The sequence below is a fragment of the Saccharothrix sp. NRRL B-16314 genome (assembly GCF_000716595.1).
Lineage (GTDB): Bacteria > Actinomycetota > Actinomycetes > Mycobacteriales > Pseudonocardiaceae > Actinosynnema.
In genome coordinates, this window is the sequence record NZ_JNXC01000019.1 from 114,762 (window position 1) to 171,032 (window position 56,271).

General features: G+C 67.4%; 60 protein-coding genes and 1 pseudogene (2 of these 61 running past the window's edge). 23 read left to right on the forward strand and 38 right to left on the reverse strand.

The genetic code is table 11. The features are described from left to right. From OQ02_RS24395 to OQ02_RS42660, 13 genes are all read right to left on the reverse strand, one after another. Positions 1-1,817: the 5' portion of a BTAD domain-containing putative transcriptional regulator gene (locus tag OQ02_RS24395; protein WP_051772745.1), read on the reverse strand. The gene continues 1,303 nt to the left of window position 1, outside the view; 1,817 of the gene's 3,120 nt are visible here — the first part of the coding sequence; it begins with the start codon at positions 1,815-1,817; its stop codon lies off the left edge, out of view. 174 nt (positions 1,818-1,991) lie between these two features. Next, positions 1,992-2,417 (reverse strand): hypothetical protein, encoded by a 426-nt coding sequence (locus tag OQ02_RS24400; protein ID WP_033440872.1) that lies wholly within the window; start codon positions 2,415-2,417, stop codon positions 1,992-1,994. A 53-nt stretch (positions 2,418-2,470) separates the two neighbouring features. Continuing rightward, complete coding sequence (locus OQ02_RS24405) at positions 2,471-2,860, reverse strand: hypothetical protein (protein WP_033440873.1); 390 nt, start codon at positions 2,858-2,860, stop codon at positions 2,471-2,473. Between the two features lie 86 nt (positions 2,861-2,946). After that, positions 2,947-3,354 carry a pilus assembly protein TadE gene (locus OQ02_RS24410; RefSeq protein WP_231500203.1) on the reverse strand — a complete coding sequence of 136 codons (408 nt, stop codon included), beginning with the start codon at positions 3,352-3,354 and terminating at the stop codon, positions 2,947-2,949. Positions 3,355-3,489: 135 nt separating this feature from the next. Further along, positions 3,490-3,939, reverse strand: coding sequence for a TadE/TadG family type IV pilus assembly protein (locus tag OQ02_RS24415; RefSeq protein ID WP_033440957.1), 450 nt, complete (start codon positions 3,937-3,939; stop codon positions 3,490-3,492). Positions 3,940-3,944: 5 nt separating this feature from the next. Then, positions 3,945-4,133, reverse strand: a complete 189-nt coding sequence (locus tag OQ02_RS24420) for a hypothetical protein (RefSeq protein WP_033440875.1) — start codon at positions 4,131-4,133, stop codon at positions 3,945-3,947. Positions 4,134-4,193: 60 nt separating this feature from the next. Continuing rightward, complete coding sequence (locus OQ02_RS24425; RefSeq protein WP_033440876.1) at positions 4,194-5,087, reverse strand: type II secretion system F family protein; 894 nt, start codon at positions 5,085-5,087, stop codon at positions 4,194-4,196. Further along, the gene (locus tag OQ02_RS24430) at positions 5,084-6,019 is read right to left on the reverse strand and encodes a type II secretion system F family protein (protein WP_197043468.1); all 936 of its coding nucleotides are present in this window, start codon (positions 6,017-6,019) and stop codon (positions 5,084-5,086) included. Before OQ02_RS24430 ends, OQ02_RS24425 begins: the two co-directional genes overlap by 4 nt. Next, entirely contained in the window at positions 6,016-7,353 is a 1,338-nt protein-coding gene (locus tag OQ02_RS24435) for a CpaF family protein (protein WP_442973676.1), read from the reverse strand. The genes OQ02_RS24430 and OQ02_RS24435 overlap by 4 nt, the downstream gene beginning before the upstream one ends. 149 nt (positions 7,354-7,502) lie before the next feature. Then, entirely contained in the window at positions 7,503-8,408 is a 906-nt protein-coding gene (locus OQ02_RS24440; RefSeq protein WP_033440878.1) for a MinD/ParA family ATP-binding protein, read from the reverse strand. After that, on the reverse strand, positions 8,408-9,118 hold the full coding sequence (locus OQ02_RS24445; protein WP_033440879.1) for a hypothetical protein: 711 nt from the start codon (positions 9,116-9,118) through the stop codon (positions 8,408-8,410). The genes OQ02_RS24440 and OQ02_RS24445 overlap by 1 nt, the downstream gene beginning before the upstream one ends. A gap of 118 nt (positions 9,119-9,236) precedes the next feature. After that, positions 9,237-10,232 (reverse strand): hypothetical protein, encoded by a 996-nt coding sequence (locus OQ02_RS24450; protein WP_063747144.1) that lies wholly within the window; start codon positions 10,230-10,232, stop codon positions 9,237-9,239. Positions 10,233-10,234: 2 nt separating this feature from the next. After that, the gene (locus OQ02_RS42660) at positions 10,235-10,810 is read right to left on the reverse strand and encodes a hypothetical protein (protein ID WP_231500204.1); all 576 of its coding nucleotides are present in this window, start codon (positions 10,808-10,810) and stop codon (positions 10,235-10,237) included. A gap of 416 nt (positions 10,811-11,226) precedes the next feature. Here OQ02_RS42660 and OQ02_RS24455 point away from each other — a divergent pair, with 416 nt between their 5' ends. From OQ02_RS24455 to OQ02_RS24465, 3 genes are all read left to right on the forward strand, one after another. After that, on the forward strand, positions 11,227-11,712 hold the full coding sequence (locus tag OQ02_RS24455; protein WP_231500215.1) for a prepilin peptidase: 486 nt from the start codon (positions 11,227-11,229) through the stop codon (positions 11,710-11,712). 644 nt (positions 11,713-12,356) lie between these two features. Further along, positions 12,357-12,725 (forward strand): hypothetical protein, encoded by a 369-nt coding sequence (locus OQ02_RS24460; protein WP_231500205.1) that lies wholly within the window; start codon positions 12,357-12,359, stop codon positions 12,723-12,725. Between the two features lie 72 nt (positions 12,726-12,797). Beyond that, the gene (locus tag OQ02_RS24465; protein ID WP_231500206.1) at positions 12,798-13,280 is read left to right on the forward strand and encodes a hypothetical protein; all 483 of its coding nucleotides are present in this window, start codon (positions 12,798-12,800) and stop codon (positions 13,278-13,280) included. A gap of 143 nt (positions 13,281-13,423) precedes the next feature. Here the strand turns inward: OQ02_RS24465 and OQ02_RS24470 are convergent, their stop codons facing one another. From OQ02_RS24470 to OQ02_RS24485, 4 genes are all read right to left on the reverse strand, one after another. Beyond that, complete coding sequence (locus OQ02_RS24470) at positions 13,424-14,335, reverse strand: phosphotransferase enzyme family protein (protein ID WP_331281549.1); 912 nt, start codon at positions 14,333-14,335, stop codon at positions 13,424-13,426. Next, on the reverse strand, positions 14,328-15,647 hold the full coding sequence (locus OQ02_RS24475; RefSeq protein ID WP_081915913.1) for a helix-turn-helix domain-containing protein: 1,320 nt from the start codon (positions 15,645-15,647) through the stop codon (positions 14,328-14,330). The genes OQ02_RS24470 and OQ02_RS24475 overlap by 8 nt, the downstream gene beginning before the upstream one ends. An 88-nt stretch (positions 15,648-15,735) precedes the next feature. Then, positions 15,736-16,095 (reverse strand): hypothetical protein, encoded by a 360-nt coding sequence (locus OQ02_RS24480; protein WP_033440882.1) that lies wholly within the window; start codon positions 16,093-16,095, stop codon positions 15,736-15,738. A 13-nt stretch (positions 16,096-16,108) separates the two neighbouring features. Beyond that, the gene (locus OQ02_RS24485) at positions 16,109-17,464 is read right to left on the reverse strand and encodes a helix-turn-helix domain-containing protein (RefSeq protein WP_033440963.1); all 1,356 of its coding nucleotides are present in this window, start codon (positions 17,462-17,464) and stop codon (positions 16,109-16,111) included. A gap of 564 nt (positions 17,465-18,028) precedes the next feature. On the opposite strand from OQ02_RS24485, the gene OQ02_RS42670 reads away from it, so the two are divergent. The 5 genes from OQ02_RS42670 to OQ02_RS24505 all read left to right on the forward strand — a co-directional run bounded on the left by OQ02_RS42670 (position 18,029) and on the right by OQ02_RS24505 (position 20,404). After that, positions 18,029-18,478, forward strand: a complete 450-nt coding sequence (locus OQ02_RS42670; RefSeq protein ID WP_081915914.1) for an NUDIX domain-containing protein — start codon at positions 18,029-18,031, stop codon at positions 18,476-18,478. Between the two features lie 174 nt (positions 18,479-18,652). Continuing rightward, positions 18,653-19,519 (forward strand): helix-turn-helix domain-containing protein, encoded by an 867-nt coding sequence (locus tag OQ02_RS24500; protein ID WP_197043469.1) that lies wholly within the window; start codon positions 18,653-18,655, stop codon positions 19,517-19,519. Next, positions 19,519-19,866 carry a zinc finger protein gene (locus tag OQ02_RS44045; protein WP_156077276.1) on the forward strand — a complete coding sequence of 116 codons (348 nt, stop codon included), beginning with the start codon at positions 19,519-19,521 and terminating at the stop codon, positions 19,864-19,866. The genes OQ02_RS24500 and OQ02_RS44045 overlap by 1 nt, the downstream gene beginning before the upstream one ends. Then, positions 19,863-20,135, forward strand: coding sequence for a transcriptional regulator (locus OQ02_RS42680; RefSeq protein WP_331281550.1), 273 nt, complete (start codon positions 19,863-19,865; stop codon positions 20,133-20,135). Before OQ02_RS44045 ends, OQ02_RS42680 begins: the two co-directional genes overlap by 4 nt. A gap of 62 nt (positions 20,136-20,197) precedes the next feature. Further along, the gene (locus tag OQ02_RS24505; protein WP_033440886.1) at positions 20,198-20,404 is read left to right on the forward strand and encodes a hypothetical protein; all 207 of its coding nucleotides are present in this window, start codon (positions 20,198-20,200) and stop codon (positions 20,402-20,404) included. Between the two features lie 88 nt (positions 20,405-20,492). Here the strand turns inward: OQ02_RS24505 and OQ02_RS24510 are convergent, their stop codons facing one another. The 4 genes from OQ02_RS24510 to OQ02_RS41255 are packed head-to-tail and all read right to left on the reverse strand — an operon-like array spanning position 20,493 to position 24,450. Continuing rightward, the gene (locus tag OQ02_RS24510) at positions 20,493-21,887 is read right to left on the reverse strand and encodes an NAD(P)/FAD-dependent oxidoreductase (protein WP_033440887.1); all 1,395 of its coding nucleotides are present in this window, start codon (positions 21,885-21,887) and stop codon (positions 20,493-20,495) included. A 52-nt stretch (positions 21,888-21,939) separates the two neighbouring features. Next, complete coding sequence (locus tag OQ02_RS24515; RefSeq protein ID WP_033440888.1) at positions 21,940-23,169, reverse strand: MAB_1171c family putative transporter; 1,230 nt, start codon at positions 23,167-23,169, stop codon at positions 21,940-21,942. Continuing rightward, the gene (locus OQ02_RS41250; RefSeq protein WP_156077277.1) at positions 23,162-23,713 is read right to left on the reverse strand and encodes an ImmA/IrrE family metallo-endopeptidase; all 552 of its coding nucleotides are present in this window, start codon (positions 23,711-23,713) and stop codon (positions 23,162-23,164) included. The genes OQ02_RS24515 and OQ02_RS41250 overlap by 8 nt, the downstream gene beginning before the upstream one ends. Before the next feature lie 59 nt (positions 23,714-23,772). Continuing rightward, the gene (locus OQ02_RS41255; protein WP_197043470.1) at positions 23,773-24,450 is read right to left on the reverse strand and encodes a helix-turn-helix domain-containing protein; all 678 of its coding nucleotides are present in this window, start codon (positions 24,448-24,450) and stop codon (positions 23,773-23,775) included. A gap of 367 nt (positions 24,451-24,817) precedes the next feature. On the opposite strand from OQ02_RS41255, the gene OQ02_RS41260 reads away from it, so the two are divergent. Beyond that, positions 24,818-25,831, forward strand: a complete 1,014-nt coding sequence (locus tag OQ02_RS41260; RefSeq protein ID WP_051772751.1) for a diguanylate cyclase — start codon at positions 24,818-24,820, stop codon at positions 25,829-25,831. Positions 25,832-25,881: 50 nt separating this feature from the next. Here OQ02_RS41260 and OQ02_RS24535 read toward each other — a convergent pair whose 3' ends face one another. Together OQ02_RS24535 and OQ02_RS40230 are read right to left on the reverse strand one after the other, a co-directional pair. After that, a complete protein-coding gene (locus OQ02_RS24535) occupies positions 25,882-26,667 on the reverse strand; it encodes an aminoglycoside phosphotransferase (protein ID WP_051772772.1) in 786 nt (261 codons plus the stop codon). Positions 26,668-26,723: 56 nt separating this feature from the next. Further along, the gene (locus OQ02_RS40230) at positions 26,724-27,278 is read right to left on the reverse strand and encodes an AAA family ATPase (RefSeq protein WP_231500207.1); all 555 of its coding nucleotides are present in this window, start codon (positions 27,276-27,278) and stop codon (positions 26,724-26,726) included. Between the two features lie 330 nt (positions 27,279-27,608). On the opposite strand from OQ02_RS40230, the gene OQ02_RS46755 reads away from it, so the two are divergent. After that, a complete protein-coding gene (locus OQ02_RS46755) occupies positions 27,609-27,953 on the forward strand; it encodes a DUF1883 domain-containing protein (RefSeq protein ID WP_081915931.1) in 345 nt (114 codons plus the stop codon). A gap of 115 nt (positions 27,954-28,068) precedes the next feature. On the opposite strand, the gene OQ02_RS24550 is transcribed toward OQ02_RS46755, so the two are convergent. The 4 genes from OQ02_RS24550 to OQ02_RS41265 form a co-directional block, all read right to left on the reverse strand. Further along, the gene (locus OQ02_RS24550; RefSeq protein ID WP_156077278.1) at positions 28,069-29,058 is read right to left on the reverse strand and encodes a hypothetical protein; all 990 of its coding nucleotides are present in this window, start codon (positions 29,056-29,058) and stop codon (positions 28,069-28,071) included. A gap of 5 nt (positions 29,059-29,063) precedes the next feature. Continuing rightward, positions 29,064-29,249, reverse strand: coding sequence for a hypothetical protein (locus OQ02_RS24555; RefSeq protein WP_033440891.1), 186 nt, complete (start codon positions 29,247-29,249; stop codon positions 29,064-29,066). Between the two features lie 880 nt (positions 29,250-30,129). Further along, positions 30,130-31,230 (reverse strand): aldo/keto reductase, encoded by a 1,101-nt coding sequence (locus tag OQ02_RS24560; protein ID WP_081915918.1) that lies wholly within the window; start codon positions 31,228-31,230, stop codon positions 30,130-30,132. Then, entirely contained in the window at positions 31,227-32,081 is an 855-nt protein-coding gene (locus tag OQ02_RS41265; RefSeq protein WP_051772752.1) for a hypothetical protein, read from the reverse strand. The genes OQ02_RS24560 and OQ02_RS41265 overlap by 4 nt, the downstream gene beginning before the upstream one ends. 210 nt (positions 32,082-32,291) lie before the next feature. Here OQ02_RS41265 and OQ02_RS24570 point away from each other — a divergent pair, with 210 nt between their 5' ends. From OQ02_RS24570 to OQ02_RS24595, 6 genes are read left to right on the forward strand one after another with little or no spacing between them, the layout of a single operon-like run. Continuing rightward, a complete protein-coding gene (locus OQ02_RS24570) occupies positions 32,292-34,475 on the forward strand; it encodes a B12-binding domain-containing radical SAM protein (protein WP_156077279.1) in 2,184 nt (727 codons plus the stop codon). Next, positions 34,463-35,380 (forward strand): hypothetical protein, encoded by a 918-nt coding sequence (locus OQ02_RS24575; RefSeq protein WP_156077280.1) that lies wholly within the window; start codon positions 34,463-34,465, stop codon positions 35,378-35,380. Before OQ02_RS24570 ends, OQ02_RS24575 begins: the two co-directional genes overlap by 13 nt. Further along, on the forward strand, positions 35,377-36,618 hold the full coding sequence (locus OQ02_RS24580; RefSeq protein ID WP_033440893.1) for a DegT/DnrJ/EryC1/StrS family aminotransferase: 1,242 nt from the start codon (positions 35,377-35,379) through the stop codon (positions 36,616-36,618). The genes OQ02_RS24575 and OQ02_RS24580 overlap by 4 nt, the downstream gene beginning before the upstream one ends. Further along, a complete protein-coding gene (locus tag OQ02_RS24585; protein ID WP_197043472.1) occupies positions 36,615-37,961 on the forward strand; it encodes a formyltransferase family protein in 1,347 nt (448 codons plus the stop codon). Before OQ02_RS24580 ends, OQ02_RS24585 begins: the two co-directional genes overlap by 4 nt. Before the next feature lie 7 nt (positions 37,962-37,968). Then, positions 37,969-38,667: a hypothetical protein gene (locus OQ02_RS24590; protein WP_033440895.1), complete on the forward strand. Its 699-nt coding sequence runs from the start codon at positions 37,969-37,971 to the stop codon at positions 38,665-38,667. Positions 38,668-38,675: 8 nt separating this feature from the next. Beyond that, complete coding sequence (locus OQ02_RS24595) at positions 38,676-39,521, forward strand: endonuclease/exonuclease/phosphatase family protein (RefSeq protein ID WP_156077281.1); 846 nt, start codon at positions 38,676-38,678, stop codon at positions 39,519-39,521. A 27-nt stretch (positions 39,522-39,548) separates the two neighbouring features. Here the strand turns inward: OQ02_RS24595 and OQ02_RS24600 are convergent, their stop codons facing one another. Both OQ02_RS24600 and OQ02_RS42685 read right to left on the reverse strand, forming a co-directional pair. After that, a complete protein-coding gene (locus OQ02_RS24600; RefSeq protein WP_197043473.1) occupies positions 39,549-40,172 on the reverse strand; it encodes an NUDIX hydrolase in 624 nt (207 codons plus the stop codon). Positions 40,173-40,303: 131 nt separating this feature from the next. Next, on the reverse strand, positions 40,304-41,128 hold the full coding sequence (locus tag OQ02_RS42685) for an endonuclease/exonuclease/phosphatase family protein (protein ID WP_081915920.1): 825 nt from the start codon (positions 41,126-41,128) through the stop codon (positions 40,304-40,306). Between the two features lie 890 nt (positions 41,129-42,018). On the opposite strand from OQ02_RS42685, the gene OQ02_RS45005 reads away from it, so the two are divergent. Continuing rightward, on the forward strand, positions 42,019-42,225 hold the full coding sequence (locus OQ02_RS45005) for a hypothetical protein (protein WP_033440898.1): 207 nt from the start codon (positions 42,019-42,021) through the stop codon (positions 42,223-42,225). 57 nt (positions 42,226-42,282) lie between these two features. After that, positions 42,283-42,575: pseudogene (locus OQ02_RS45010) on the forward strand (transposase family protein); the annotation flags it as partial. Between the two features lie 173 nt (positions 42,576-42,748). Here the strand turns inward: OQ02_RS45010 and OQ02_RS44050 are convergent. The 3 genes from OQ02_RS44050 to OQ02_RS46025 form a co-directional block, all read right to left on the reverse strand. Next, entirely contained in the window at positions 42,749-43,339 is a 591-nt protein-coding gene (locus tag OQ02_RS44050) for a hypothetical protein (RefSeq protein WP_033440899.1), read from the reverse strand. A gap of 183 nt (positions 43,340-43,522) precedes the next feature. After that, complete coding sequence (locus tag OQ02_RS24620) at positions 43,523-44,641, reverse strand: HigA family addiction module antitoxin (RefSeq protein WP_051772753.1); 1,119 nt, start codon at positions 44,639-44,641, stop codon at positions 43,523-43,525. Positions 44,642-44,798: 157 nt separating this feature from the next. Beyond that, positions 44,799-45,158 carry a hypothetical protein gene (locus OQ02_RS46025; RefSeq protein WP_231500209.1) on the reverse strand — a complete coding sequence of 120 codons (360 nt, stop codon included), beginning with the start codon at positions 45,156-45,158 and terminating at the stop codon, positions 44,799-44,801. Positions 45,159-45,313: 155 nt separating this feature from the next. On the opposite strand from OQ02_RS46025, the gene OQ02_RS24630 reads away from it, so the two are divergent. From OQ02_RS24630 to OQ02_RS24650, 5 genes are all read left to right on the forward strand, one after another. Then, a complete protein-coding gene (locus tag OQ02_RS24630; RefSeq protein WP_051772754.1) occupies positions 45,314-45,568 on the forward strand; it encodes a DUF2604 domain-containing protein in 255 nt (84 codons plus the stop codon). Positions 45,569-45,573: 5 nt separating this feature from the next. Next, complete coding sequence (locus OQ02_RS24635; RefSeq protein WP_033440901.1) at positions 45,574-46,176, forward strand: putative metal-binding protein; 603 nt, start codon at positions 45,574-45,576, stop codon at positions 46,174-46,176. Next, positions 46,173-46,652: a Mov34/MPN/PAD-1 family protein gene (locus OQ02_RS24640; RefSeq protein WP_051772755.1), complete on the forward strand. Its 480-nt coding sequence runs from the start codon at positions 46,173-46,175 to the stop codon at positions 46,650-46,652. The genes OQ02_RS24635 and OQ02_RS24640 overlap by 4 nt, the downstream gene beginning before the upstream one ends. Beyond that, positions 46,652-48,160 carry an E2 ligase fold family C protein gene (locus OQ02_RS24645; RefSeq protein ID WP_033440902.1) on the forward strand — a complete coding sequence of 503 codons (1,509 nt, stop codon included), beginning with the start codon at positions 46,652-46,654 and terminating at the stop codon, positions 48,158-48,160. Before OQ02_RS24640 ends, OQ02_RS24645 begins: the two co-directional genes overlap by 1 nt. A gap of 141 nt (positions 48,161-48,301) precedes the next feature. Beyond that, positions 48,302-49,198, forward strand: coding sequence for an IS630 family transposase (locus tag OQ02_RS24650; RefSeq protein ID WP_231500210.1), 897 nt, complete (start codon positions 48,302-48,304; stop codon positions 49,196-49,198). A 24-nt stretch (positions 49,199-49,222) separates the two neighbouring features. On the opposite strand, the gene OQ02_RS24655 is transcribed toward OQ02_RS24650, so the two are convergent. The 6 genes from OQ02_RS24655 to OQ02_RS24675 all read right to left on the reverse strand — a co-directional run. Beyond that, positions 49,223-49,783 (reverse strand): IS630 family transposase, encoded by a 561-nt coding sequence (locus tag OQ02_RS24655; protein WP_051772756.1) that lies wholly within the window; start codon positions 49,781-49,783, stop codon positions 49,223-49,225. After that, positions 49,743-49,886, reverse strand: a complete 144-nt coding sequence (locus tag OQ02_RS45015) for a hypothetical protein (RefSeq protein WP_231500211.1) — start codon at positions 49,884-49,886, stop codon at positions 49,743-49,745. Before OQ02_RS45015 ends, OQ02_RS24655 begins: the two co-directional genes overlap by 41 nt. A 102-nt stretch (positions 49,887-49,988) precedes the next feature. Then, positions 49,989-51,326 (reverse strand): Wadjet anti-phage system protein JetD domain-containing protein, encoded by a 1,338-nt coding sequence (locus tag OQ02_RS24660; protein ID WP_197043475.1) that lies wholly within the window; start codon positions 51,324-51,326, stop codon positions 49,989-49,991. Between the two features lie 55 nt (positions 51,327-51,381). Then, positions 51,382-54,450: a hypothetical protein gene (locus OQ02_RS24665; RefSeq protein ID WP_033440906.1), complete on the reverse strand. Its 3,069-nt coding sequence runs from the start codon at positions 54,448-54,450 to the stop codon at positions 51,382-51,384. Next, entirely contained in the window at positions 54,447-55,079 is a 633-nt protein-coding gene (locus OQ02_RS24670) for a hypothetical protein (protein ID WP_033440907.1), read from the reverse strand. Before OQ02_RS24670 ends, OQ02_RS24665 begins: the two co-directional genes overlap by 4 nt. A gap of 496 nt (positions 55,080-55,575) precedes the next feature. Next, positions 55,576-56,271, reverse strand: partial view of a hypothetical protein gene (locus OQ02_RS24675; RefSeq protein WP_156077284.1) — the 3' portion only. Its footprint extends 519 nt past the window's final position; the window shows 696 of its 1,215 coding nt (coding positions 520-1,215); the start codon falls outside the window, past its right edge — the gene reads right to left on this strand; it ends in the stop codon at positions 55,576-55,578.

A 56,271-nucleotide genomic window follows, 5' to 3' on the forward strand; every position in this document is an offset into this window, starting at 1 on the left:
TCGTCGCCCAGTCGGAACACGCGCGCGCCGCGCAGCGGCTCGCCGAGGCCGGGGCTGGTGGTGGAGATGGTGCCGTCGTCGCGGACGTAGGCGGTCACCCCGGCGCTCCACTGGCCCAGCAGCAGCCCGGTCACGCCGACGGTCGAACCGTTGTCCAACACCGCCTGCAGCCTGCGGGCCTGGCGGCCGGGCGCGCGGGCCGCCAGCACAACAGGCCCCCACGGTTGGCCGGTGGGCCGGAGCTGACCGACGCGCACCAGCGTCTCGGATTCCAGCATGTCCAGCGCGGCGTCCAGGTCGGCGGCCACCCGCACACCCTCCGGAAAAGGTGTCTGCGCCACCCGCCTGCCGAACAGCGCCGCGAGATCCTCGGCCGGCACGACGACCGTGGCCGGTCTGTGGGTGGTGGTGAAGGCCGTGCTCAGGATGGCCACGAGCAGCGCGCGGACCGCGTCGGGAGCGCCCGCGCCGAGCAGGCCCAGGCCGTGCGCGGTGGCCAGGTCCACGGCGATCTCGCGGCCGTCCCGCACACCGACCGGCAGGACCTGCGCTTGGTCCTCGGGGACGTCGTCCGCGCTGGCATCGGCATGGGTGCCGAGTACGAGCGGCGGTGCCGGGGCGCGTGGTGAGCGCTCGCCCGGCCAATCGAGGTCCACCTCGTCGTCGGCGCCGCTGGTGTCGTCGTGGTCGGCGCGCAGATGTGCCAGCCGCAACTGGTAGACGACCGGGGCGACGGGCAGGTCGCTGCGGTCGCCGCTGCCTGGCTGATACCGGCGTCGGTTCCGCCGCCGGGCAGCGACCAGGGCGGCGCTGACCGCTGCGGCCAGGCCGAGGCCGACGAACAGTTCCTCGCCCCAGCCGATCCCCGGCTCGCCCACCGCGTCGGTGCTCGGCGGCGACTGAGTCGCCGGTGGAGCGTGAGTGGTTGGTGGGGCTTCGGTGGTGGCGGGTGGTTGTGTCGTTGAGGGTGCCGGTGTCGTCGTGCCGCTCGGCGAGGGCTCGATCGGAGGGGGAGGGGTCACCGGCGGTGGCACCGGTGCGGTGGGTGGTGGGGAGCCGATGGTGGCGTCATCAGGCAGGGCCATCTCCTCGCCGGGGAAGATCAGGGCAGGGCGGGTGAAGGTGCCGCCATTCGGTTGGGGCTTGCCCTTGTTGAGCGCGTAGATCTCCGGCCAGCGGTTGCCGTCGCCGAGGGCGCGTTCCGACATCCGCCACAGCGAGTCATGCACGCCGGTGTCGGGGTTGTGCGCAAGCACCACAGCGGATTTCGCGCGGCCCGGCTGCTCGACCATCCCGGCCGCCTCGTGGTGGTACGGCGCGTTGTAGGCAGCCGGTCGCACCGCGGCGAACGCTCCTTGCTCGGCTGGTGTGGTCCAGGCGGGAGCCGTCGCCACCACGTCGGCTGCTGCGCCGCCCGCAGCGGACGGGCCCGCGACTGGCAGGCCGGCGCGTTGACCGAGGACGGAGATCAGGACCGCGCCGACGAGCACGGCCGCGATCCGGTGCACCGGTCCGGCCGCCGACAGGTCGGGCATCGCCGCGTCGCGGGCAACCTCGACCGCGCAGCGGGCGACGTCGAGGGCGAAGAACGCCCACACGAGCCAGGTCAGGCAGGCGAGGAAGTCCAGCAGGAAAGTGGTCGTCATCGGGCCGAGCAGGACACCCTGTACTTCCGCCCAGGAGGGCAGGTGGTCCGGCAGAGGCCAACCGACGAAGTGCGTCAAGGCCCACGGCAACCCGGCCAGCAACGCGACCAGCACGGCAGCCGCCAGCAGCCGCCCGACCACTCCGAGCACCCACCCGGCGCCCTTCCACATCCGGCCTCGCGTTCGCGGCGGCCGACGCGGCTTGCGACGGGAGGGATGCGGTGATGCGGCCATGACGTGCTCGTTTCCTCAGCAGAACCAGACGTGTTCGCTCGTCGCCCGGTCACACGGCCGTTGAGTCGGAGCTATGGGCGAACCGCGCGGGCGGCGCGAGCGTGGGAACGGTCAGCTCGCGTGGGCGACGAGCGGCTCGGGCTTGTCCGTCCCGGCAGCGGGCGAGCCCTCGCGGGAGTTGGACCTCTGCTCGGGTGCCGGTGTCCTCGGGGCGGAGAGGGAGCGCGTATCACCCGGCGCGCCGGTCGTGGTCGCGGCCTTCTTTCGCTTGCCGCGGCTGGGCTTGTGCGCCGCGAGCCACCCTGTGAGGTCGGATGGCTTGAGGTCGGTGAACGCTGCGAGCTCGTCGACGTCGATGACGTCCTGGGCGTCGGCGACCACCTCGCCGAGCTCACGCTCCACCTCGGCGAGTTGCTCGACGATCGCGGCTCGGCGCCCCGCGAGTTCGCCGACCTGCTGCGCGGCGGCGGCTCGGCGGGCGCTGCGGGCGGTGTCGGCTTCCTCGACGCGCCGGCGAATCTCCTCGGGTGTTGCCATGCTTCTTCCCTTTCTCTGCGATGCCGTGTTCACGACAGGCGTTGGTCTGGTGGTCATGGGTCGATCGCGGTGATCCCGCGCTGTGGGTGTGCGCTGCCCTGCCCGTGCACTTGGAGCGACCCGATGCCGACCAGCCCGAGCAGCTGGGTGGTCTGCGAGGCGGTCACGGTGACCGTGACGGTGTCGCCGGAGACCGTCACCGTGCCGGAGGCGCCCTCGGCGGCCAGGTGCGCCTGGGCGTTGGCGACTGCCTGGGCGGGCACGAGTTGCAGGGTGCCGTTGCCGCGGTAGGCGGTGAGGTCGATGGCCTGGGCCCCTGCGCGGGCGGCGGCCTCGGCCTGGCCGTTGGCCCCTACTTTGGCGGCCAGCGCGAGGCCACCGTCGAGGGTCAGGCCGGCCAAGGCCAGGATGCCGACGGTCAGTGCCAGGACGAACGCGGTCACCCGGCCTTCGTCCGCGCGCCACCATCGCAGGCGCGTGCGCCACCAGCTCGACCACCGACCGCGCCGGAAGTGACGGCCTCGCCGGGTCATGTCCGGCTCCCGGTGTTCAGGGTCGAGCGCCAGAGGTCCACGGGTTCGACCGAGGTGGCCGACAGGGTCTTGCCGCCGGGCACGCCGAGGATGAGCGCGTTGCCGAAGTCGACGGCGCAGGACACGGTCACGCTGACCGTGCCACCGGGCCGCAGACCGCCGGTCGACGTGCTCACCGACAACGACGCGCACGTCACCCCCGCTGAGGACAGCGCGCTCGCGGCGGTCGACTGGGCCGCTGTGGTCGCGGCCATCGGGGTGCGTTCGATGCTGGCTGCGCGGGCCGCTTGGTGGGCGGCGTCGTCGATGCGGATCCGCGCGTCCACCCCTCGGTGGATGACCACCCCGACGAACACCAGCAGCATGATCAGGAACGGCGCGGCGATGGTGACTTCGGCCGCCACCGAGCCGTCATCGGCACGCCACCAGGCCGCCCACCCCCGCCGAGCGGGGCGCACGCGGCCGTGACGCCGGCCGGGGGCCGTGACGGGTGCACGGGGCGGCGTCGTCTGCGATGGCATCTGCGGTGTCATCGCGGGTCACCCTCCCGCCAGGTCGGGGACGAAGCGTTCGACGGGCCCGACGGCCTCGGCGTGCACGGGCAGGCTCAGGAACGGCACGACCGAGGTCACGGTCCCGCTGACCCGCACCGACGCCGAGGCCGCTGTCCGGGCGGAGGTGACGGCGGAGCCGGTGAGCGGACCGCTCGCGAGCTGGTCGAGCAGTTGCCGCGCGCTGGACGTGCCGGCCGCGGCGGTCCCGTTCTGGGACCGTGCGACCGCGAGCCCTTGCGAGGCGGCGGCCTGGGCGATGTGGGTGGCGTGTGACCAGAGCGCGAATTGCACGATGGCCAGGAGCATCAGCAACAGCAGTGGTGTCGCGATGACCAGTTCCGCGCTGACCGAGCCACGGTCACCGCGCAGCGCTCGGCGGACTCGGCACCACCCGGCGCGGGTCGCTGGTGACCGGTTGCTGTGCCTGTGGCTCATGGGGATCACAGGGTGATGCCGTTGGCCTTCTCGGTGACCTTCGCGATGACGATCGCGATCACCGCGAGCGCGGCCACGACGAGCAGCGCGGTCACCAGGACGGTTTCGGTCGAGTACCCGGCTTCCGGCTGTCGGCGCAATTCCTCCCAGCGTGCTTGCACCACTGTCCACAATGCCTCCACTTGTGTGCGCATGGTGTTGTCCTCCGTTGTCGTTCACGTTCGGTCGTTGTCCGCGGGATGCCACAGCCCGTGTCAGAGTCCATTGAGGAACTGCGTGAGTGCGGGGTAGGCGATGAAGGCCAGAAACCCGAGGAACAGTGCCATCACCGGCAGGCTCATGCGTTCGGTGGCGGCTTGGGCGTCGCCTTCGGCCTCGGTGATCTGGTGGGTGCGCAATGCTCCGGCTTTGGCGGCCAGGGAGGTGCGGACCTTGGCGCCCTCGGTGCCGGCCAGGCTGACCGAGGCGGCCAGCTCGGCGAGCTCGGTGACGTCGAGTTCCTCGCCGAGCCGGCGCAGTGTCGCCCACGGGGTCGTGCGCGTGAGGCGGGCGGTGTCCAGGGCGCGGCGGATCTGCTCGAACGCCCACCCTCGTCCGATGTTGACCGAGTCGCCCAGCGCGCTGTCGACCCCGGCTCCCCCGGCCAGCATGATCCACACCAGGTCCAGGTAGGCCGAGAGCGCGTGGCGGAACCCAGTGCGAAGCTTGGCGGCTTCGGACCGTGCTTGCAGGTCCGGCAGGACGAACCCGACGGCCGCCAGGACGAGTCCGGCGATGATCGGGAACTCGAAGCCGGGACCGAGACCGGCCACGGTGAGGACCACGGTCAACATGACGGGCAACAGCAGCCCGGCGACGGTGAGGGTGGCTTTCTCCGCAAGGTGGGTCGAGGTCGAGCGGCCGATGACCGCCAGGTCCTTGGCCAGGCGCGGACCGGGGAGCCCGAGCGCGCGCAGTGGGGCGATGGCGGGTCGGCCGAGCCGCGTGGCCCAGCCGGTGTCGTCGGTGGCGAGGATGGGCGCCGGAGCGGGTGGGGCGGTGGCGTGGGTCAGGACCGCGCCGAGGGCCGGTCGTGGCGGGAACAGGTAGACCGCCAAGGCCCACAGGCCGATCCCGCATCCGATGCCCAGCGTGATGTAGGTGATCACGGTGTTCCCTCCTGCCTCGCGGTGACGAGGACCTGGGCCGGGCTGGTCGCCGGGTCCTGGTAGGCGGTGGAGAGGAAGCGGTCGGGCTGGGCGATGCGGGCGATGCGGTTGAGCCAAGCGAACCCGGCGGCGAACAGCGCACCGATGCCCAGGAGCACGATCTGACCGGCGGCGCTGTCGTAGGCGCCCATGTAGCCGCGGTTGAGCAGCACCACGGCGACGGCGAAGGTCAGGGTGGTGCCGACGATGACGCGCACCGAGGTGCGGGTGCGGGCACGTCCGGCCTCGACGCGCATCCGCATCGAGGCTTGCCCGCGGGCGGCGTCGGCCAGCGACCCCAGCAACTCGGCGAGCTGGCGGGTCTGTTGTTCTGTGGCCAGCAACAGGGCGGCGATGACCAGGTCGCCGACCGGGTCGTCCAGGCGCTCGCCGAGGCGGCGCAGCGCGGGCGCGAGCCGGTCGCCGTTCTCGATCCCGGTGGCGAGTTCACCGACCTCGCCGCGGATGGCTGTCGGCGCCAGCGGCGCTGTGGCGAGGATGGCCTGCTCGAGCCCGGCGGCGGCCGACAGCGTGTCCCGCAGCATCTCGGTCCAGGTGGCGATGGCCTCGATCCGCGCGACCCGGCGGGCGTGCTCGGGGTCGCGGCCCAGCACCTGCGGCAGCGCCCAGGCGGCGAGGACGGCCAGGACGGCGCCGACGACCCAGCCGGTGAGCAGGCCGGCCATCACGCCGGCCGTCACGGCGAGCGCGATGCGCAGGGTGCGGTGCTGGTCGACCGGGCCCGTCGCGCGGCTCGTGGTGCGGCGAGGACGGTGTGGGTCGGTACCGCGCCAGGCGAGAACGACCAGCAGCAGGCCGAGTCCGGTGCCGACGCCGAGCAGCGCGGCAGCTCCGGTGGTCGGGCCGAGCGTGATGTCCACGGCGAGGATCATGGGGCCCACCAGCCCTCGGGGTTCTCCAGCACGCCGGGGTCGAAGCCGACGTCGACCAGGTCGTCGAGGGTGTCGGTACGAAGCGCCCCGGCCACCGGACGAGCGCGTCGGTCGGGTCCGGGTCGGTAGACCTCGTTGGAGATCACCTGCGGGCCGTCGGCGCCCACGACCTCGCGGATCGAGGACACGACGCGGGTGCGACGGTCCTCGGCACGAGCCAGGTGGACCACGAAGTGCACCGCGCTGGCGACGAGCAGGTTGGTGGCATCCAGCGGCAGCCGTTCGACGCCCTGCGCCGCGTAGGAAGCGAGGCGGGTGAACGCGATCCGGGAACTGGAGGCGTGGAGGGTGGCCATCGAGCCGTCGTTGCCCTGCGACATCGCGTTGCACATCGGAATGACCTCGGGCCCGCGGATCTCACCGACGATCACCCGGTCCGGGCTCATCCGCAGGCCCCACCGCACGAGTTCGGCCTGGCTGATCGCGCCCTCGCCCTCCACATTGGGTTCGCGGGCCTGGAAGGCGGTTACATCGGCATGGATGTCCGGGTCGTGGTCCAAGCCCAACTCGAAGGCGTCCTCGATGGTGACGATGCGCTCCAGCGGGTCCATCTCCGAGGCCAGCCCACGCAGCAGGGTGGTCTTTCCCGCCCCGGTGCCGCCGGTGATCAGGACGTTCTTGCGTGCTTTGACCAGGGCCCGCACGAACTGCTCCAGACCGGGGTCGAGGGTTCCTCTGCGACGCAACTCCGGGAGGGTGACGGTGAGGTAGCCGTGGCGGCGGATCGACAGCGCAGTCACCCCGCCCGCGGTCAGGCCCATCACGGCGAACAGCCGCTCCCCGCCTGGAAGTTGGAGGTTGACGGCCGGAGAGCCCTGGTCGAACCGGCGTTCCTGGCTGCTCGCGCGGGCGGCGAGCAGCCGAACCAGATCGGTCAGCTCCTCGTTCGAGCCCGCGATCGGCGAGACCCGGGCGCGGCGGCCGTCGTTGTACTGGACGAAGACCCGGTCGAAACGGTTGGCGTTGATCGTCTCCACGGTCGGGTCGTCCAGCAGCGGCTGGAGCCCGGCCATGCCGAACAGCTCGTTGACGACCTCGGCCATGACCCGCTGCTCGGCCTCGCGGGGCAGCAGCTGCCGGCCCGCGGCCAGTTCGTTCTCGGTGTGCACGCGCAGCGCCTCGTCGAGGATCCCTCGGGCCAGTTCACGACGCGCCTCGCGGGTGGCGGTTGTTCCGGTGCGGTCTTGCTGGTCGGCCACTCGTTGCGGAAGCTCGGCGTTCAACTGCTGCCGCAGGTGCTGCCGCAGTCGGGTGGTGCCCGCTGGGATGTCCATCGCGTCGTCGTCGGTGTCCCACCCCATTGGTGGCCCGTCCGCGCCAGGACCGGAACCGGCCTGGTCATGGCCACTGAACGCACCCTGGCCGTGAGGCTCTTGGTAGGGGCGCAGCGGCACCGGCGGCGGGTAGTGGTCGGTCGGGTTCGTCATGATGCCTGCCCTCCCTGCCGTTCGTGGTGGCCGGAGCCGGGGTCCGGCGTGGGGCACAGACCGTCGGGCCAGGCCGAGCCGGCAGGGACACCGGGGACAGAGCGCAAGGCCGGGGCGGGTGTCAGGGGTGGAGCGGGCTGGGGCCTGCTCCGAACGGGGACAAGCGGCCCCTCGCGGGTGGCGAGTTCGGTGGCGACCTTGTGCGCGAAGCGGCCCAGCGCCGAGTGCTCGGGTCCACTGCGACCCCAACGCAACTTGTTCGGCCGTCCGCAGAGCACGGCCGCGCCGTTCGGATCATCGGGCACCCGTCCCAGCGGTGCCGCGCCGAGTTCCCGTGCGACCTCGGCGGTGGAGTAGCCCTCACCCACCAGCAACAGCACGGGGTTCGGACTCCAGCGGCCGACCGCGGGCAACCGGCGCGGCAGGTGCGCGAGGTCGTCAGCGTGAGCCCGCGACAACAGCACCACCACGTCCGACGAGCGCACGATCGCCAGCGCGGGCGAACCGATGTCCACTCGCCCGCAGTCGGCGATGACCACCACTCCCGGCTGATCAGCCGCCTCCCGCAGGACACCGGGCCCGCTCGTCGGGTCGGGCGCCAGTGCGGACAGCGCCGCGCGAGCCTGCTCGGCGTCCGGCGGGGCAGCGATCACGGGCAGACCGCCGGGAAGCTGCTGGGTGTGCCGCCACACCAGGTCGGTTTCACCGCCACGGCGCGCGGCGGCGGCCAAGCTCACCAGGCCCGGTGTCGAGGACAGGGAGAACCGCAGGCCGAGGTCACCGCCGGACGGGTCGGCCTCGACCACCAGGGCACGCGCCGGTGCCGGCCAGCGGGCCGCCAACGCCACGGCCAGCGTCGTCGCGCCCGGTGAGCCTTTCAAGGACAAGACCGAGACCAACATCAGCGACCTCCCGAAGAGAGCATCACGATCGACAACTGCCCGGCAGGCACCGCGGCGACCTGGCGCGCGGCGGCCTCGGTGAGCTGCACCGAGACCACGGTGCTCTGGTCGTTCGCCGCAGCGGTCACGCTGGTCACCACCGCGGGCCAGACCGTCCCACCGTCGGCCGGCGGGCTGCTCGCGGTCCCCGCCTGACCGGGCACGAACACCACCGAGACCCGCACGCCCGGCCCGACCTCCGTCGGGAACTGTCCAGGCTTGAGCGCGAGAGCAGCGATGGCCTGCCCGCTTGTCGGGACAGCGGCGCCACCGACGGCGTCGGGGGTGAGCAGCGCCCCGGCCGACAGGCTGGTGGCCATCGGCCTGCCGACCACCGTGACCGCCTGGTCGGCTCCCACGAACGCAACGCCAGGGTCGACCGCAACGTTGACCTGCCGCAGGTCCTGCGTGGTGAGCACGCGTCCCGTCACCACCCCGCGGGCCAGCGCGAGCACAGCCTGCCGGTCCCCGGAGTGGAGCGAGATCAGGACGAACCCACCCACGCAGGCGAGCACGAGCAGTACGCCGAGCAGCAGGTACGGCACGCTGCGACGATGCCCTGTGGTGCGCAGTCGTGACGCAGGCGGCTTCTTGCCGTTGTTGATCCAAGGCCCCTCGACCGTGCTCGTGGGCCGGTCGGTATCGGGCCAGGTCGTGGTGTTGGTGCTCACGCCGGTACCTCCAAATGGCATGGGGGTAGTGCGCCGCGTCGCCGAAAGGTGATCAACGCGCGGAACAGGTGGTATCGCTGTTTGCGGTGCAGGATCGTTCAGAGCCAACGCGTGCTGGTCAGCCGCCGTTGTTGAGCGCCTGCGACTCCGCAACGCGGAAGGCCGCGTCGCCCGTCGTGGTCATGTCCGGGAACGTCCCGCCCTGCCCCGCGCCGGACCAGGTCACCGTCCAGTGCACCGTTGCCGTCACCGGGTACGCCTGCCCCGGCTGACTCGCCGAGGAACGGCGGTAGACGTGACCACAATCCGGCGAAGGCGCCCTGGGATCGCTGCCCGCCTCATACGGAGACCCGGCCCCGGTACAGGTGACAGCGGACCCGTCCCCCATCAACCACGTCACCGAAGTCGGCGTCGCGACCGCCGTCACCGACACACCCGGCACAGAGGCCGTCGCCGACACCGGCCCCCAACCGCTCGACAACCACATCCAGGTCGGCAGATTCACCAACTGATCACCGGCCGGGTTCACCGCGATCCTCGGCGACGGCAACCGGAGCTGCTTACGCGCCAACTGCGCAAGCTCCGCAGGCGAAGGCAACAAAGCCGCACCCGGCTGCTGACCGGCGGGAATCCACACTGGCGGCCGGTAGAGCCCATCCATCACGCCCTCGGTGCACTTCCACACATACCAAGCCCCAGGCTCCTGCCCAGGCTGCCCAGCACGGACCACCACCGGACGGAACACCGCAGCATGCACAACGCCACCAGTCGCCGTGGTGTTACTCGCGGCAGTGATCACACCGCCGGGTGGCGGTTGATAGTCGCTCTCCACATAGGAGCAACTCGCGAGATTCGACTCACCGCCGACGATGGTGTCGCCAGGGTTGCCGGGCTTCCCCGTGCCCGGGTTGCCGGTTTCAGGCCGGGTGGGGTTGGCGTTGCCCTGCCCCGGGTTGCCGCCAGGCCGTTCGTTTGTGCCCGCGCCGAGTTCACACGCCGGTGTCGGAACTTGGCTACAGTTGATACTTCCCCAGCCGCCGTCTGCGAGGGCCGAAGCCTCTGTTCCGAGCAGGCTCGCGGCGACGATTCCGCTGATCGTCACGAAGCGTCGCATGATCAACACGTCCCCACGCCATGTACTCCGAAATCCGACACCTTCCACGATCCGTCCGCTTGCTTCTCGACAACGGCGTTGATCTTTTGGCGGCCTCCCGGCTTGTCGTCGGCGACTTGGTTGCCGTCAGCTCGGTACTTCAGCCACGCCGTCGAGTCGCCGCAGTCGGACACAATGATCTTCTTCGGATCACCGGCGGGTTCCACTGTGGACACCATCGGATTCAGAGCCGGCTGCCCCTTGGTGACCAACCCGTTGGAGTGGTCGGCGTACAGGCCACGGGTAAGATTCGTCAGTGCAATGCCGGTTGCGTGCTGACCAAGCTTCGGCGACTGCCAATCAGAAGTCGTGCCAGCATCGACGAAGTCCTTCCACATACCCAAGTACGCCGCCAACGCGTCCTGTTTGACCGCCTCATCGGGAGATTGGGGTGTGCTGGGGCTTCCCGCCGCTGAGGGATTCGGCGCGCCAGAGGTCGAACCAACAGTGCTGCCCGCGCTGCACGCCGCGAGAACCACGAGGTTCACCACCCCGATGACCGCGCGACCGCCCCAGGAGCGAAGGATCCCGATTGCCACAGCGCACCTCCAGACTTCCGTAACGATCTTCTTGTTCTCGTGCCAATGACAGGTCTACCCCACGGTCCCCTACCGACTGCAAAGTTCGTAAGTGCCGACTTTGCAGTCAGAATGACGTGGTCCGGTCAATATTCAGCCGATTGGGTGATTCGCGTAACCCTCTGCGAGTTCGGCCGGGTATGAGTTGGGGACGGGGCCTCACGACCGCTTGGGAACGAAGCCATGTTGATGTTGCCACGATCAGCGATATGCGGTGAAGTAGATTGACGCCCGGCACACTGATCATCTGTTGGGCTGGGGTCGGCACTGCCGTGGGCGGCCTGCTAGCCCTCTGGACTCGAATTTTGCTGCGGGTCTCACAGTTCAGCCCCCGAGCGTGGGTCGCGTCGGCGGCGTTAACGGCGATCTTGTTCGCCGTGCTGGCATGGCGCCTTGGCACCGGGTTCGACCTATTGGCTTACAGCTACTTGGCTGCCGTCTCCGTGCCGCTCACGATGGTGGATCTGGCCGAGCAGCGTCTACCCAGCGTGGTCGTTCTACCCAGCTACCTCGTCCTCGGTGCAACCTTTGCGATAGAGGCCAACCTGAGCTCCAACCATGTGGCCTTGGTGCGGGCTCTGGTCGCAATGGCCGTGCTCGCTGCGGCATACCTTGTACTCGCCCTCGGGCTCGGTGGGCTCGGCGCCGGCGATGTAAAGCTCGCCGGCCTGCTCGGTCTGGCTCTCGGGTGGCTGAGCTGGGGAGCCGTGCTGGCAGGAACGTCGGCCGGTTGGCTTCTTGCGGTGGTTGTGCGCGTCGTGTTGAGGCTCGCTCGACGGGCCGACCCTGATGAGCCATTGCCGCTCGGGCCCTACCTCGCGGTCGGGGCCCTGATGACCATCGCAGCAGGACCTCCAGCTTGACTCCCAACCTGGCACCAATCCAGTCGGGCACCCAACCCATATGTGGCATCACGTCGATCCCATTCCTGCATGTCACAATGACTGGCGCTGCCTGGACGCCATATTGCCGCCATGTAACCGCTCTGGTTCATTCCGCGCGGCGGACGTTAGCTGTGGGGGCGGGTTTTCGATGACCCAGATCGGGACTCGCTGACCACAGGAGCAGATGATGAGACTCTCGCAGCGATTCACGAATCCTACGGTTTCACGATACTCACGAACCAAGCTCGCTGTGTCACATCTCCTCGTGCAGCCGGTGGCGGCACGGAGTTGGATCACCGCGCGAAGCGGTGACGCACGATGAACGACCGCGGACCTTGGGCGGTGACGTGTCGCGATTTCGCCGGCCGCCCTCGGAGTCTGGAGGTCTTCGTGCGCGGCTCGGAGATCGTTGTGGTGGCGCCCGCAGGTGAGGCTGCCGCACTCGACGATGCTGAGGCCGAGCAGTTCCACTCCGTCTTCGCCACGGCCATGAGGGTGGCTGCCACGCCCGCGCCCGCGCCCGGTGGATCCCACCACTCCGGGGAGATCAGCACGGCGAGCACGGTGAAGCAGTACGGCGATGGCCTTCCCCCAGCCGTCGCTCCGCGCCCTGCTTCACCGCCATGTCGCGGCGGAACCACGACCCCGATACGTGGTTCCGCCGCGATGCCCGTACTGCGACGTGGGAACCCATGATGCCGTCGGGCTGGGTGGTCACAGCGATCGCCGCCATGGTGCTGATGAGCTGCCTGCTGTACCTCGCTTTCAGACAGCGGCAGCGTCCCGACGCGCCCGGCGTCGGGAGGCACAGCCTTGCCGAATCCCATGTCGGCAGGCACTGGCGCAAGCCGAACCAGCCTCCGTCACCGGTGTTGCGACACGCGCTGAAGACCGTCGGCACCCACGGCTTGGGCTTCATCCGGGAAAGCGAAACCACATGGGTCGGGCCGGAGCCCTGTTCGACCCCAGCGTCTTCGACGACGCGCCTCTGATCACGGCGGGGCCGGAGCATTCCTGTAGGACTCCGGCTCCGCCGCACCAACTTCTCCAGAAGGAGCACGTCCGTGACCGCCTCCACCACAACCGATGCGGAACAGGGTGTGCCGGCCGACGCCAGCGCGCTGTCCCGGTACTACACGGAACTCCTGTGCTGGCCGACCACCATCGATCCGTCAGTCGGCGAAGTCCGACTGGGCCTGGGCGACACGGTGGACGCGCTGATCATGCGGGCTGGCTTCGGCGGTGAGGTCAACCACCAGCTCATCCGGTCGATGCTGAGCGCGCCGATCATCGTCGTGCCCGGCGGGCCGGACGAATGGATCTTCCTGACCCAGCCTCGCACCCCGATGCGCGACTCCACCATCGCCCACCTGGTCTCCTTGCAGGTCGGGTGGAAGAAGGCAGGGTCCACGATCGTGTTGCCCGCCTTCGGGTCCGCCGCCAGCGAGCTGCGGTGGTTGGCTCAGCCCAACGCTGGCTTGGAGTTGCCGTCGTGGGCCGCCATGGTCGGTGCCGTCCGTCGCACCGCCTCCGCACGGGCGTGGTGATGACGTCCGCATACCCATCCGAGCACCGGCACCCGAGCACGCGGTGGTGATTGCCTCCGCACGTCCCGTTCGCGCGGAGTGGTCGCGAGCGACGGAAGCGTTCCGCGACAACGATTACGACGTCACGGTACTCGCTTGTAGCCTCAGAAGGCCGACCACGACCAGGGACGGGTGATCTCGCCGCGCAAACAGGCCACCCGATGCCGAGCCTCGTCCGCTGCCTTCTCGTTGACATTGGCCTTGCCCAGGACGAAAGCCGTCCAGCGGAGCTCCCTGATTGTCGCCAGCGTCCGGTAGCCGGACCAGATCGTCATGTCGTAGCCGCCGTATGCAGACACGAAGGCCTGGTAATCGGAGTGCGCGATCCGTGAGAAGTCGGTGTAGTCGACCGCCAGCGAGATCAGGTCCCATTCACGGGGCCCGATCCCTAGATGATCGAGGTCCAACAACACGGGGCCGCCTCGATCGGGGACGATGACGTTGCCCTGCCACGCATCGCCGTGGATGACGCGCTGAGGCAGTCCTGGTGCCAGTGCGATGTACTCGCCGCGCAGCCGTTCCAGGAGATCGCGGAGCCACGTTCGGTCGTCGCCTGGCAGTGCGGTTCCGCGGTCGATCGAATCGGCCAAGCCGTCGAATGGATCCACCACGGGAAGCCGAGGCGAATCCGGCACCGCCAGGCTGTGCAGCTGGGCGAGCACTCTTCCCAGTTCGGAGGGCGTGGCGCACCGGTGCTCGGGAAGTTCCGTCCACCAGGTGACGGGGCGGTCACCGACCACTGTGGGCTGGTCCATGCCGGAGAGGGCTCGTACGACCGGGATACCGGCATCGCTCAACCATCGCGATGCTCCGATCTGGCGCTCGGCAACTGCGCGAGACCCTGGAGGCCCAACGCGGGCAACCACACCACCGGGAACCCGGTAGATGACGTTCGTGCCGTCCCGGATCAATTTGGCTTCCGTCGTTGACAGACCTGCTCTCAACCCTGCCACGCTCAGTACGTCACGGGCATCTCCTGCGTACGGCATGACGGTACCGGCGTCTACATCAGACATCGCTCGTGGCCGATGTCAGAAGGTGCGAGAGATCGGCGACCTCTGGTATCGACAGGTGCCGTTCAGTTGCGCGCGCCAGCTTGTGCAGTTCCTCGTCCATGCGGCGCGAGTGCAGCACGGTTGCGTCGACGACCGCCTGGTGTCCTATTTGGAAGCCTTCCCTCGGGTCTCCGATGGTCATGTGCAAGGTAGCCAGCCGTGTGCGGGAGAACGCCCGAGAGCGCGGGTAGGCATCGCTGTGCAAGCGGATCGCTGTTGCGAGGCGTTCAGCAGCCTCTCCAGGCTGTTTCTGAGCCACCGCAAGCGGAGCCAGTGCACGCGCGCTGCTGCCCGCGTGTTCGGCCTCGTCGTAATACGTGAGCCAGGGCGGGTCAGTCGCCGCGTGGCGCTCGGCAAAGTGCATGTCCGCGCGGTCCACTTCGGCTCGTGCCTCGTCGTGACGGCCCAGAATGGCCAGCAACCGGGCCCTGATGATGCCGATCATGGCCCTCGCTGTGGCGGTCAGCCGGTCGGCCCGGACCTGAGCGAACTCGATCAACGACAGCGCTTCGTCCAGGTTGCCCACGTAGATCGCTTGACGAGCCATGTCCGCCAACGTCGCGGCGCGGAGTTCCCACGAGCCGCCTTGCTCGGCACACCACAGGCCGAAACGGAAGCAGCGCGCTGCGGCTTCGTGATCACCGACGTCGAAGGCCGAGAACGCAACTACGTCGGCCAGGTTTCCGACCGCCTCGAACATCGCCGACCGGACTACGTCGGTGGTCTTCGTGTCCAGCAAGCGACAGGCCCATCGCAGGTGTGCGACTCCTGCGTCGCTGGCCATACCGCCGCCGTACAGGTTCTCGCTGGCCCCCAGCGTGCCCGTCATCCACTTCACCTGCTCGACCTCGTTACGACCGATACGTCGAGGAGGCTGCACGTCCAAGGTCAACGGTCGGAGAAACTCGGCTGGGCTCGTGCCCACATCGACACGCGCGGTCGCGTCGTATGCCTCCATCACCAGGGAACCAGACGCCTGCGCTGGCGGATTGGTTTTTTCCGCGGTTGGTGTCGAAGGCACTTGGGCCGTGCTCTGTATTGGGTGGCTCGGCACGCCTTGAACAGGCCGATGCCCGAGCAAGGTGTCCAATTCGTCGAGCGAGACGTCTAGCGCTTTCGCGATCTTGCGCCTGCGCGACGGCATGGGGGTCAGGGCACCCCGCTCCCACCTGCCCACTGTGGAGAACTCCACACCGACGGCAGCCGCGAGTCCTTCCTGGGTGAACCCCATCGCCTCGCGACGTGCCACGAACGCTTCACGCCTGCTGCCCACGTCCCCCAACCCCGCTCACTCGGTCGACGCACTTTCAGTGTTGGAACACGATCACCCTGTGAATCAAGGTGTTCCAGTGGCGCGTCGGCTAGATGTCTCGTTCGATGCGCTCGAAGATGTCGGCGTCCGTTGCCTTCTGCCAGTCGGGGAGCTCGTCCCAGTCGGCGACGTAGGACGGTTTCGGTTCGGGGAAGTGCTTGAAGATCTGGCCGATCCAGCACAGGGCGACGAACCTGCTCTTCTGATCGCGGCTGAGTTTGGTCGCGGCGCCGTCGGTCGCCTTGAGGAAGGTGAAGACCTGGTCATACACGGCGGTCGCGGCTTCGCGTTCCCATGCCGGGGTGTCGGCCCACGGGGTGATGTAGCCCGGCTTGGGCTCTCCGGGGAAGTGTTCGGTGACGCCGGCGATCCACGCTTCGCGGAACACGCGGCCTCGTTCGTCGTGCACTTGTTCTCCTTCGTCAGGCGGCGTGATTGCCGACCATGGTGGCGATCTCGGCGTCGAGCCGTTGGATCTGCTCGTGGTGGAGCATTGAGGCCAGTTGGGGTTGCAGGCCGCGGAGCTTGCGCACGACCACACCGGACGCGGTGTGGCGGGCAGTCGCCAGTGCGGCCTCAGCGTATGCGGCAACTTGGTCGGGGTCGCGTCGGTGCACACCGACCATCGCGAGGTCCGTCAGCACCGCTGCTTTCCGCCGGACGGTCAGCTCGCCGGCCAAGGCGTCGGTCAAAGCCGTCTCGGCGAGCTCAGGACGGCCGAGCGTCACGTAACAAGTGCCGCGTTCCTCGGCGAGCCGGGAGCCGTCGAACCGCAGCCATCCGCCGTTGTGCACCTGGCCCTGCAACTGCTGGACCTCGCCCGCGGTTTCGAGGGCGTGCCGGCAGGAATCGAACTGCCCGAGACCGGCGAACGTCTCGGCCTGCACGGCTGCCACCCAATGACGGGTCGAAAGCGTCGAGTCACCCCGACGGGCAAGGCCGGCAGCCAGATCGAGCATCGGCGCGGCGTCCTTGAACTGGCGCTCGTAGACGGCGATGAACGCGTGCCGAGTCAGGGCACACGCCCAGAGGTCGAACGCGCTTGCCTCCTTGGCTGCCGTCGCGGCTAGGGTGTAGCTGTGGGCGGCGTCGGTATACCGGTCGCTGTCGAACGAGATCTCCCCGGCGAGTTGGAAGAGGTCGGCCGCGAGTCCGCACAGTCGCTGCCGGATGGCAGGCATCTGCGGTCGGCGCAAGCCTTCGGACAGGACGTCCAGCTGACTTCGGACCAAGGGCAGTACCTGGCTCTTGGTTGAGGCAAGGGCGTACACACGCCACAAGTGGCTGTTGATCTGCTCGAACTCTGCGACGGCCGTGACATCCAGTCCACCAGGTCGACCAACCGAACCAAGTCGCTCCGGGTCGATGACCGTTTCGAGTGCGGGCAATGCGAGCAACGTGCCGGTCATGCTGAACAGGCGCAGCAGGTCGCGACGGTTCATGTCGTCTGTCTCCGCAGGGGCCGACTGGACAGGGATGGCGGTGCGGGGAGCGAGGTGTGCTCCAGCGTGATCGTCAACGTCCTTGGTCGCGGCAGTGGCGGCGATCGAGGGCGGAGCGCTGTTCTGCCTTGAGGGTGCGAGCAAGGTACCGAGTTCTTCAAGTGTGAGGCCGAGCGCCTTCGCGATGCGTGGCCTCCGGTACGGCTGGGGCGTGAGGTCACCACGTTCCCATCGGCCCACGGTGGAGAACTCCACACCGACGACAGCAGCGAGCGTCTCCTGGGTGAACCCCATCAGCTCACGCCGAGCCGCGAACTTCTCCCGCCGGTCACCCATGAACGCCACCTCACCCCATCGGTCACTGCCACGATAGCCGGCCACCGGTCAAGTCCCATCACCTGCTCGGCGAGCAGTACCCGTTCGGGCTATGACCTCAAAGAGGACGTTTTTGCAGGTCAGAGACTCGACGCCTCTTTGCCGCCTCATTCTCGCCCTCTACGCGCCCTGGTCGAGGTCGATCACCATGAATGGTGTGAGACTCGCTGTCGCCGACGCGTGGCATTCCGACACGCAGCAGCGACTGCCAGCACCTGAACTGCGCCCATCACTGTCCGTAGCAAAAAAACAGCGCGAGAGGTCGTCTTCGTCAACTGCGCAGTCCGGTAACGGCGTGCGGATCTGCCTACCCGAATGGTTGACGTGCACCTCCTGGATCGGCTTGAAACGAGCAGGTAGGTATACGCGTCGCCCGGTCAACGTCCCGTCCGCGTTCCATTACCGCTCTGGTGTGGTTGCGGTGACCATCGTTGACTGAACCCGGTCCTGGGGCCCGCCCCGGTAGTCCAGCCGACGTCCACTGTGGACCGGAAGCGGTAGTCCGTTCCCACCGGAAAGGAGCCCATGAACCACGACGTCGCCTCAGCCCTCGGTCCACTCCTCACGGCATACGGCCTTGTCGGACGTGGTGATCACATCCTCGTTGTCCGCGACCGGCAGGGCTCGTCGTACCAACTGCCGGGTACCGTCGTACGCCCCGGCGAAACCGTGGATGACGCTCTGCGCCGGGCGCTCGGTGAACACATCGACACCGGCATCGATCACCTGGACTTCTGCGCCGTCGTAGAGCATCGCGTGCAGACCCACCCGGACGGCCAGTCGGTCTACGAAGTGACGCTGCTCTTCGACGTGACTCTGTCCGAGCCTGTTTCAGTTACCGCCCCCGAACGGGAACTGCGCTGGGTCGACGATGCCGACCTCGGCATCGTCGACCTGCGGCCCGCAGCGATCGCAAACCTACTGCGAACCGGTGCCTTCGCCGAAAGCAACGCTTGGTGGCCGTCGCCAGCATGACACCCGCATCTGTCCCAAGCATTGACATGCGGCATAACCGCTGCAAGCACTGAACCCCGATCCACAAACGACCGACCGGGTCCGCACACCCGGCCGGACATGTGCGGCCGGTGCGGGCGCACCCCTCCTGCCTCGCACCGGCCGCATCCACCACAAATCTCACGAGGGATGTCGATGCAGACCGACGAGAAGACCGAGAAGGACACCGGCACGCCGAGGTTGAGCACCGCTCACAGCCGTGAACTCGGCGAAGAACTGCGGCGGATCCGGCACCGGGCGGCGATGTCGTCGGGATCGGTCGCTGAAGCTTTGGGTTGGTCGCTCGGCAAGCTTTCCAAACTGGAGACCGGCACCAGGGGCACCAGCCCGTGGGAGATCGGCACTCTGATCGGCAAACTCGGCGCGGACAAACCCACCCGGGACCGGATCCTGATCATCTCCAGTGAACTCGACACCGGCAGCTTCCTCCGGCCGCACAACGGTATCCCGGACACGTTGGTCGCCTTGACCCTGCACGAACAGGCGGCGCGAACGATCACCGCCTACGAACCTCTTGCCATCCCGGCCCTGGCCCAGACCGAAGACTACGCATACGCCCTCACCGGTGACCGCGACCTCGCCAAGGCCCGAGTCATCCGACGGGAGATCCAGCGCCGCCGCGCTGCGGGTGCCGACACGGTTCTCTATACGCACGAGGCAGCGTTGCGCATGATGACCGGAGGACCGGAGGTCATGCGCGACCAATTGTTGCACTTGACCTTGATGTGCGGGTGGCCGCACATCACCCCGCGTGTCATCCCGATGACGGCACAGCCTCACGCCGCCCTCCAGAGCTCCGCCGCGCTGCTCACCTTCGCCGCTCCCACCAAACCTCTGGCCTACACCGAAACCGACGCTGCGACCGTGTTCCACGACCACCCGAGCGCGGTGGCCCGCTACCAGGCCAAGATGCGCCACCTCGCCGCATTGGCCCTGTCCGCTGCCAAATCCCACGACGTGATCGCGCGCTGGGCCGATTCCTACGACCGGAAGTCACGCTGATGCCACCCTTGCGCCCGTTTCGCTGGCTGCCATACGACCGCCAGCGGCATGCCGTCAACGCGGAGGCCCGGGACAACGAGACGACCACCACCCTCTGCGGCGAGAAACTGACCATCCCCGCCGCTCCAGCCACGAGCGAAGAATGGCGCTGGCCCACCTGCTCCGCTTGCGACGCCGCATGGCGGGCCGTCGAGGGGATCCCGCCCTTCCCCCGCCGACCGATGACCACATCGCGCCTGGCGAGCACGGCCGGAACCCGACACAAAGCACATGCCTCGATGCGCGGCAACGTCGCGGTGAAGCACCGCAGCCGCACCTCCGTCGAGGCGCCTATGTCGGAAGTATGACGATGCGTTACCGGGTCAAACTCCGGACGGGAGTGTTCAGCTTGCTGTGCCGCGCCAAATTCCGCTCGGAGTATGCGCTCGCTAAGGCAATGGGCGTGAACCGCTCCACCGTAGGTCGGGTCCTCGCTGGTGAGCTGCAACTCGGCTCGGCATTCATTGCCGGTGCCCTCACCGCGTTTACCCCTGTCACCTTTGAAGACCTCTTCGAAGTAGTCAACACGTCGGAAGCGATCCCGGCCACGCTTCCACCAGACCATCGCCCGTCCTGACAGTGACCAGAAGTCCTTCAGGGGATTGCTTGGCCGTTGGCCAACGGCCAAGCTTGGGACACATGGATCACCGCGAACTGCGGTTCAAGCTGCCCGCTGATCTACCGAACCACGTCTACGCCACCGTCGCCCACGCCATGTTCTCGGTGCTGGATGTGGCTGGGATCGCGGACGTCTGCTCGGTGTTGATCGATGACGGTGCCTCGGACGCGGACCTGAACAAGGCGTTCGATCGCCACAGCGAGTCCTACCCGTGGGGTGCATCCTGAATCGTCGGTGTTGCCTGTGTCGACGAGACCACCTCTGCCACGATCACGCACCGTGGCTGCAAGAGTCACGGCCCGCTGAGCTGCTCCCTCAGTCGCTGGGAGTCGGTAGAGCGGGTTGTTCGTCGGGGGTGAGGGGTGGTTCGGTGCGGGCTGGTTGGCGTGGTCCGAGGAGGATGCCCAGGATGACGGACGGTGCGAGTAGTCGGCTGGGCGGTTCGGAGAGGGTGTAGACGTCAAGTTGCGCCGCAGCGACGGCGCGGCTGCCGGTGGCAGCCCAGGCGAGTCGGTCAAGGAAGCGTTGTTGCAGACGGGCCAGTGCGCCGGGACTGGGACCGACGGTGGTGGGGTAGCGGAGGTCTTGGCGGGTGGCCATATCCCATGCGACGTCGGCGGTGTGGACGATGTCGCGTTGGATGCGGCCGGTGTCATCGTGCGGCCCGTGACGGCGTAGGCCAGTGTCGAGCGCGAGGGCGCTCCGGGCGGCGATGGCCATGCCGTGGCCGTAGATGGGGTTGAAGGTGCAGGCGGCGTCGCCGAGGACAACAAAACCCTGGGGCCAGGTGGCGAGGTCGAAGTGGCGGCGTCGATTGCCTGGGATGCGGAAGCCGCGGGGCGGGGTGAGAGGTGTTGCGGTGTCGATGAGATCCGCGATGACGGGGTGGCGCAGGCTTCGGGCATAGCCGGCGAAGCCTGTTTCGTCGGTGGGAGGTTGGTGGTCGCGGGTACCGACGAGGGTGACGATCCACTGTCTGTTCTCGATGGGGACCAGCACTCCGGCTTTGACGTAGTCGGTGCGGGTCGGATCGGACATGATGTTGATTTCGGGGAAGTCGTCTCCGGCCGTGGGCGGTGCCTGGTAGATGCGGCTGCTGTAGAAGACCTGCGGGTCGATGTGTTGTTCGGCAGGTGCGGGCAGGCCCAGGTCAGTGAGCCAGGTGCCGGCGTCGGAGCCCTGGCCTGTTGCGTCGACGACGAAGTCGGCTTCGATGTGGCTGGTTCGGCCGGTCTGCCGGTCACGGACCTGGACCCCAGCGACGCGATGGCCGTCACCGAGCAGTCCGACGGCGTCGGTGGCCTGCCGGACGGTGATGCGGTGCTCGGCGAGCACACGGCGACGGATCACCCAGTCCAACAACGGACGACTGCAACCGATGACGAACTGCATCTCCTCGAAGCGTCCCAACCAACCCCGCGACATCAGGACGAGCAGTCGGTTCGGCGTGCCGATGTACTGGGCGCCGCGGTCGAGTAACGCCTGGGTGGTGCCGGGCAAGAGTTGATCGAGCGCGCGGGCACCGCCGGAGACCAGGACATGGGTGTGCCGCGCCTGAGGTGTGCCCTTGCGGTCAGTGGGGCCATCGGGCAGACGGTCGCGCTCGACGATGGTGACCGAGTCGGTGTGACGGGCCAGCACGGAGGCGGCGAGCGTGCCGGCCAGTCCACCGCCCAGGACGACAGCTCGTGTGCGATGTCCGGTGGGCAAAGAAGTGTCCTTTCCGGAGGGTGACCGCACGCCGGCGGCACGATCGGTGGGGTTAGCCGGTGCGACCGGTGTCGTCGAGAACCACGTTGCTCAAGGGATTGTCGAAGGCTCGGGCGATGAGGATCAGTCGTTGGCGTTCACCGGCGAAGGCGAGACCCGCGTCGGCCGCTGTGTCGAGATGGTCGGCACCGACGGTGACCTTCGTCCTGCTGCCCTGGGCTCGGGCTCGCAGTGCGGCCTTGAGCTGCGCGGCTTCCACCAACGCAAGGGTTTCCTGTTCACCCAACCGTGCCTGGTTCGCGTGCGCGCGGGCGGCTGTCGCCACTTCGGGATCACGGTAGGCAGGTAGCTGGTGCAGCCAGTCATTGATCTCGATGACGCGCCAGAACAGACGGGAACGCGGGCTTATCCGGTTGGCCAGCGACGAGGGGTCGTGCACCATCTCCGGCTCGACGCAGCGCAGCGCCCGCCACAGCACCGCCAGCCTGCGGTAGTCGCGGAGATCGCTGGTGAAGTGGGTGATCCGGTCCCACATCAATGTCAGGCCCGGCCCCCAGGCGGCGATGCAGTTGCCGACGATCACGAACGGCACGCCGAGAATCGCGACCGCGGGCGCGACCTGACTGCTCCAGACGTCCAGTTCTGCACCGAACCAGCTGCCGATGACGGCGACGAGGGTGATGCTGCCGTAGGCGACCGGGAACAGGATGCCGATCGCGGTGATGCGCAGTCCGCGACGCAGCCAGGAACGATCGCCGGTGCGGGGGTCGAGGGACCACCGCCAGCACAGGCGGACCACGTTGGCCAGGCCGACCACGTAGGCCAGGAAATGCAGGATCAGCAGCGGCGCGAGGTACGGCGCGGTGGCGTAGGCGGCAGCGAAGTCGTGATGGTGTTCCTCGGGGCGCTGTCCGAGGGCGAACAAGATGACGATCGCGGCCACGACCGCGCTGTAGGTCAGCACGAGCCATCGCGAAGTCCGCCACGCTCGCGCGGGCGGGTGCGACCAGTAGACGAGCATGACCTGGATCGAGCACACGAACCCCAGCGCGAAGGCGAAGCCCAGGAGCACGGACAGGCTGTTGACGCCGGTCACCCGGTCCAGGGCGATGCCGACGGTGGGAGCGCCAAGCAGTACCGACGGCGCGGCGAACACGCAGGACAGGCACACCGTGCGGATCGTGGCCTTGCGTTCGGCAGGGGCGTGGCGCAGGGCACGGTACTTGTACAGGCCCAGTAGTGCGATCCCGACCGCCGCAGGAAGGAAGATCAGGTCAGCCACTGTGGCCTCGCGGTGGCGTGTAGCCCAGGGTGTACCAGGCGCGGACGGCCGGATCGTCGCGGCCGGGTTCGAACGGTCGGGCGTCCTGCCGGCGAGTCCAGTCGATCAAGCCTTGGGTGAGCGCGCCGGCGACCTGGTCGGCCTCGCGTTCCTCCGCACGGGACAGGGTGGTGCGGCCGGCGATCATGCGCAGCATGGTCGGGGACAGGTTCGGGTAGAACAGGGCGCGGGCTTCGTCGGCGTCGAGTTGCATCGGCCGATGGCCGCAGAGCATGTGGCCGATCTCGTGCAGCAGGATCAGCAGTCGGTGCACCCAGCTGCGGGCGGTGGTCACGACGATGACGTGGACGTCGTCGTCGGTGACGGCCCACAGACCGCTGAGCCCGGCCCCGAGGTCGTCGAAGCGCAGCCGGATCTCCCGCTGCATCCGTTGCGCCATGACCTCGCACAACCGGACGCACACCGTCTCGGTCGTCGCCGACGGTGCGAGATCCATGTCGCTGATCAGCTCGTCGCGCAAGGCCCGCAGTTGCCGCGTTTTCATCGCGTCACCACCGCCACCTCCGGGTGTCCTCGTGCGGCGCCACAGCGCGTACACGGGCATCAGTCGGCCGCTTCATCATCGATCACCTCGGGTCCGGCGTCGTCGAGAACCGGTGGCTCATGGTCGGGCCGTTCCAGGAGGCGCCGCACTTCCTCGTGCTCGACCTCGGGCCGCAACGCGCGGACCAACGCCAGCAACGCCTTGGTGCGTACCTCCGGCGACGGCGATGTCGCGGTGGCCCTCAGAATGACCTCGTTGACCCCCAGGCTGTCCATCACCCGATGGGTCTCCAACTGCTCCTCGACCTGCGCGGCCAGCTCCTCGTCGAAGAAGTACGCGGGCTCCGCGCCGAAGGCCATCGCGAGCGCCACCACGTGCTTGAGCTTGGGGTTGGAGTTCTTGCCGCTGCGCAGGTCGCGGATGGTGTTAGGCGCGATCGTCCAGCCTGTGTCGCCCGACTCCTCCCCACGCTGGCGCACCGTCGCGGCGACGGCTTCAGGCGTCATCTCACCCTGACCCGGTGGGTGCACCAGGGAGAACAGGCGGTTCAGCTTGACCGCGAACGGCCGCCCCGGCAGATCCGCCGTCCGGCCCCGCCGGCCTCCGACGAAGAACGCGGGATGCACGTCCAACGCCTCGGCCACGGCCAGGACCGTTGCCAACGTGGGCTCGCGCAGCCCTTTGCGCAACTGTGCGACGTAACTGTGGGTGACGCCGATGGCCTGACCGAGCTCCACGTTCGAGTACGGGCGGCTCGTGGCGGACCGCGGCATCGCGCACAGGCGGTCCAGGACCGCAGCGAACGACGGCCATGCCGTGTCGTTCATAACGCCTACCTCCATCCGGTGCTTGTACCGGATTGAAGCAGTTCGCCCGATCGGGTTCATACCGGTTGATGAACTGCTCCTACCAGCCTAGAGTCGCCGGTACTCGCCTTCAACCGCCCTGAAGAGTGATACAGCGACTTCAGCGTTCGAGTACAAGCAGTTCGGGGGCATCGCGATGACGACAGCACCGACACCGGCCACCTCATGGCCCTCTCCACCACCGCCTCGACGGTGTGGAACCTGCGGACAGCCCGAGGGAAGCTGGGCAAAGGACCGGTTGACCGGCCTCCTGGACCGCTGGGGCTGGGACCTCCACGCCCCGCACGTCATGGATCACGCCCGGCGCCACCACCAGTCGGCCGCCCTGCTCATCGTGGACCTCGACCACTTCAAGCACATCAACGACGACATCGGCCACCCAGCCGGCGACGCCGTCCTACGCGCGACCGCACACGTGCTGCGAACCGCCGTCAGGGAAGCCGACCTCGTCGGGCGATTCGGCGGCGACGAGTTCATCGTCCTGCTCCCCGGCGCCGACATCGACCAAGCCCTCGCCGTCGCGCGACGGATCAGCACAGGCGTCTCGGCCATCCGCCTCGATGCCAAGACCGCTCCCGGCACGACGGCCGCCCTCCACAACCTGACCGCGTCCATCGGCATCGCCGTCGACCAGCCGAGCAGCGACAACCCGGAGACCCTGCTGCTCGACGCCGACACCGCCCTACGGGACGCCAAACGCGCCGGCCGCGCCACCATCCGGACAGCGGGCCAGCCCGTTGATCCCGACCACCACGACACGTTCCGTCTCACCCCCACCACGCCGCCGCAAGCCGACGCCCCGGACGGACAACCGTCATCCGCAGCGGTCGTAGCAGCGCAGGAGCCGTCCTACTGGCAGGGCCTGTACGAAGTGATCCACTTGCTCAAAGGCGAATGGGTACCGGCCATCCTCGCCGCACTCGCCGACGGCCCCCGACACTTCACCGAAATCCTCTCCACCATCCACGACACCACCCTCGGACAACCAGACTCCGACCGCTGGCTGCACGACAGCATCCTCGGCAGAACCCTCCGCCGCATGGAAGACAAGAACCTCGTCACCCGACACGAGGAACCCGCCCGATTCCCGAAGTCCACCGTCTACGAACTCACCCCGCGGGCCGCGACACTGCTGTCAGCACTCGCCCCCGCAGTCCACCGGCTCGCCGCCGAAACCGGCCCGTCGCCAGTTCCGCAACAGGCCTGCGAGACGCACCGCCGTCCGGGAACACCCCTGCGAGCGGCGGGATGATCAGTGCCATTGCTCGGCGTGGATGGCGCGATGTCGGTGCCCGTCGACCCTCAGACGCCCAGCAGCGTTCGCGCGTGTCTTTCGAGCGGTTCGGCGAGGTCGGCGAACTCTCCGCCGCCGATGCGACGCGACAGCCGGGCGATGGTGTAGAGCTGCGCGAACCGACCCGCGTCCGTGTCGAGGATGTCGGCGTAAACGTCGTGTACTCGCTGCGCGATCGTGGGCGTCAGGAGGCTGTAGCACAGCAGGGTCGCCGCGTCGGTGCCCGCGGGTCCGCGTCCCCACCATTCCCAGTCGAGCAGGCCGAACCGTGGACGCAGCAGGTTCGCCCAGTGGACATCGCCGTGGACGGTCTCCCATTCGGGCACGGTGGGGTCGACGGCGTCGCCGAAGCGTTGCACGATCCGATCGGTGATCTTGTCCTGGCTGCTGTTGACGCGCGCGGTCGGTGTCGCCGCGACAGTGTCGGTGGTGCGGCGCAGCTCGGCCCACCACTCGTCGGGCAGTTCGACCGCGGTGCGCAGTGCGTCGGTGGATGAGCAAGGTTGGCCAGGCATGCGGGTCATGAGTTCGGCGCGTTGCTGTCGCCATTCCTCCCACTCGACCACGTCCAGGACGCGCGGTTTGGCGAGGTCGGCGAGGACGTTCGCGTCGAGGTTGCCCGTCCAGAAGTCTCCGGCGATCCACTGCTTGTCCTCGGACACGACGCGCAGCCAGTACTCGGTGTCCCCCTTGCGGACGGGGGTGCTGATCGACCGGTCGAGCCAGCCGAGCAGCGGGTCCCCGGTGACGACCACACCGAAGTATTCGGCAGCGCGGTCGAGGTTGTCGCGCATCCACTGCCGGAACCGGGCGTCGGCTTCGCTGGTGTCGACCGGCACGTCGGCCCCTTTCACTCTTCGGTGACGTACCGCAGGTAGGCGGCCGGGTTGTTCATGTACCGGCGCCAGTGGTCGACCAGCGCGAGGTCTTCCCACTTCGTCCGCCGGAACCCGTGCTCGCCCACTTCGATGATGTCGGCGCCCGGCGTGGCGGCCAGGACCGGCGAGTGCGTAGCGCAGATCACCTGCGCACCCGATTCACCGAGGTCGTGCAGGAGGTTGACCAGCCGTAGGCAGGACGTGAACGACAGCGCCGCCTCGGGCTCGTCCATGAGGTAGAAGCCGGGTTCACGGAACATGGTCGACAGCACGGTGAGGAAACCCTCGCCGTGGCTCATCTCGCTGGTGTCCTCGTCCCAGTAGCCGCGCATCCCGCTGACGGCGTCCATGAACCCGAACGCCGTCTCGGCCCGCAGGAAGTATCCCCGGCGCTTGGTCCGCGGCCCGCTCTTCTGCCGGGCGCCCGCGGCCGTGGTCTCCCAGCGGAGCAGGTCACCCAGCACCGTTCTCGGCCGGTCGTTGACGTACTTGGACCCGCCCGCCCACCGCGCGCGTCCAGCCCCCACGCCTCGGCGAACGCCTCGACCAGGGTCGACTTCCCCGACCCGTTCTCCCCCACCAGGAAGGTGACCGACCGCTCGAAGACCATGCCGTCCTCGACCAGCTGCGCCACGCACGGCACGGTCAGCGGCCACGGTCTCGACTCAGGCGCCCCAAGTAGGTCGTCGGGTATGTACGCGCGGCGGGCAAGCATCGGCTGGGTCCTTGATCAGTATTCGGTCGGGACGCACTTCCCTTAGGCGTGCAGTTCCACGCCAAGTCGCACATGGTCAGCACACCGTGTGACACGGATCTTCACTCAATTTACTGGGTTCGGCACGGTCAATGTCATCGACATGGTGCTCTACTTACAGTATCTCGGCGAGAAGCGAAATCCGCACGTTCCCCACCGGCATGCGATCACGTGTAGTACGTCAGCTTGTGAAGTACCTCTTCTGGGACCTGGAACCTGCGCGGTCGGCACGTGCTTCGAGGTACAGTTGGCCGGCTCGGCCGCGAACGTCTTCCTGGTGGACAGCGGGAACTTCTCTGCCTACGAGCGCGGAAAGAAGTACCGGTACTACGGCGGCTTCTACGACTACACGCCGCTGACGCTGGAGGTGCCGAACGGCACCCGTTGGTACCTCGTGGTCGACAGCTACAACGACGACATCACCGTGGACTTCGAGGAATTCGACTGATCATGAGAGCTGGCAGGCGGCGAAGTCTTCATCTGCGCCGAATTCCACGCTGAGCCGCTTTGTGCTGCCTCGCCCCGGTGAATCCGGCGCGAGGCAGCACGTCGTCCGGCCGGTGCTACACCTCAGGCTCCGACGCTGACAGCCAGGCGTGAGACTCGGGGAGCAACCGATCCGCGTTGGCGGCCAGTGTTTTTGCCCTGGCACGGACCGAGGACCGGAGCAGCCAGCGCACCCGCTCACGATCCAATTGCTCATCGGAGTGCGTGATCCACGGAACCGGCTCGGCACCCGCTGCGAGGGAGATCATCCGGACGATGTCGGCCTGGCTGTGAAGCCGCTCCGGCTGGTCCTCGTCGGCCTCGTACAGGATCGCGTAGTCGCGGGCGGGTCCGGGCGAGCCCAAGGCCCTGAGGGTGGTCCACAGGTGCATCACCTGCGCGACCTGTTCCTCTGTCAGCCCGGCGGCTTTGATCACGGCTACGACTTGTTCCGGCTTGGTCGGCAGCCTTCCGCGGCGCAGCAGGGAGTAGAGCTGACTGCGGGGGACGCCCGCTTCGGCGGCCAACCTCGGAACACTCGCGCCCGACCGTGCCTGGATTTTGCGCAACAGCTCGATGAACTCGCTCTCGGTCCGCGCGCACACCTCCTCGGGCGCGAGGGTGAGGGGAGAGCTCCGGAGCGTGCTCGCCCGGCGCGGTCGCACCCCTGCCGGCGGGCTCGATCGTGGTGCCGAGGCAGCCGAGGACTCCGACCGCCCCGGCCGCGACCCGGCTCGCTCGGCCGGGGCGGTCCGCGGCGTGCTGGCCTGCCGAGGTGCCGGGTTCTCCGTCGCGGTCTGCGACGGGGCCCGTTGATCGACCACGTCGCGCAGATGCCGCCAGGCCGCATCCCACCCGGCCCGCACATGCCTGCGCTGGTCGATGGTGCTGTCGAGGGTGAACAGCTGCGCCGCGTACGTCGACCACGGCAGCAGCACGCGCTGGTCGAATGCCCGCATGAGTTCTGGCGGCAGCATGGCTTGATTCAAGGAGAAGACACGGCCGACCTGCTGGTGAAACGCGTGCAGCAGGTCGGGTCCACCCTTGGAGTGCGCTGCCGGCGCCAAAGGCCTCACGCTCGGCCGACCAACGCCTCGACGGCCCGCCGGGACCGCCTTCCTACGGTGCCCGGATCGATCCGGGCGGCGGCCGCGATCACAATCGCCACGCCACCGAGCATCTGCAACACCGTCATCGGCGCGAACCCGCCGATCAGCGCCCAGCCGGTGAACAGCACCGCGATCAGCACAAGCACCACATCGAATCCGCCGACAGCCGTCCGCGTAGTCCGGCACCCGGTGCGGGGCACGCAGCCGTCGGCGGGGGAACAGAAATCCTGCATGAGGGAATCTCTTCTCGGGTATGACCGGATCGCCGCCGACACCGAAGTCGGCGGCGATCCGGTTATCTGGCTCAGCCCGGGACTACGGGGTAGTTCCGGCAGTGCGATCCCGGAAGCGGCAGCGCCAACTGCGACTACCGGGATGTGCGGCACGCGAAGACGAGCACCCGCGGACCGCGCCGTTCCCGCCTGTCCCTGCGGAGCAGAGACGACGGATAACGGATCCGGCAACACTATCGGATGGCTCCGCGCGAACCCGTGTTCCCGCTCACCGGAGGCGTCTTGATCAGGGCCGATGGCTTGTCGTCCAAAATCGTCCACCAGGCAAAGTGACCCAGGTCACATCGATGGTGGGTAGAGGTTGCGGACCGCGGTTACAGTACACAGCGTCGAACAGACGGCCCCGAATGCAACGGGGCGGAACCTCTTGGGTGTTTGTCGCTGTGGCTCAGCCCGGGCATCAAGGGTTCTCCAGACGGCCTCCTGCGCCAACAGGGGGCCGTCGTCATTTACGGACTCGAGCACGGCATCGCGAAAAAGGGACGACCCGACCCGCCGGAGCTTCATTTCTGCTGCGGTCCATTCCAACACCTGCGCGATGCCGGACCTCTGCTCACGTGCGGGAGACCACCGCGTCCGGGTACCGCAGGCCCTCAGAGTGATCGACGACCAGACGGCCGAGCGGCCGTCAGCGGGCGCGGGTCGTCGGAGCGGCACGGTGGCCGTGCCCCAGGTCGAGCCAGTCCAGGAACTCTGCGAACGTGCCGATCTGGCGGACGCAATCGTGCAGGGGGTGTCACGGTGGTTCTTCGGCGGCGTCGAGGCTCGCCTGTACCTCGGCCATGATGTTCCGTGCGGCGGCGATCTCTGCTGGATGGGGGCGTGAGCTCAGCGCTTCCAGGTTCGTTGCGACTTGCTCCGCATTGGTGAATCCGACAAGCACGGCTGCGTTGGGTGACCGGTCGAGGCAAGCCCACAGGGCCACGCGGATCAAGTCCTCAGTCCGCGGGCCGACGATGGCCCGTAGGCGGTCGAGGCCTGCGTTGATGGTGGCGACGGCGTCGGGCCGGAACCAACGCTTTCGAAGCCTGTGGTCGCCGGCTCCGAAGGCGCGCTGAACATCTGCGGAGTAGGTGCCGGTGAGCAGTCCTTGCCCGAGTGGCTTGCTGATGAGTACGCCGACGTTGTATTCGTCGGCGAACGAGAACACGCCTTCGGACCGGTTGGACGGTGTCAGAAGGTTGTCTCGCACCGCCAGCACGTCGGGTTCGATCTTGTCGAACAGTGCCCGGAACCGTGCGATCTTGTCGCCGCGCTGGTCAGGCGGTGTCGTGAGGCGGTCGAGTGCGAAGCGATGCGGGCCGCGCATGCCGATGGCTTTGATGAGGCCTTGCTCGCGGAAGGTGCGCATGGCGTCGACCGAGGGATGCAGCCAACGATCGTCAGCGCCGAAGTCCGGGTGGTGGAAGGCGTAGATGTCGAGGTGATCGGTTTGCAGGTTGTCGAGGGACTGTTCGAGTTGTCGGCGCATGTGGCGAGGTTCGAAGCCGTGTTCCGCGGTGCCCGCGAAGTAGCCGACCTTGGACGCGAGCACGATCTCGTTGCGCGGGACCTGGGTGACGAGTCGTCCGAGGAGCCGTTCGGACCTGCCGTGGCCGTAGACGTCGGCGGTGTCGTAGAGGCGTGCGCCGTGCTGCCAGGCCGTTTCCAGTCCGGCGATGGATTGCCCTTCGTCAGCCCCGGTGGACCACCCCATCGGCATGCCGAGGTTGTCGTCGGGGCCGCCGATGGCCCAGCAACCGATTCCTACGGCGGGAACGGTGATGCCGGTGGCACCGAGCCGGCGGAGCGGGATCGACGGGCGGCTGCTGTCGTCGGCAGCGTGGAGTGAGGTCATGCCGGCCTGCTCTGGTCGAGGATGACAGCGAGTTCGTCTTGGACGAACTCGTAGAGTTCGCCGGGCCGTGCACAGACGAAGACCGGCACTGCGGCGCCGCGGGCGCGCGAGTGACTGTAGAGGCCTACCACAGCGATGTCGTCGAACCGGTAGAAGCTGAAGACACGATCACCCGGGCGGTAGTACACCTCGATCCGAGCTCCGTCGGGCCGTCGGAGGGTCTCATAGGCGTTGCGGGTAGCGGTGATGCGCGCACGCAGTTCATCGCGGGTGGTGTCGAACCGGTCGGCCAGGACGGCGACGGTGAGTTCGTCGTCCGGGTCGGCCAGGACGACGCGGACGCAACTGTCGGGCCTGGCGGCGACCTGGGCGAGTTCGCGAGCGTGCAGATTGCTCCAAGTTTGACCGTAGGCCACGACGACGTCGAGTTCGGTGACGTCGGCGAATAGGTCTTTCCATTCCAGTTCGCTGAGGTAGGTAGCGCCGACCCTGAGAAGGCCCGCAGCTGCGAAGTCGCTGGTGAGGCGCTGCTGGAGCTGCGTGCGCGGTGTGGTGGGGCTGCTCGTTCTGTCGGCGAGCCGGGTCCAGGCGATTTCCCAGCGGCGATCGCTCGCGGGAACGCCGAAGGCGCGGACGAGGCCGATTACGAGTGCCTTGCGAGGTAGGCGCCGACCCGCGAGGGCGTCTTGGACGGTGCTGCGAGGAAGGGGGATCTTGTTGCGCTCGCCCCACTGCTGGAGGGTCCGGTAGGAGGGGTTACCTGCGCGGAGGCGGACTGTACGCAGGCATCTGGCGAAGTCGGCGATCGTCGTCGCGTCAAGTGGATCTATATCGTCTTTGGGTGATGTCATCGTGATCGCGAGGCAGTGATCCCTGGGCGGACCGGTAGGTGTCCCATACTGTCCGAGACAGTACGCGCCTCGGCGGGGTCGGACGTGTATTGGCGCAGCTGACAGGTTTGTGGTCGGTAGGACAGTCCGACTATGTCCGGTGTCCTTGCCGGACAGGGCCTCCTGCCGGTGTGCTGGGCGTCCACGGCACATCCTGGCGGGGAGCACAGCATGCATGCGCTGCAAGGCACCAGCACGTCAACGCCCCTGGGTCGGCACACGACATCTCTTTTTCATGGTCGTCTCATCGAGGCGATTCGTGCTACATCGTTGGACGGTGTCGAGGACCACGTGCAGGCCGCGTTGTCGGAGATCGCCGAGACGGACCTGCCCAGGCTCGGCCGGTTGGTGGCGGACGCGGTGCCAGGCCGGTTCAGTCTCACGGGGGCTTTGGATCGCCGACTGCTGTTCGCCGAGCGTTCGGCCGTGTTGGGCGGGTGGGTGGTGGCTGACCTGTCGGGGCAGCCGCATGACACTCGTGAGTGGCCGCTGTGGGTGTCTGGCCGAGTGGAGCTCGCTGAGCCGGATCGTTGGCTGTCTGTTGGCAAGTTGTCCGACGACGCGGCCGACCGGTTGGCGCGTCCGCGCGTTCTGCTGGCGTCGCTGTATCACCCGGAGTGGTTTCCGTTGCCACGCTTCCCGTTGGCGATTTCCGATCTGGCGCGGGCGGCGCGGCTGACCTTGATGGGTCAGGTGCAGCTGATCGACATGCAACTGGGCGCTTCGCTGGATGACATCACCGACTGGATCCACGATCGCCAACCGGACATCGTGGGCATCTCGGCGACGTTCGGCCAGCATGACCTGATGAGCACGCTGCTCGATCGAGTGGACCGCATGCGTGTTCCGCCGCTGGTGCTCGCCGGTGGCAGTTTGACCGTGCGCAACGAGGCGTTGCTGCTGGAGCGGTACCCGCGCTTGCTCGTCGCCCGTGGAGCCGGTGAACCGACGATCGCCGATTCGATGGCGTATTTCCACGGCGACCGGGAGCTCACGGGCATCCGCGGTATCGGATACCGCAGCGCGCCTCGTCGCGGACCTGTTTCGCTCGAGCGTCGGGCACGGCACACCGCGGTGGTGTCGAATCGTGTGCAGAGCGACTTCTTGCCCGAGCTCGATCTGCTGGACGCTACCTTCGCGGCCAACGGCGTAGCCCAGCTGGAGACCTCCCGGGGATGCACCAGTCGCTGCTCCTTCTGCCCTCGTGGGCACAAGGGCTCCTGGTCGGGTGGCACCACCGATGGGCTGCCCTGGATGCTCGCCGAGATGGGGAAGGTCGCCGAGCGGCATCCGGCGATCTCGCGCACGCTGTACGCGGTCGACGAGGAGTTCATCGGACGCGGGGACGACGCTGTCGCCCGGGCGCTCCACGTCGCGAGCACCATCAGCAACGCCGGGTTCACCTGGGAGTCGTCATGCCGGATCGACCAGGTCGTCCGTCCGGACCATGATCGGGCCTGGCACGTCGAGCGCGCGTCGATGTGGCGCAGCCTCCTCGGCGCCGGTCTGCGCAGGATGCTGTTCGGCGTCGAATCGGGCGTGACCTCGGTCCTTGAGCGGTTCGCCAAGGACACCACGACTGAGCAGAACGCCCTGGCCATCCGCACCCTGTCCGCCCTGGGAGTGCCGACGCGGTTCACCTACATCACGTTCGACCACTTGATGAGCCCCGACGAATTGGTCGCGACCCACGCCTTCCAGGCCCGGACCGATCTGCTCCTGCGTCCGCTGCCCATGCTTACGGTCGAACAGATCGTCGACGGCGTTACCGACCCGGACTTCGTGGCCGAGTACGCGACGGGACGACCGTTCTACACCGAGATCTCGTACATGCTGGTCTCGATGGAGTGCCTGATCGGCGCCCCGTACACCCGGGCGGTGCAGGCCCGAGGACTCGCCGGGCCCGCGGATCCCACCATGGGGCGGGTCGAGGCACGGTTCGCGGACTGGCGGATCGGTGTCTGCTCCCGCCGCGCGCAGATGTGGGTGGACCGCCACTTCGCGCTCGACTACACCCTCAAGAGCCTGGGGAAGATCCTGGACGGCGCGCCTCGCCATCGCGTCCGGGACGCGCGTGCCGTGCTCAAAGACGGTTCGTTCCGGGTTCTCGCCGGGACGCTCGACCTTCTCGGCAACTACGGTCTGGACACACCTGCTCCTGGCCTGGACACCGAGGTGCTCGCACTGTTGGACACGGCGTGCGGCGAGCTGGCCGCGGCGTTGTCGCGTGCGATCGACCAGGTCATGCCGACCCTGCCGCCGTCCAACCGGCGTCTACTGGATCGCGAGTTCACCCGATGGTGTGCCGCCGAAGGATGGCAGCTCATCAACGTGAACGACCCATGCGGGACCTGACCTTCGTCATGGCCACGATCGCCGTTAAGGGTGACGCCGAGGCCGGCGTGTTGCCCTGCCCAACCGTCGTCACCACAATCGGTGGTCGTGCCCTCCCCAGGTCACGGCCGCTACCGGGAGGAGCCGCGAGCGTGCCTGGCCGATTCATCGCGTTGGAGGGGACTGACGGAGTCGGCAAGACCTCCCTGGCGCGCCACCTCGCCGACATCAGCTACGACACCGCCGTCGCCCGGCTCACCCAGCCCCCGGCGCCCCTCCGCGCCGAAGTCGGCTCGGGCGCACTGGTATTCGTCCCCCGTAGGCAGATCTCCACGACCTCGACCTACGCCGCCACGTTGATGGAGCACCTGTCCACCATGCTGTGGCACAGCGGCGACGCCCCGGATCTCTCCGACGCGTTCTGGGTGTCGTTGCAGGCGGCCTGGTTCACCGCGCACGCCGAGACCGTCGTCGGACCGTTGCTCGATGCCGGGTTCGACGTGATCGTCGATGGCTGGCTCTACAAGTTCTTCGCCAAGCTGTTGCTCCAGGGCTTCACCGAGGCCGACCTGGCCGTGATCTACAAGCGCGTGCGTATGCCCGACGCGGTCCTGCTGATACGCGCCGACGTCGGCGCCGTCTACGACCGCCGTCGCGACTTCCGTCCCGCCGAGCTGGGGATGCACGCCGGGTACGGCGAACTCGATGACCTCGGCCGCGCCACCTTCGTCGACTACCAATCCCGAACCGCGCTCAATCTTCAGGTGTTCGCCGACCGGCACGGCTGGCACACCGCCCACCTGGACCCCGGCGAGCCCATCGCCGTCACCGCGGAGCGGCTCGCAGTGATCATCGCCGAGCTCCGCGCAGCGTGTGAGTCCGCACCGACGATGGGCGCGACGAGGAACGGGGAGGTCCCACGATGACCACGACCAGCGTGCTCGCCGCGCACGGCGGGACGAAAGCGCTCGACATCCCACGACCGCACTACCAGTGGCCCGCCGTCACCGCGGAGCTGGAGCAAGCCGTCCGAGCACAGCTGCACCGATCGCTGTCCGACCGTGACGCCTCCGGGGTGATCGGCGAGTTCGAGGCCGCATTCGCCCGGTTCGTCGGCGCACCGCACGCCGTGTCGTTCGCTTCGGGCACCTCGGCCATCCACGCCATGAGTCGCATCGCCGGACTACGCCCCGGCGACGCGGTCATCGCACCCGCCTACACGTTCTTCGCCACAGCCACACCGTTCGCCCATGACGGCATCGAAGTCCGCTTCGCCGACGCCGACCGCTACGGCAACGTCACCGCAGCAACCCTGGCCGAGAAGCTCACGCCAGCCGTCCGAGCGGTCATCCTGACGCACATGTGGGGCAACCCGTGTCCGATGGACGAGATCGTCCAGTTCTGCGGAACCCACAACCTGCTGCTGCTGGAGGACTGCTCCCACGCGCACTTCGCGTCATGGCGCGGCCGGCGGGTCGGCACGTTCGGCGACATGGCGGTGTTCTCCACCAACCAGAAAGCCATCACCACCGGTGAGGGCGGCGTCCTGGTCACCGCCGACGACCGCTACCGCGAGCTTGCGCTGCTGTTCGGGCACTACAACAAGCGCTGCCAGAAGGAAATCCACCCCGGCGCCGAGTACTACCCGTACGCCTTCACCGGTATGGGTCTCAAACACCGAATCACGACCCTCGGCGCCGCGATCGGCGTCCACCAACTCGACCACGCCCCAGACATCGAGACCCGGCGCCGCACGATCCTCACCAGGTATGCCAGCGGCTTGGCCGACAATCCGGTGATCACACCCGCGATCGTGCCCGAGACGGACGGGCAGCACGGCCTCTACGTGCTCGGGCTGCGATTCAACCCCGCGAATGCCTCGGTCTCCCGCGACGAGTTCGTGGCGCTGTGCCAAGCCGAAGGCGCCACCGAGGTCGACGCACCCGGCTCGACCCGCGACATCAGCACCGAGCCACTTTTCGCCCGCCGCGACCCGTTCGCACCATGGGTACCCCGCACGCCACCGGCCACCGAACTCCCGGGTGTGGCAGCATTCGCAGACACCTTCATCAAGATCCCGCTGTGGGGATACGCAGGCGACGCTCCGCTCGTGGACGGCTACCTCGACGTCCTCACCAAGGTCTCCACTGCGGTGGCCCGATGACCGCCGCATCCACCACCGAACAAGCCGGCGCGCACAGGCAACCCGCAACGCGACACCCCGTGCGGGTGAACACCGACGGCGACTTCGCACTCGACGATCTCCTCGCCCTGCCGGGTACCGAGTCGGCGCGGAAACTCAGCGCCGTCGACGCGATCTCGGCCGCGGTGTGGCGTCTCGACGCCGCCGACACCGCCGACCTCGTTGCCAACTCACGGACCGGGGCGGTTGCCGAGCCCGATATGCCGACCGGATACGACGCCGCTCTCCTGCACCGGATCGAAACCAGCCGGCTGTTCCGACCTCCGGTCCAGGACCACGTCGCCGCCCTGTCACCCGACCTCGGCGCGGCCTGGCTGGCACTCGCCGCCCACTGGATCGCCCTATCCCGAGCCTGCGGCGACCTGCGCTTCCTCAACGTGGCATGCAAACTCACCGGCGCGGTCTGGCTGCGCCACCGCATGGGCGGGGCTGGCAGCGCTTGGCAGGAACCCGGCCTGACCGGTCAGCTTGCAGCCCTCGGGCGTCTGCTGAACGAGGCCACCGAACAGCTGCGACGACGCCTGGCAGACCGCGTCCTTCTCACTGAGCACACCGTGTTCGCCGACGAAGCACTCCGCTCGGTCCGCGTCGAACATCCAGTCAAAGCGCGGATCGTTGTCCTGGCGGGTTCCGGGTCCCGTAGCGCCGGACGTCTTGCCACAGCAGCGACCGCCGCTGGGCTGCCGATCGAGACCGTGTGCTGGTACGCGCCCTCGTTCACCGAGCCGCCGGTTTCCTCCAACTACGCCAACGCGTGGTATCCGCCGTCAGAACCCGACCTCGAAGCGGCACCCAGCGTGCCGGACAGCGTCCCGGCTACCACCGCCCAATCCTGGGACCAGGTCGAATCGGCGATTCGAGCCGCCGACGCCGACGTCGTTCTCCTGGTCGGCATGCCGGTGGTTCCCGCCCGCGTGCTCGACGCCGCGACGTTGGGCGTGCTCAACGCCCACAACGGTGCGCTGCCCAGCCATCGCGGCATGGACGCCGTCGGCTGGGCACTCCTGCACGACCAACCCATCGTGTGCAGCCTGCACATAGCCCGTCCCGCAGTCGACGCAGGGGAAATCGTCGCGACCCAGCCCGTTCCGATCACTCCTGTAAGCACACTCGCGGCCAGGGTCAAGACCACTCAACTCCGCCTTCTGCTGGACGGAGCCACGCACGTCGCCACCACCGGCAGCCTGCCCGACCTGACCCCCCAACCCGCCACCGGCACCCAGTTCTATCGCCTGCATCCCCACCTCAAGCGACTACTGGACGCCTCGCCCTACGCCCACGACGACCCCCTCAGCGGACGGTGATCCGGTCATGACCAGTCCACCACACCCCAGCTTCACGCTGCTCGCCAAGATCGACTGGGATGACACCACGTCGATCCTTCGTGGTTGCACACCGCTGTTCGAAGCACTGACGACCGATCCCGCGCTGCTGGCCGAGCTCGTAGCGGGCGTCGCCGACGACCCCCACCTGGCCGAGATGTGCGAGGGATACGACTTCATGCACAAACTCGTCCTTCACGACGCGGCCGACCTCAACATCCGGCTCCGGCTGCACCTCTACCGGGCGGGGTTCTTCGACCGGCCGCACAACCACCGGTGGAGCTTCGCCAGCCACATCCTGCGAGGAGGCTACGTCCACCGCATCTTCGGCCGCGACGACCAATTCGGCGAAGACACCGACACGAACAGCCTGCTTCCCATCCACGAACGCCTCGAACAGGCCAGCTCTACCTACGCCCTGCACCACACCAGCGTGCACACCGTCCACGCCGAGGCCGACACCATCTCCCTGCTCGTCCGCGGCCCATCGGCCAAGCAGCGGTTCCTGATCCTCGACGCCGCCACAGGCGGCTTCTTCTGGGTCTACGGCGCAGCCCAGGAATCTCCCGAACAGCGCGCCGGCAAACGCTTGACCCCCGACCAACTCACGAGCACCATCGCCCGCACCCAACGCCTCATCGCGGACCTCGACCCGTCAAGCCGATCCGCATCCCTCCACCGAAGGTAGAGACGACCGTGAACGACGACGCATTTCAGGGAATGCTGTTCGGCGCCACCTCCGCCGCTGACGAGACCACCGACGCCGGCCCGCTCGACGAGCTGCGCGTCTGCGCGCTGAACGTCAACAGCCCCAACCCCAGCCGCGCGCAACGCATCGTCAACTGGCTACTGGCCACCAAGAGCAACACGCTCGTGCTCACCGAGATGCAACCCTCCGAAGGAGGCCGTCACATCCTCGCCTGCCTCCAAGCGGAAGGATTCACCACCACCTGCCCGCCAGGCTGGAAAGACACCCGCTACTTCACCGCCGTAGCCACCCGAGGCATCGAGGCCGCACCGGTCCAGCCGGCAGGGTTCGATCCCCGCATCAACGCCGTCGACCTGACCACCGACGACACGACCGTGCGGCTCCTGGGCATCTACGGGCCGACCAACGGCATGACCCCCGACAGCAGCCACCGCCGCCGCGAGTTCCAGCAGCGTCTTCTGGACTACCTCTCCCGGATCAACCGGCCCGCCCTGTGCATCGCCGGCGACCTCAACGTCGTCGAACCCGACCACCGCCCCCGCCTACCGGCGTTCGAAAACCACGACTACGCCTTCTACACCGGCCTGCTCGACCTCGGTCTCCACGACGCCTACCGCGAACTCAACCCCTCGGGCGGCGACCACAGCTGGATCAATCCACGCTTCGGCAGCCAACGTCTGGACCACAGCCTCGTCAGCGCCCAAGCCGGCGAAATCCGCGCATGCGCCTACGACCACACCACCCGAAGCGACGACCTCAGCGATCACTCCGCCCTGCTCACCACCATCGGGCTGCGGTCGGGTGGCGCGGCGACGAACGGCCATCGCACGTAGTGGCCGACGGCCGTTCGCTGCGACGTACTACCCCACCAACGCCGGGGTTCCCAGGCGGGTCAGGAGCTTGTCGCGGAACCGGGCCATGTGCGGATCGAACCGGTCGTGTGCCCATTCCGCCGGGTCGTCCAAGGCGAACCAGCGGACGTCATTCGCCTCGCGGGGATCCGCTTCGATCCGCATGTCCCGATCGGCAGCCAGGACGAACCAGAACGACACGTCGATGTGACTGTGCTCGCCGCGCGTCTTCGTGACGGTCAGGAACAGCGGCTCGTCTCCGAACCGCGGATGGAACTCGCCGTCGATCTCCAGTTCCTCGGCCGCCTCCCGCGCCACTGTCGTGCGTGGGTCCTCGCCGTCGTCGACATGGCCGCCGGGGAACAGCCACAAGCCCGCCTTCACGTGGTCGACCAGAAGGACGCTGCGCCGTGCCTCGTCGAACAGGGCGAAATAGACGCACAGGTGCTTGTCCGGCGTCGCTGGCTTGGCGATCCGGAACAGCGGGGCACCCGATCGAACCCACTGCAACGTGGTGGCCTTGTCCTGTGCTTCGTGCTCGTCGAGAGGCACTACACCAGCCACCAGGTCGTACACCACATCACGCGGATCCTGACCTGCCACTGTCATCTTCGAACCCTCCAGGACGAGCATGCCTCAGTCCACAGCCGCTGCTTCCAGCAGCGGCTCCCGTTATCGCCCGAAGGCGCGTGGCGGACCCTAGCAGTGGGCTCTTCTGGTCTCCGGGAGTACACGCCGCTTCGCGATACGGCGGCGTTGCAGAGTCACGCGGTCGTGACAGACAGATCGAGAGTCACGCTCATCGCCGAGTGGTCGGTCAGCCCGGCTGTTCGCACGGAGTGGTCGTATCGACATTCAACTACCGCAGCACGGTGCGCTCGGTTGACGAACGCGTGGTCAATTCGGTACCCGTTGCGCAGACCTTCAGCGGACGGTCGACCGAACCACGAATAATCCATCTTGGTAGGTTCCATTACACGAAACGCGTCGTCGAACCCGGCGCGACCGAACTCCCGGTAGAAGTCGTACTCCCACGATCCGAACACCGCGTAACGCGGATCATGAGCCGGTTCCACCACGTTCAGATCACCCGCCACCACAACCGGACCACCTCCGCCGATGCCCCTCCCGACATCGGGCAGCATCGCCGCGACCCGATCTTGGAACGCACGTTTGGCCTGGTTACGAAGCTCCTTCGGGCCGCGAGACGGAACGTAGAGACCGACCACACCGATCTCGCCCGCAGGCAGGGACATGCGAGCGGCGACGCACCGGTGCCCCAGCACACCGGCTCCGACATCGATAGCGGTCGGCTCCGGATCGCGACTGGCCACCAGCACCCGGTATCGGTCATTTGACGCCGGACTCGGGAGCAGCACTCCATAACCGGCATCCGCGAGCAAGCCGGCCAATACAGCACCCGACTCGCCCGCCGACACCTCGGTCAACACGAGCACATCGGCGCCAACACCCACGAGCCAGGCCACCTGCCGACGTGTCCTCGAAATATCGGCTCGCTGGACGTTGCACGTCACAATCCGAACCTCGGAGGCTCGGCCGAGTCCGCTCTTGCTGTCCGTTCCTCCCATGGTGCCGAGACCCTAACCGGAGCAGTAGTGGAAGTTCTCATGCCTACCGTGCGCGTCGACAACGTGCCCGCAGCCAATCGGCGCCGCACCGCCGATCGACAACATGTCGAGACGTACAGCCGACACTCATCCGCGCACGCGCTGCCGCACAAGCAGGAGGTCGCCGTAGGCCGAGCCGGTGACCCAGACCTCGGCCACAAGCGGCTTCACCAGCATCCGTCCGAACGGCTCGCAGGGCGTCATCGAACTCCATTGCGGCAAGGCGGGCGTCGGCGACCGCCGCGTCCGCGGTCAACTGATCAATCACCAGGCCCGGCCTGTGCCCACGCCGCGACCACCCTCGACGTTCGAGGGCTGGATCGGCGCGCGCGGCTCGTGCCGCTGCCCTGATGAACAGCCACCGAGACCACAGGGACCGCGATACCCCAACGGTGGAATCCTCCGGAACGTACCGCCGCGTTCATGCAGGCCAAGCCAGGTAGCGACTCATTGACGCCTCAACGGCACCCAGAGACGTGCTTGATCGGGCGACCCATTCCCAGTTCACTACCTCGCGCTGCACCAAAAGAGCCAAGGCCCTCTCAGACGCTCAAGTGAACGCAACGCATCCAGTCGATCCAGGTCGTCGCACGGCCAACGCCTGCGCAGTGTTCACGGAGATATGCCGCTCACGGCCCCACACCAAGACGATCGCTGAGCAGAAAGGAGCGCCATGGGCACCAACACCGCCACCTCGTCGCCGGAGACACTACGGACCGAGATGGTCGCCAGAGAGTGCGCAAGGCAGGACACACACGGCAGAGCGAGGTTGAACGGGTTCTGCTCGACACACCAGGCCACGAGTTCGTACCCGAAGCCGACTGGCGGTCACCTACAACCCGTGACAAGCGGTGATCACCCACCGGTTCGAGGACGGCCGGTCGCTGTCCTGTGCGTCGGCGCCGTGGCTCGTTGCCGCGATGCTCGACCCGCTCGACGTCCAGCCGGGCAACCGCATCCTTGAAATCGGCGCGGGCACCGGATACAACGCCTGCCTGCTCGCCCAGCTGACCGGCCGCGCCCCCTGGTCACCACCATCGACATCGACCCGGACGTGACCACCCAAGCCAAGCGGGCACTGGCCACCAGGCTACGGCGACGTGCATGTGATCACCGGCGACCCGCGACCGGGCAACCGCAGCGACTGCACCGTCTACCGCGACTCCGGCATCGCCGACGTGCTCGACGGCCGACCCGCCATGGCCGACGGCGGCAACCCGGGCAACCCCAAAGCGATGATGCCTTACCGCAAACCCCGCGACGGCACCGTGTTGACCGACTGGCAGAAAGGCCTCAACACCGTTCACCGGTCGATCCGTACCCGTGCCGAACACGCACTGGCCCGCATGAAGAACTGGACGACCTGCACGACTACCGCTGCGCCGCTCACACCTTGCGATCGCGTGCCCACGACTGCGATGGTGCAACCGCCACAGTGCAGTGGCTTGTACACCTCGTACGGTGGTGGGACCGTGTCGATCGCGGCTCGCGGGTGGAGCCGTCCACGGGTGTCTCGCGCGGCGGGAATCCCGACTCGCTCAGCCATACCTCTTTCCCCTCGTCCGGCGACGGATGGGCGAGCTACTTGCCGCGGGCGTCGTCGATCATCCAGTCGATGTAGGCGTCGATGGCCGGGCCCTCGACCTCGTCGAGGATCTGGTTGGCGAGTTGTCGGCAGTTCTTCTCGATCTCGTCCAACTCGACCAGGTCACAGACCAGGACCCTGTCGGCCCTGAGCGTCACACCGAGCGGAAGACGGCCACCAGGCAGATCCCGGAGTGACCTGTTGCCGCTGGGACCGGGGAGTGCTTCGAAGTCGTTGAGCTCCGCCTCGTCGAGGTGTTCGAGGCTGTTACGCAGAAGGCGCATGAGCCGGTCTTCTGCGGGCCGGGTTCCACCGCGAGCTTCGGCCATCCTCTTCGCCCACTTCTCGAACTGCTGCGCGGAGACCATGAGCAGGTGCTGCTCAATCCACACCTCATCGATCTTCGCGGCGATGTCCCACTCCGTGAGCGTCGCGTCATCCATGCGCTCGTACGCCTTGTCGAAGCTGCTCGCCTGCCGCAAAGCGTGACGAAGTCGCGTCGCCTGGCGGAGGGTGCCGTCCGCCCACCGCTGCGTGAACATGCGCGCCATCAGATAGTCGCTGGGTTTGACCTGCTCGGGATCCATCTTTCGATGATGCCCGCCTGGCGGCTCGGCCGACGCGCCGGTACGACTCGGCAGTCCGGCCGCATCCGTTTCTGTGTCCGCCTACCCACCCCGACAACCGAGAGCTACCTGGTCGTCCCTCGCACGCAAACGCGCGGTTCAGCGTCCCCCCGAACCCTCCGGCGACTGAACGTCGCTGACGCGTCAGTCAACCAACTCGTACTTCTCGAACAGGTCCCTGCCGAACCGGTAGTCCTTGAGCTCGAATTGCAAGCGGCCAGCCACGATCGCGGGCGCGATGCCGAGCCGGTCCGCGAACGCGCGCACCTGACGGGAATTCCACGGGTTGAGTGCGACCAATTCACGCCTGTGGACAGACGGGATGAGCAGGTCGGCCGCGAACTTGTTCGCTTCCGTTTCCTCGTCCGACGAACCGTTCCCCGGCTTGGCTATGTCCTCGGCTTCGATGAACACGCTACGTTTTCCATGCAAGAGCACGTGAGCAAGTTCGTGGAAGAACGCAAACCAAAACTTATCATTGCGCTTCCCGCGCAAGCTGAGCTGCACCACGGCCTTAGACGGGGAGAGCCAACGCGTGGCGCCGCTGGCTCGGCAGCCGACGATTTCTCTCACCAGGACGACTGCAACACCTGCACTGGCGCACAGGCGCCTCATGCGTGGCTCGAACTCGGCCGGGGACAGTACGGTCAACGCGCGCAGCTCGGGCAGCACGCTTTTGAGCCGTGCTCGGTCGAACGGCTCGCACGGGATGTTCGTCGCCTCCACCTCACCCAGGCGCAGCCACGCGGCCATGGCCCCTGCGTCTACCTCGAACGCCGCTGACTTCAGGTAGTTGACCGCGGGGTTAGCCCAGACCTCCTCCCACGCCTCGATCCCACCGACGCCGAAAAAGTTCAAGGCCTGCTGGAGCACGCGGGGTTCGTCGGTGTGGTCGGCGGTGATCTTCCCGAGCTTGCGTAGCGCGGCGATCGGCATCCGCTTCAACCATCCGACGTGGGCAGTGAGCTTCTCGCGTTCTAGTTCACGGGTCAGGTGGTCGCGGTAGCGCGATTCGAGGTCGTTCCAGAAGCGAGCCGGCATGCCGGTGACCCGTTCCAGGGTGATAGCGGTCTCGTGGGTGAGCACCGCTTGGCCCTGGATGATCTGGTTGATGTGCTTGGTGGACAGGCCTGCGCGAACCGCCAGCTGCGCCTGGCTCATGTTCAGTGCTTCAAGCGTTTCCCGCAAGGTTTCCCCCGGAGGCAGTACCTCCAAAGGCTCGTACCCGTACCGCTCAGTGGAACCGGCGTGCGTTGTTGTCATCGGTGTCACCTCCTCGTTCTTCCGCTCTCCGTGTGTGCCGGACCAGCGGCTGGCGGGCCGCGAGGACGAGTCCGAGCAGATCCTCCCCGTTCCCGGCGCTTGGCCGGTCCGCGAGGCGGCTCGGGGCCATTGTGTCGGTCGTCTGGTGAACGCCGGGTCAACCCGGCTCCGTGATCTCGACGACAAGCACCCGTTCCACCCGTTCGAGGTCGACCGTGCCGTCATCGCGCCGGGGCGCGGGGTCCCCGTCGGCGGAGACGATCATCTGCCGACCGCCGCCGAGGTCCAGCACGAACCGCTCACCCGCGTCTGCGGCGACCTTCTTCCAGCGCACTTGGGGCAGGCAGGCGAGTTCAGCCAGCGTCGACGCGGCAACCATTTGATCGAGTCTCAACCGGATCCTCAGAGCGCCTTCCGGCCCCCACTTCTGGCGTGTTTTCGCAGGTGAAGAGCACGTCTTGGCCATCTGCAACGAGGCAAAGCCGACCTCCATCACCGTCCCAACGTCGAAAGTCATGTACCCATCAGGTGCATGCTTTGATAGCATGCACCTAGCAGGTAAACGATACTCCGTGACGGTGACTACGCACAGCGCAGTCACCCGATCGCCGAGGGCGCACCCAGCGGCACCCCCCGAGTCGTCGCCTGAACCGATCGACGAGGAGATAGGCGATGCCCGACAAGGTCGAACTCCAGGTGGTGGTTAACGGCACCCCGACCGCGGTGGAGGCCAACCCCAACGCCCCGCTGCGCAGCATCATCGGCAGGGCACTCGCGCAGACGGACAACAGCGGACAGCCGGTGGAGAACTGGGAGCTGCGGGACAACGCGGGCGGGGTCCTGGACCTCGACGCCAAGATCGGCAGCTTCGGGTTCGGCGCGGGCACGCGGCTGTTCCTCAACCTGCGTGCCGGCGTCGGCGGCTGAGTCCCGTGGCCGCAGCCGTCGAGGAGCAGTACGTCGACCCGGAGGTCTCGCGCCGGAAGTTCGACCGCCAAGTGGCTGACTACCGCGCGCTGGAGCGCGACTACCAGGCGAAGGGCTGGTTCCTGGTCGATGCCACGTTCCCCAAGGTGTTCGTGGTGATGGCGGCCCGGCAGATCTCTCCCCCGGCGCTGGTGACCGGAGTGCTGATCGACTACACCAACTACGACGTCCGGCCGCCCTCGGTACGGCTGGCCGACCCGTTTACCCGTGAGCCGTACCGAACAGGGCAGTTGCCCACCACACTAAGGCGGAACACGGGCAAGATCCATTCCATCACCCCGGACGGCAGACCGGTGATGGAAGCCCAGACCCTGATGCAGGGCTACTCGTCCGACAGCCTGCCCTTCCTGTGCCTCCCCGGTGTGCGGGAGTATCACGACCACCCCGGCCACAGCGGTGATGCGTGGGAGCTCCACCGCGTAGCACGCGCCGGCGCCCTGGTCCGCCTGCTGGATGTCATCCACACCTACGGCGTCGCGCCCGTGGCCGGTTGGCAAGTGGAGTTCAACCCCAGGGTGGGCTTCGACCCGGGGGTGCCGCCCCAGTGAGGCTGGCCGATGTCCGAAGGTTCGACGTCCCGGCCGAGATCGTCGCCAAGACCGAGGACGCGGTGCGCGGTGCCGGGGCCGAGGGCTACGAGTTGTTCGTGCTGTGGACCGGCGTGCTCTCCGGCGAGGTGTTCACCGTCCGGACACCCCACGTCCCGAAGCAGACGTCCTACCGCCTTGAGTCTGGACTGTGCGTCCGGGTCGACGGAGACGAGCTGCACCGCCTCAACCGCTGGCTCTACGAAGCCGGTGAGGTGCTCGCCGTCCAGGTGCACACCCACCCGATGGAGGCCTACCACTCGGACACCGACAACACCTACCCCATCGTGACCCAGGTGGGCGGCCTGTCGATTGTGCTGCCGCACTTCGGGGCAGACGGCTTCACCGACCCCGGCGTCGCCACCTACCGACTTGCCCCCGCGGGCTGGCAAGGACTCCGCGACCACGCCGCACGCCGATTGGTACAGGTGATCTGATGCCGCTGGCCGACTACCACCGCCGCGTCGCAGTCGCGGCCTCCCAGGTGATCGCCGGGTTCGACGAGCAACTGTTCGAGGCCGCATTGGCGAATACCCGCATCGGCATCGCCCTCGGCCGCGAGGCCGCCGAAACCCGTGAGGGGCGGGCGCTGGCCGATCTCACCGTCAGGCTGCTCGCCCGGCTCTATCCCACCCTCGCCTTCCTGCACGGCCCTGGCGCGGAAGCACTGTCCACCGAGCTGAGCAGGCTCGCGAGGGCGGTCAACCCGAACATCACCATCATCGACCACGCCGCTGTGGGTATCGCCATCGGCCTCGACGCCCCCACCTTCGAGCGGACCTTCCACGCCGGGGCCGACGCCTGGACCGCCCTGCTGTCCTGCCGCGTTCCCCAGCCCGTCGGCGACAGCGCGATCCCGTTCGGCGCCGGTGCCGCCGCGTGCTTCGCCGCCGCGGCGGTCTTCCGGACCGTGCTGATGGGCGAGATGGATCCCGTGTCCGACGACCTCACCGTGTCGTGCCTGGACGGTATCGACCCGATCACCGCTCCCGACGTGCCAGAGGATGGATGGGCGCTAGCGCACCCGACCGTGCTGGTCGGGTGCGGCGCCGTGGGACAGGCTGCGGTATGGGCCCTGGGCCGCAGCCCCGTGCAGGGCGGCCTGGAACTCGTCGACCACGAGTCGGTCGAGTTGAGCAACATCCAACGCTACGTCCTCACCACGCGGGCCGACGAGAACGCCGGGAAAGCCGAACTGGCGGCCAGAACCCCCACCGACGGTCTGGTTTTGACCCCTCGGCCCCAGGAGTGGGCAAACTTCACGGCCACCCACGGCTACCACTGGGGAACAGCGCTGGTCGCCGTGGATTCGGCGACAGCGCGACGCGCGGTCCAAGCCTCGCTCCCGGGCTGGATTGCCAACGCCTGGACCCAACCCGGTGACCTCGGCGTATCCACCCACGCCTTCCGCACCGACGCGTGCCTGTCCTGCCTGTACCTGCCGACCGGTCAGACCTCCAGCGAGGACGCCGTCGTGGCCTCGGCTCTGGGCATCAACCCGCTGGTCGCAGAGGTGCGGACGTTGCTGCACTCTCATGGGCCGGTGCCCGCGCCCTTGCTCGATGCGATCGCAACCGGCCTCGGCATCGCCCGGGACGCCTTGACCCGGTTCGAGGGACGCCCCATCCGCGAGCTGTACGTGGAGGGAATCTGCGGTGGTGGTGTCATTCCGCTGGGGCAGACTGGACACCCTCCACAGGACGTACACGTCCCCCTGGCCCACCAGTCCGCACTCGCCGGAGTTCTGCTGGCGGCTCGACTGGTCCGCAGGACAGCAGGCATCGACCCCGGCGGGACGCAGATCACCGGCTTCAACGTCCTACGGAGCCCGGCCCCATATCCCACTCGACCAGCCCTTAAGGACTCCCGGGGCACCTGCGTCTGCCAAGACTCCGACTACCTGCGGGTGTACCAGGAGAAGTGGCCAGCTGAACCGGTTGACTGAGCGGAGCTGCGCTCAAACCGGGGTACCTAGTGGCGTGTCTCGGAGGGTCGGCCCGGTAATCGGTCCTATGGGTTGATCGGCGAGGCTGGTCCTGCATGCCGAGTGCGGGAGGTGGTCGTGGCTCGTCGACCGAGTGTGTTCGTGAGGCCCTTGTCGATGGAGGAGGGCCGGAAGCTTCAGCGGGTCACCAGGACCGCGAAGGACCCGGTGCGGTTGCGGCGGGCGATCGTGGTGTTGATGTCCGGCCAGGGCCAGTCGGTCCGGGACATCACCTCGTTGATGCAGGTGAGCGAGGACTACGTCCGTGACGTGATCCACGCCTTCAACGGGCGGGGGTTCGCGGCGCTGGACCCAAAATGGAGCGGCGGGCGGAGTCGGACGATCGGTGAGGCGATCCGTGAACGGATCTGCCTGATCGCCCGCACTGCATTCCTCGTCAAAATGCAGCGGATCCTCGACCTCTACGACCACCCGCCCGACGACGGCCGGGTGATCTGCGTCGACGAGTTCGGTCCGCTCAACCTGATGCCGCGCAAGGGCAAGGCCTGGCGGTCCGCCGGATCGCCCCACCGATTACGGGCGACCTACAACCGCCGCCACGGCGTGATGCACATGCTCGCCGCACTCGACCTGACCACCGGGAAGATCCACTACCGGATCCGGCGCCGCAAACGCCACGCCGAGTTTCTCGACCTGCTCAAGACCCTGCGCGCCCGGTGGCCCGACCAGCGGCTCTACCTGGTCATGGACAACTTCTCCCCACACCGACACCCCGACGTCCGCGAGTGGGCCGCCGACAACGACGCCGAACTGGTGTTCCTGCCGACCTACTCCAGCTGGTTGAACTGGATCGAGGCCGAGTTCGCCGCCCTGCGCTACTTCGCCCTCAACGGCACCGACCACCGCACCCACACCGAACAAAACGCCGCCATCGCCTCGTTCATCCGCTGGCGCAACGCCCGAGCCCAGCCCAAGACCGGCTTCGCCACCGACTCACCCATCCGCACCTGGACCCATTACCCGGCCATGGCTGCGTGACAAGCCACTAGTAGACCGTCGCTGCTAATTTTTGGGATATAGGTGGCGGAGTCGGGTGCGGGCATCGGCGGTGGTGAAGTGCCAGTCGACCTGACGCTGGTCGGTGTTGGTGGCGTGCTGCCATGCGGCGAGTTCGGTGTTGAGCGTGTCGAGGTCGTCGATGCGGCGGTCCAGGCATTGGCGGGCCAGTGTGGACAGTTCGATCTCTGCGATGTTGAGCCAGGATCCGTGTTTGGGGGTATGGTGGATCTCCAGGCGTCGGGCTAGGGCGAACGCGGTGGCCGGGTCGAAAGCCTCGTAGAGGGACGCGATGGTGTGGGTGTTGAGGTTGTCCATCACCAGGACGACCTTCTCCGCCTCGGGGTAGTCGACGGTCAGGAGCCGTTCGACCTGTCCGGCCCAGTCGACCCTGGTCCGGCAAGGTTGTGCGTCGACCCGCCACCACCCGCCCAGGGGTTCGACCCAGCGGAAGATCGAGCAGGTGCCGTGACGGACGTACTCGCTGTCCTGCTCGGGATTCCGTCCCGGTGTGGCGGGGATCGGGTCACGGGCGTGCGCCAGGAGCTGGTAGGGCTTCTCGTCCATGCGACTCCTCGCTCGCACGCATGTCGGCGCTGACGAAGATGTAGTCGAACCGGCCCGACATCACCGCCTGACCGGCGAAGCCGAACAGGTTCGTCACGGTCACGGCCCAGTCCTCCAGCCTGTTGATGTTTCCAGTTCCCACGTCTTCAGCGCCTGCTCGCCGGCTGCCAGAGCCGCCAGCGCCCACTGGGAACTCCACTCGCCCCTACGTTATTTGCCGGAGTTCCTCCAATAGTTCGGGCAGTACTTCCTCGTACAACGTTTCCTGCTCGCGCCCTTCACCGTTCAGAGCTATGGCGGATGCAAGGTCCCGCAACGACTCTGGCCCTTCAGCGGCGAGTGCTGCGGCGCGCCCACGTCCCCGTGTCAACTGCTCCGCCGTCTGGAGCCGCCATGGTCCTGCTTCCCAAAACCTCCGGTCCATGCCGACTGGGGTGATCGGGCGGTCGAGCCTGCGGGATAAGTCGGCCACGATCGACACACCGTCGGCGTCCAGGTCACACCAAGCGGCGAGCCGTCGTGGGCTCAACGCACGCAGAAGATCCACAAGCGCGTGACTGGCATAGCCGCGTCCCCAGACGCAGAGCCAGTGCTCAGTGATTCCGGGGTACTCGCATACCCGCTGGAACGTGTCCTTGTTTTCGATGACCAGGATGCCTTCGAGCGAGGTCGTGTCGACTTCGCCGAGGGCGTGGAGGGCGTTGGCGGGAAGCCCGATCCACGGTCCGGCTACGCCCGCGTCCGCAGCGACCGAGTCGATGTGCCAGATCAACGGTCCACGCATGAGGATCTCGACGTCGGTGCCGTCCACCGCGTCTGAGAACTCCATGTTGACCAGGTTGGCGAACGCTATTCGTTGTTGGAGGGTGAACTTCTTGCTGTCGTTGAACGCGAAGCCTGCCAACTCCTTGAGGGTCACTCGTCGACCTGCCCGTCGACCTGCCAGCCACACACACGCGGCCCGGATCGCCGCTTCGTACACCGACCACAATGCGGCACGGGTGCGCGATCCCTCCGGGACGCGGAGCGGGCCGCCGTCTGGGACCCTCGCGAGGAGATCCCGTTCCTCGGCCAGGTCCGGCTCGTTTTCCATGATCCCGAGTAACTCGGAGCGACGTTCATCCGGGTCGACCCGACCGGTGAGTTCTGCGACATAGTCGTCCGCGACGGCCGCCCACGCATCGGTGAGCCTGAACGAGACGGGTGAGTAGTCGAAGCCGGCGACGTCGAGCCGGAGTATCCCCACGCCAGCGCGGACCATCTCCATCGTCACGTCCCATGCCTGGTCGCCGAGCCGAGTTCTCATGCCTGACCAGCGGCGAGATGTTCCGGTCTGCAGGAACCACACGAGATCGCGGCGCTCGACGGCCGTCGGCAGGGCGAAGTCCTGCGGTTGCTTCTCCGGCAGCAGGTCCGCCATGGTCACGTTAGGTCGGCGTTTACGGTCCCGCCGCATCGTGTCGCCGTTGACCTGCGTCGGTTTGGCCCGCGGCACGGAGTAGGCGGCGACTCCTTCCGGCAATTCTGGCAGCGGCACGGGCATTCGACCGACGCTCTCCCCGATAAGAAACCCGTGGTGGACACGAGGCGTGTCGGCATCATTCATCCGGCGTACCCCTCTTGATCCAGTCGGCGGTCAGGTCGACCTGCTCCGAGTTCTCGTTGAACGCCCACGCTCGAGTCGGCCGGTTGTAGGCGTCGGAGGTCGAGGCGTGGGAGAACCACAAAAGGGCGCCGCACACGTCCGCCGCATCGACCAGCACACTATCTTGACAGGTTCCGAGGATTGTCACGCGTTGATGCGCAGCTACACGCTTGAGCGCGCCCAGCACGTCCTTGCGATTGACTTCACCGAGGCTGTTGCCCAGTTCGTCGAGGACGAGGACGCGTCCGTGGGTATCGGCGTCGGCGAGCACGGCAGCGAGCACGAGCTGCACGGCATACACCTTGACCTGTGCACCGTTGGCTACCTCCCGGTACGGCACGTAGGTGCCGCTGCTCGAGCGCTTCCAGCGTGGCGAAACCTCCCAGACCCACTCGCCGTCGGCGGGAGGTTCGACCGCCCGGAAGTGCAATTCAGCACCGCAGCCACCACGTTCGATGTCGAGGCTGTCGAACTTGTCGCTGATGCGGTTGAAGATTGCCTCGACTCTCTGACTGATCATGCTCTGCAACAGGACGTGCCGGTCCTCTTGGTCGGCAAGTTCACGTTCGAGGTCAGCGAGCGTGCCGGCGTGTTCTCGTCGTTGTTTCTCCACTCGCTGCACTGTCAACCGATCGGAGTCGGCCATCCCATCGAGCTTCACATGCAGCGGTGTCGCAATCTGCGGGAGACCGACAGCCGGTGGCACATCCACAGGGGAGGCGGCCAGAGCAAGACGCAGCAGCAGTGCCTGGCGCATTTCATCCGGAAGCGATGACTCGACGCTCTCATCGATGCCGTACTGTGCAGTCGCTCGGCTCAGGTCGTCGACCGCCGCCGCCCGACGGTCCGCCACGGAGAGGTCGGTCGAGTTGGCCGCGACGTATCCCCGAGCATGGTGCTCATCACTTTGCCAAAGGCCACGCCACAACTCGACCTTCAGGCTTTCCCGTTCCTTGACTCGCGCTTTGACTTTGTCCCTGGCTTGTGATTCTTTTTCCTTCGCAGCATCGAGTTGGAGGGTGTAAAGCCGAACTCGATCAGCGTGCCCCCTGAGGAGGTCGCTGGCTTCCTCCCAGGCCTTCTGCGCTTTCCGCTCCTTGCCGTCGGATTCTGCCCATAGCCGGTCCAGCTCGGCGATCCGGTTGGCCAATCCGGTGTCCAGTTCGGCAATCTCACCCAACCTCGCGGCCGCGTGGGCAGCCTTGCACTGCTGCTTGGCCAGAAGCAGGAGGGCACTGGCCGCCTTCGACTCGGTGACGGCACCGTCACACGCTAGCCGCGCTTCGTCTACCTTCTGCCGCGCCGTACGCAGCATTGCCTCTCGGCCGGTGATCGGATCTGCGAACCCGCCCGAGACCGTCAGGTGGAGCTCTGCGTCGTGGACGTCGTCCGGCTCCGGGCGCGCAGCGAACCGCTCCTCCAACGTGCCCAGGAACTGGCCGATGGGCAGACGAGAGGAAACGCCAGATATGGCTCGGTCTGACGCCGGATCCGATTGGATGATCTGCGCGCCGGCGTGCTCGGTCAGAAGCGCACGTGCGTCGTCCGCGTCTTTCCCGATGCTTACAATCACCGCATCACGCCAAGGAGCGAGCCTCGGCTCCCAGACAGCGCGTACCTCGTCGGCGAGGGTCACGACGTCCATCAACGAAGTCGCCGTGACGCCTCGTGCTTCGAGAACGTCGACGAGAAGTCCGGCTGTGCCGCTACGCCCGCGGCCAACCCGATCGAATTCGTCCTGAGCCGCGTCCAAGGCGGCGGAAAGCTTCTCGAGTTCAACCTTCGCCTTGGCGTGTGAAGTTTCGGCCTCGGACTGTCGCAGCGCAGCGTCTTCTGGCGTGCTGCCGTCCCAGCCGTCCACCTGCTGCAACAAGGCCCTGCGCTCGTCCGCGAGCTCGGAACGCTTCGCCGCCTTCGCGGTGCGTTCATCCCGCAAGGAGGATGCCGCCTGCTTGGCCAAATCCCAATCGCGGCGTGCACGCTCCTCACTCGAGGCGAGGTCTGTGCGTGCCTTGAGTTCGTTGAGCTCGGCTTCGATTTCCCCTACCCGCTCAACGGATGTGGCGTGCGTCTTCCGGAGCTCGACGAGTTGGACGTCGAGTTCGCGATCCCTGTCGAGAACGGCCAGGTAACGCCCCGCGAGGTAGCCCTGCCAGTGTCCCAACGCGGTGTCGAGGCTCGCGCGCGCCGCGTCCCTGCTGGCAACGGCGTCCAACTCTGCCTGTTCCCTCTGCCACCGTGCCTGACCGTCGGCAACACACTCGTCGCGCATCCGCCGCTGTTCGAGCACTTTGCCCCGCTGTGCTCGCTCGTCGTCGAGGTGTGCTTTCGAACCGGACAGCGCGATCAGCGATGCGCCGATGTCGCGGGGTTCCATCTCGGTCATCTGCTGGCTCAGCAGGGACGGTGCGGCCGGTCGCAGAGGTGTGTCGAGGTAGGTGAGGCACCGGGGGGCATCACCGAAGAAGAACTGGGACATCCGCCGGGCGGACACCGTTCCGTTGCGTTTGACGGCCTGCCAGAGCTCCTCGGCTTGCGACAACCGCTCGAACTCGTCCTTGCCTTGAGCGAGATGGATGCCATCGGCCCATCTGGCCTCGATGTAGGGTGCCGAGGTGGAGATGCGGACCCACACGGTGAGTGCGTTCGCAGCCGGATCCTCGAAGTCGGCGAAGACCCCGGCCACGAAGCCGTGATCCGCCGGAGGCACCTTCTGGGATGGGTCGATCCCTGCGGAGTCCGGTCGGAAGAGGATGCCTGCGGCTGTCTTCCCACCTTGGGTGTCCATCCGCCACTGCGGGTCACCGAGCAGGATCGACACGGCGCCGAGAAAGCTCGTCTTGCCCGAGCCGTTGGAATCCCCCTTGGGGCCCTGCCCCGACACCGCGATGAAGGTCCCCGGCACCAGAGGCACCGGATGGGTGGTGAGCCGCGCAATGTCGAAGGTCTGCACCACGAGGAGGTGACGCTCACCGACCTCGCCTCGACTGGCGGTTCTCGGGATGCTGAGAGATTCGGTCATGTCGGCGGGTTCTCCGGGATTTCTTGTCGGATGGCACGTAGTCGTCGGATGGACAAGGCCAGATCGCCTTGCGGCTCCGCCAGCAAGATCAGCTCGTCGAACAGCGTGTCCGTCGCTGCCGGGGTCAGGCGGAGGAATTGCCTGCCGGGGACGATCCCGCCGGTAACGGATCGCACGAGTTCGGCCTTGGTGAGTTGGCGTAGAGCGCTGTCCGCGGTGCCATATTTGAGTCGGCCCTCGCGCACGAGCAGATCACGCGGCACGGGATGGCCGTTTTCCCAAGGACTTTCCTTCGGAACCAACCCTTGAGCCCGGGGCAGTGCAACTGAGAGCAGCAGGACCATCGCAAGAATGGCGCGTTCGTCGCGCGGAAGGACACCGATTCCCAACCGGGCGAGTTGGGCAGCGATGGTGTCGTCGTAAGCGGAGAGGTAACCGTTGCCTACTCTGATCAGGACCCGGCCCGCCTCAGTGAGCAATCGCTCGACGACCTGCCGGGACGCCGGCTCAAGCAACGCGCGAAAAGCCGACTGTGGTACCGGCAACAGAGAGGTCTCTACAGCCGCCAACGCCGCGAGGACTTCGGCACGCCGTTGGGTGGTGAGCGTGGACAGCAGATCATCGGTCATTCTGACCCGCCTACCGAAGGTAGCCGAGCGTATTCGCGGCGCATCAGAGCGATCTCCGGTTCACGCCACAACGACATTGCAGGTCCGAGCTTGATCACGGATGCCGTCGCGTCGTACAGTATGTATCCACACGCTTCCAGCCGGTTGAGGCCTGATGTCACGTTGGAGACGCCGAGCGTCTCCACTGCGGACCGGACGTCGTCGATCGCGGCCGGTGCCCCGGGATACGGAGGCTGGTCGGGATCCGGCCAACACGCACGGAGACATGCTGCGAACACCAGCACCGCCGTGCTCGGCAACATCGGGGGTCCATGTGCGGCTTCAAGGCCGAACACGACCTCATCAGTCCACCCGAGGATGACTTCACCCGGTGCCGCATCGACGAGGACGCGTCCCGCCCGTCGTGCGGCACCATCCATCTGAGCCCTGTCGTGAGAGGTGATGGATGCGGCGCGTTGTGCACGTAGACGCGCTAGCCACAGCGCGTGATCCGCCGTCACGTGCCCTCCTCGAATCGCAACGTGATCGGAGACAGGTAACTCACCGGAGCAGCACTGTCGACGTACAGGTCGTCCGACAGCTGGGCAGAGAACGGTAGATCCGGATCGCTAGCCGCACCGAGCACCTCGACCACCAGACGCACCGCGCCAGGCCAGCCAGCGGCAAGAAGTTCTGCGGTAAGGTCGAGTTCCGGCTGTCCGCGAAGCCGAAGGCGAAGAACGGCCTTACGTCGCTCACGGAGGCGGTCCTGCCGCTCGCGGGCATGTTCGACCGGGTTGTCCAGCATGGGCGTGTCCAGCGTCAGCGGCGGACGCTTCCGGGCCTCGCGCGGCCGATGCTGCTCCAACATCAGCAGGACCTGCTCAGGCCCGAGCAGAGCGGCCGGCGGATCGAACACGGTTCCGGCGAACACAGCAGCCAGGCTGTCCGGATCCGAATGGAAGGCGGCCGTGCGGTACTGCTCGGGCTCCAGCATCGAGAAGTCGCGCTCGGTGCGAGCGCGCGCGAGCAAGCGGTCCACCAGCTCGTTGGCCGCCGCAGCGTAGCGAAGAGCCTCACTGATCAAGCGACCACTTGAACCACTCAACGCGGGGAACCGATCCTCAACGACGTGAACCAGTGCGCGCGCTTCACCGAGCAGCCGATCGGCTCCTCGATGGTTGCGTCGCCCTTCGCGCACTTCCTCGAGCGG

Excerpts from the sequence above, each read along its gene's own strand:
- OQ02_RS24400 (WP_033440872.1), bottom strand. The coding sequence starts at position 2,417 with ATGGCAACACCCGAGGAGATTCGCCGGCGCGTCGAGGAAGCCGACACC.
- OQ02_RS24415 (WP_033440957.1), bottom strand. The coding sequence starts at position 3,939 with ATGAGCCACAGGCACAGCAACCGGTCACCAGCGACCCGCGCCGGGTGG.
- OQ02_RS24420 (WP_033440875.1), bottom strand. The coding sequence starts at position 4,133 with ATGCGCACACAAGTGGAGGCATTGTGGACAGTGGTGCAAGCACGCTGG.
- OQ02_RS24430 (WP_197043468.1), bottom strand. The coding sequence starts at position 6,019 with ATGATCCTCGCCGTGGACATCACGCTCGGCCCGACCACCGGAGCTGCC.
- OQ02_RS24435 (WP_442973676.1), bottom strand. The coding sequence starts at position 7,353 with ATGGACATCCCAGCGGGCACCACCCGACTGCGGCAGCACCTGCGGCAG.
- OQ02_RS24440 (WP_033440878.1), bottom strand. The coding sequence starts at position 8,408 with ATGTTGGTCTCGGTCTTGTCCTTGAAAGGCTCACCGGGCGCGACGACG.
- OQ02_RS24450 (WP_063747144.1), bottom strand. The coding sequence starts at position 10,232 with ATGCGACGCTTCGTGACGATCAGCGGAATCGTCGCCGCGAGCCTGCTC.
- OQ02_RS24460 (WP_231500205.1), top strand. The coding sequence starts at position 12,357 with ATGTCGCGGCGGAACCACGACCCCGATACGTGGTTCCGCCGCGATGCC.
- OQ02_RS24470 (WP_331281549.1), bottom strand. The coding sequence starts at position 14,335 with ATGTCTGATGTAGACGCCGGTACCGTCATGCCGTACGCAGGAGATGCC.
- OQ02_RS24485 (WP_033440963.1), bottom strand. The coding sequence starts at position 17,464 with ATGGGTGACCGGCGGGAGAAGTTCGCGGCTCGGCGTGAGCTGATGGGG.
- OQ02_RS42670 (WP_081915914.1), top strand. The coding sequence starts at position 18,029 with ATGAACCACGACGTCGCCTCAGCCCTCGGTCCACTCCTCACGGCATAC.
- OQ02_RS24500 (WP_197043469.1), top strand. The coding sequence starts at position 18,653 with ATGCAGACCGACGAGAAGACCGAGAAGGACACCGGCACGCCGAGGTTG.
- OQ02_RS44045 (WP_156077276.1), top strand. The coding sequence starts at position 19,519 with ATGCCACCCTTGCGCCCGTTTCGCTGGCTGCCATACGACCGCCAGCGG.
- OQ02_RS42680 (WP_331281550.1), top strand. The coding sequence starts at position 19,863 with ATGACGATGCGTTACCGGGTCAAACTCCGGACGGGAGTGTTCAGCTTG.
- OQ02_RS24505 (WP_033440886.1), top strand. The coding sequence starts at position 20,198 with ATGGATCACCGCGAACTGCGGTTCAAGCTGCCCGCTGATCTACCGAAC.
- OQ02_RS41250 (WP_156077277.1), bottom strand. The coding sequence starts at position 23,713 with ATGAAAACGCGGCAACTGCGGGCCTTGCGCGACGAGCTGATCAGCGAC.
- OQ02_RS24535 (WP_051772772.1), bottom strand. The coding sequence starts at position 26,667 with ATGCGCGACAACCTCGACCGCGCTGCCGAATACTTCGGTGTGGTCGTC.
- OQ02_RS46755 (WP_081915931.1), top strand. The coding sequence starts at position 27,609 with ATGGTGCTCTACTTACAGTATCTCGGCGAGAAGCGAAATCCGCACGTT.
- OQ02_RS24560 (WP_081915918.1), bottom strand. The coding sequence starts at position 31,230 with ATGACCTCACTCCACGCTGCCGACGACAGCAGCCGCCCGTCGATCCCG.
- OQ02_RS41265 (WP_051772752.1), bottom strand. The coding sequence starts at position 32,081 with ATGACATCACCCAAAGACGATATAGATCCACTTGACGCGACGACGATC.
- OQ02_RS24570 (WP_156077279.1), top strand. The coding sequence starts at position 32,292 with ATGCATGCGCTGCAAGGCACCAGCACGTCAACGCCCCTGGGTCGGCAC.
- OQ02_RS24575 (WP_156077280.1), top strand. The coding sequence starts at position 34,463 with ATGCGGGACCTGACCTTCGTCATGGCCACGATCGCCGTTAAGGGTGAC.
- OQ02_RS24580 (WP_033440893.1), top strand. The coding sequence starts at position 35,377 with ATGACCACGACCAGCGTGCTCGCCGCGCACGGCGGGACGAAAGCGCTC.
- OQ02_RS24585 (WP_197043472.1), top strand. The coding sequence starts at position 36,615 with ATGACCGCCGCATCCACCACCGAACAAGCCGGCGCGCACAGGCAACCC.
- OQ02_RS24590 (WP_033440895.1), top strand. The coding sequence starts at position 37,969 with ATGACCAGTCCACCACACCCCAGCTTCACGCTGCTCGCCAAGATCGAC.
- OQ02_RS24600 (WP_197043473.1), bottom strand. The coding sequence starts at position 40,172 with ATGCTCGTCCTGGAGGGTTCGAAGATGACAGTGGCAGGTCAGGATCCG.
- OQ02_RS42685 (WP_081915920.1), bottom strand. The coding sequence starts at position 41,128 with ATGGGAGGAACGGACAGCAAGAGCGGACTCGGCCGAGCCTCCGAGGTT.
- OQ02_RS44050 (WP_033440899.1), bottom strand. The coding sequence starts at position 43,339 with ATGGATCCCGAGCAGGTCAAACCCAGCGACTATCTGATGGCGCGCATG.
- OQ02_RS24620 (WP_051772753.1), bottom strand. The coding sequence starts at position 44,641 with ATGACAACAACGCACGCCGGTTCCACTGAGCGGTACGGGTACGAGCCT.
- OQ02_RS46025 (WP_231500209.1), bottom strand. The coding sequence starts at position 45,158 with ATGACTTTCGACGTTGGGACGGTGATGGAGGTCGGCTTTGCCTCGTTG.
- OQ02_RS24630 (WP_051772754.1), top strand. The coding sequence starts at position 45,314 with ATGCCCGACAAGGTCGAACTCCAGGTGGTGGTTAACGGCACCCCGACC.
- OQ02_RS24645 (WP_033440902.1), top strand. The coding sequence starts at position 46,652 with ATGCCGCTGGCCGACTACCACCGCCGCGTCGCAGTCGCGGCCTCCCAG.
- OQ02_RS24655 (WP_051772756.1), bottom strand. The coding sequence starts at position 49,783 with ATGGACGAGAAGCCCTACCAGCTCCTGGCGCACGCCCGTGACCCGATC.
- OQ02_RS24660 (WP_197043475.1), bottom strand. The coding sequence starts at position 51,326 with ATGCCCGTGCCGCTGCCAGAATTGCCGGAAGGAGTCGCCGCCTACTCC.
- OQ02_RS24665 (WP_033440906.1), bottom strand. The coding sequence starts at position 54,450 with ATGACCGAATCTCTCAGCATCCCGAGAACCGCCAGTCGAGGCGAGGTC.
- OQ02_RS24670 (WP_033440907.1), bottom strand. The coding sequence starts at position 55,079 with ATGACCGATGATCTGCTGTCCACGCTCACCACCCAACGGCGTGCCGAA.